The organism is Clostridium chromiireducens, from assembly GCF_002029255.1.
GTDB lineage: Bacteria > Bacillota > Clostridia > Clostridiales > Clostridiaceae > Clostridium > Clostridium chromiireducens.
Genome location: NZ_MZGT01000047.1, coordinates 1 through 43414 on the forward strand (window position 1 = coordinate 1; position 43414 = coordinate 43414).

Annotated in this window: 31 protein-coding genes and 1 riboswitch; of the genes, 22 read left to right on the plus strand and 9 right to left on the minus strand. The window is 30.1% G+C overall.

Annotated features, from left to right (window positions below; translation table 11 throughout):
• Nucleotides 1-459 precede the first annotated feature (459 nt).
• The 6 genes from CLCHR_RS16395 to CLCHR_RS16420 all read left to right on the plus strand — a co-directional run bounded on the left by CLCHR_RS16395 (nucleotide 460) and on the right by CLCHR_RS16420 (nucleotide 8041).
• The gene (locus CLCHR_RS16395; RefSeq protein WP_079440901.1) at nucleotides 460-1131 is read left to right on the plus strand and encodes a GntR family transcriptional regulator; all 672 of its coding nucleotides are present in this window, start codon (nucleotides 460-462) and stop codon (nucleotides 1129-1131) included.
• 151 nt (nucleotides 1132-1282) lie between these two features.
• Entirely contained in the window at nucleotides 1283-2344 is a 1062-nt protein-coding gene (uxuA, locus tag CLCHR_RS16400; protein WP_079440902.1) for a mannonate dehydratase, read from the plus strand.
• A gap of 121 nt (nucleotides 2345-2465) precedes the next feature.
• Nucleotides 2466-4079 (plus strand): mannitol dehydrogenase family protein, encoded by a 1614-nt coding sequence (locus tag CLCHR_RS16405; RefSeq protein WP_079440903.1) that lies wholly within the window; start codon nucleotides 2466-2468, stop codon nucleotides 4077-4079.
• 410 nt (nucleotides 4080-4489) lie between these two features.
• Complete coding sequence (uxaC, locus tag CLCHR_RS16410; RefSeq protein ID WP_079440904.1) at nucleotides 4490-5902, plus strand: glucuronate isomerase; 1413 nt, start codon at nucleotides 4490-4492, stop codon at nucleotides 5900-5902.
• Nucleotides 5903-5940: 38 nt separating this feature from the next.
• The gene (locus CLCHR_RS16415; protein WP_079440905.1) at nucleotides 5941-7446 is read left to right on the plus strand and encodes an MFS transporter; all 1506 of its coding nucleotides are present in this window, start codon (nucleotides 5941-5943) and stop codon (nucleotides 7444-7446) included.
• A gap of 172 nt (nucleotides 7447-7618) precedes the next feature.
• The gene (locus CLCHR_RS16420) at nucleotides 7619-8041 is read left to right on the plus strand and encodes an HIT family protein (RefSeq protein ID WP_079440906.1); all 423 of its coding nucleotides are present in this window, start codon (nucleotides 7619-7621) and stop codon (nucleotides 8039-8041) included.
• 126 nt (nucleotides 8042-8167) lie between these two features.
• Here CLCHR_RS16420 and CLCHR_RS16425 read toward each other — a convergent pair whose 3' ends face one another.
• The 3 genes from CLCHR_RS16425 to CLCHR_RS16435 are packed head-to-tail and all read right to left on the minus strand — an operon-like array spanning nucleotide 8168 to nucleotide 12341.
• Nucleotides 8168-10102, minus strand: coding sequence for an ABC transporter ATP-binding protein (locus tag CLCHR_RS16425; RefSeq protein WP_079440907.1), 1935 nt, complete (start codon nucleotides 10100-10102; stop codon nucleotides 8168-8170).
• Complete coding sequence (locus CLCHR_RS16430; RefSeq protein WP_079440908.1) at nucleotides 10099-11874, minus strand: ABC transporter ATP-binding protein; 1776 nt, start codon at nucleotides 11872-11874, stop codon at nucleotides 10099-10101. The genes CLCHR_RS16425 and CLCHR_RS16430 overlap by 4 nt, the downstream gene beginning before the upstream one ends.
• A 26-nt stretch (nucleotides 11875-11900) precedes the next feature.
• Nucleotides 11901-12341: a MarR family winged helix-turn-helix transcriptional regulator gene (locus CLCHR_RS16435; protein WP_079440909.1), complete on the minus strand. Its 441-nt coding sequence runs from the start codon at nucleotides 12339-12341 to the stop codon at nucleotides 11901-11903.
• A gap of 394 nt (nucleotides 12342-12735) precedes the next feature.
• On the opposite strand from CLCHR_RS16435, the gene CLCHR_RS16440 reads away from it, so the two are divergent.
• The 5 genes from CLCHR_RS16440 to CLCHR_RS16460 all read left to right on the plus strand — a co-directional run bounded on the left by CLCHR_RS16440 (nucleotide 12736) and on the right by CLCHR_RS16460 (nucleotide 21514).
• Nucleotides 12736-14724: a methyl-accepting chemotaxis protein gene (locus tag CLCHR_RS16440; RefSeq protein ID WP_079440910.1), complete on the plus strand. Its 1989-nt coding sequence runs from the start codon at nucleotides 12736-12738 to the stop codon at nucleotides 14722-14724.
• 188 nt (nucleotides 14725-14912) lie between these two features.
• Complete coding sequence (locus CLCHR_RS16445; protein ID WP_079440911.1) at nucleotides 14913-15902, plus strand: aromatic acid exporter family protein; 990 nt, start codon at nucleotides 14913-14915, stop codon at nucleotides 15900-15902.
• Between the two features lie 504 nt (nucleotides 15903-16406).
• The gene (locus CLCHR_RS16450) at nucleotides 16407-18641 is read left to right on the plus strand and encodes a PAS domain S-box protein (protein WP_169896828.1); all 2235 of its coding nucleotides are present in this window, start codon (nucleotides 16407-16409) and stop codon (nucleotides 18639-18641) included.
• A gap of 277 nt (nucleotides 18642-18918) precedes the next feature.
• Nucleotides 18919-19785 (plus strand): radical SAM protein, encoded by an 867-nt coding sequence (locus tag CLCHR_RS16455; RefSeq protein ID WP_079440913.1) that lies wholly within the window; start codon nucleotides 18919-18921, stop codon nucleotides 19783-19785.
• Between the two features lie 80 nt (nucleotides 19786-19865).
• Nucleotides 19866-19952, plus strand: a riboswitch (cyclic di-GMP riboswitch).
• 263 nt (nucleotides 19953-20215) lie between these two features.
• The gene (locus tag CLCHR_RS16460; RefSeq protein ID WP_079440914.1) at nucleotides 20216-21514 is read left to right on the plus strand and encodes a phenylacetate--CoA ligase family protein; all 1299 of its coding nucleotides are present in this window, start codon (nucleotides 20216-20218) and stop codon (nucleotides 21512-21514) included.
• 165 nt (nucleotides 21515-21679) lie between these two features.
• Here the strand turns inward: CLCHR_RS16460 and CLCHR_RS16465 are convergent, their stop codons facing one another.
• Nucleotides 21680-22690: a ketoacyl-ACP synthase III gene (locus CLCHR_RS16465; protein ID WP_169896829.1), complete on the minus strand. Its 1011-nt coding sequence runs from the start codon at nucleotides 22688-22690 to the stop codon at nucleotides 21680-21682.
• A gap of 192 nt (nucleotides 22691-22882) precedes the next feature.
• Here CLCHR_RS16465 and CLCHR_RS16470 point away from each other — a divergent pair, with 192 nt between their 5' ends.
• Complete coding sequence (locus CLCHR_RS16470) at nucleotides 22883-24415, plus strand: methyl-accepting chemotaxis protein (protein ID WP_079440916.1); 1533 nt, start codon at nucleotides 22883-22885, stop codon at nucleotides 24413-24415.
• 215 nt (nucleotides 24416-24630) lie between these two features.
• On the opposite strand, the gene CLCHR_RS16475 is transcribed toward CLCHR_RS16470, so the two are convergent.
• The 4 genes from CLCHR_RS16475 to CLCHR_RS16490 all read right to left on the minus strand — a co-directional run bounded on the left by CLCHR_RS16475 (nucleotide 24631) and on the right by CLCHR_RS16490 (nucleotide 28969).
• On the minus strand, nucleotides 24631-25605 hold the full coding sequence (locus CLCHR_RS16475) for an acyl-CoA dehydratase activase (protein WP_079440917.1): 975 nt from the start codon (nucleotides 25603-25605) through the stop codon (nucleotides 24631-24633).
• The gene (locus tag CLCHR_RS16480; RefSeq protein ID WP_079440918.1) at nucleotides 25586-26683 is read right to left on the minus strand and encodes an acyl-CoA dehydratase activase-related protein; all 1098 of its coding nucleotides are present in this window, start codon (nucleotides 26681-26683) and stop codon (nucleotides 25586-25588) included. Before CLCHR_RS16480 ends, CLCHR_RS16475 begins: the two co-directional genes overlap by 20 nt.
• A 1-nt stretch (nucleotide 26684) precedes the next feature.
• Nucleotides 26685-27575 (minus strand): acyl-CoA dehydratase activase-related protein, encoded by an 891-nt coding sequence (locus tag CLCHR_RS16485; protein ID WP_079440919.1) that lies wholly within the window; start codon nucleotides 27573-27575, stop codon nucleotides 26685-26687.
• A 200-nt stretch (nucleotides 27576-27775) separates the two neighbouring features.
• Nucleotides 27776-28969: a glycosyl hydrolase family 8 gene (locus CLCHR_RS16490; RefSeq protein WP_169896830.1), complete on the minus strand. Its 1194-nt coding sequence runs from the start codon at nucleotides 28967-28969 to the stop codon at nucleotides 27776-27778.
• A 263-nt stretch (nucleotides 28970-29232) separates the two neighbouring features.
• Between CLCHR_RS16490 and CLCHR_RS16495 the strand changes: the two genes are divergently transcribed.
• The 3 genes from CLCHR_RS16495 (at nucleotide 29233) to CLCHR_RS16505 (ending at nucleotide 32689) form a co-directional block, all read left to right on the plus strand.
• Complete coding sequence (locus tag CLCHR_RS16495; RefSeq protein ID WP_079440921.1) at nucleotides 29233-30141, plus strand: DMT family transporter; 909 nt, start codon at nucleotides 29233-29235, stop codon at nucleotides 30139-30141.
• Nucleotides 30142-30264: 123 nt separating this feature from the next.
• Entirely contained in the window at nucleotides 30265-31050 is a 786-nt protein-coding gene (locus CLCHR_RS16500; RefSeq protein WP_079440922.1) for a Cof-type HAD-IIB family hydrolase, read from the plus strand.
• 298 nt (nucleotides 31051-31348) lie between these two features.
• On the plus strand, nucleotides 31349-32689 hold the full coding sequence (locus CLCHR_RS16505) for an FAD-dependent oxidoreductase (RefSeq protein ID WP_079440923.1): 1341 nt from the start codon (nucleotides 31349-31351) through the stop codon (nucleotides 32687-32689).
• Nucleotides 32690-32822: 133 nt separating this feature from the next.
• Here the strand turns inward: CLCHR_RS16505 and CLCHR_RS16510 are convergent, their stop codons facing one another.
• Nucleotides 32823-34298: an aminotransferase-like domain-containing protein gene (locus CLCHR_RS16510; protein WP_079440924.1), complete on the minus strand. Its 1476-nt coding sequence runs from the start codon at nucleotides 34296-34298 to the stop codon at nucleotides 32823-32825.
• Between the two features lie 259 nt (nucleotides 34299-34557).
• Here CLCHR_RS16510 and CLCHR_RS16515 point away from each other — a divergent pair, with 259 nt between their 5' ends.
• The 7 genes from CLCHR_RS16515 to CLCHR_RS16545 all read left to right on the plus strand — a co-directional run bounded on the left by CLCHR_RS16515 (nucleotide 34558) and on the right by CLCHR_RS16545 (nucleotide 43169).
• A complete protein-coding gene (locus tag CLCHR_RS16515; RefSeq protein ID WP_079440925.1) occupies nucleotides 34558-36357 on the plus strand; it encodes a heme NO-binding domain-containing protein in 1800 nt (599 codons plus the stop codon).
• Nucleotides 36358-36512: 155 nt separating this feature from the next.
• Nucleotides 36513-37319 (plus strand): TraX family protein, encoded by an 807-nt coding sequence (locus CLCHR_RS16520; protein WP_079440926.1) that lies wholly within the window; start codon nucleotides 36513-36515, stop codon nucleotides 37317-37319.
• Between the two features lie 152 nt (nucleotides 37320-37471).
• A complete protein-coding gene (locus CLCHR_RS16525; RefSeq protein WP_079440927.1) occupies nucleotides 37472-38032 on the plus strand; it encodes a PadR family transcriptional regulator in 561 nt (186 codons plus the stop codon).
• Nucleotides 38033-38308: 276 nt separating this feature from the next.
• A complete protein-coding gene (locus tag CLCHR_RS16530) occupies nucleotides 38309-39481 on the plus strand; it encodes an NAD(P)-dependent malic enzyme (protein WP_079440928.1) in 1173 nt (390 codons plus the stop codon).
• A 246-nt stretch (nucleotides 39482-39727) separates the two neighbouring features.
• Entirely contained in the window at nucleotides 39728-40699 is a 972-nt protein-coding gene (locus CLCHR_RS16535; RefSeq protein ID WP_079440929.1) for a 2-keto-3-deoxygluconate permease, read from the plus strand.
• A 198-nt stretch (nucleotides 40700-40897) separates the two neighbouring features.
• On the plus strand, nucleotides 40898-42472 hold the full coding sequence (locus CLCHR_RS16540; RefSeq protein WP_079440930.1) for an ATP-binding protein: 1575 nt from the start codon (nucleotides 40898-40900) through the stop codon (nucleotides 42470-42472).
• A gap of 4 nt (nucleotides 42473-42476) precedes the next feature.
• On the plus strand, nucleotides 42477-43169 hold the full coding sequence (locus CLCHR_RS16545; protein WP_079440931.1) for a response regulator: 693 nt from the start codon (nucleotides 42477-42479) through the stop codon (nucleotides 43167-43169).
• Nucleotides 43170-43414: the final 245 nt, after the last annotated feature.

Consider the following 43414-nt stretch of genomic DNA (forward strand, 5'->3'; position numbering starts at 1 on the left):
AATTTAGATATTATATTGAAAATAAATATAGTTAAAATTAGAAATTTAGCTTGTGAATAAAATATATACCTTATATAGACATTTTTCTTTAATTTACTCACTATTTCAAGATATATCACTTTTTTAGGATAATTAAATCAATATTCTACATATTATAACAATAATTTAGATAAAAAAGGAATCATAAAAATAATAGTTTAATTTAAATATTATTTTTAGAAATTATAAAATATCCACTTGACATTGTAAACGGTTATGATAAAATAAAAACATAACTACCATACAAGTATGGCAGAAAACACTTATATTCGAAAGTAATATAATTATTTGATAATAATGTTATAAGTTAAAATTAACTACCATACAAGTATGTTAGTTGGAGCTTTCGAAATATAAAAGATGAAGTTATAGAAATTCAACTACCATACAAGCATGGTAGTATGAGAGGAGAATATCAAGATGGTTTTAGAAATGAAAAAAAATACAACAAGTAAAACCATATATTATGCGCTTCGAGAAGAAATTATTAATTTATATCTTGAGCCAGGCACAAGCATTTCAGAGAAAGAGCTTTCAGAAAAATATAGTGTAAGTAGAACTCCGGTTAGAGAAGCGCTTGTTCGCTTAGCGCAAGAAGGATTAGTAAATATTTACCCTCAAAAAGGCACAGTTATTTCTTTAATTGATTTATCAGCTGTTGAAGATGGCAGATTCTTACGTGAACATTTAGAAAGAGCTGTAGTAAAGGAAGCGTGCAGAGAATTTTCTCCAGAAAATATATTGGCACTAGAAATGAATTTGAAGCTTCAAAAAATGTATATAGAAAACCATGATTATAAAAAATTATTTGAAGCAGATGAAGAATTTCATAAGATAATTTTTGAAGGAAGTAATAAAAAAAGAATATGGGATAGCATAAATGATGGTAGTACCGAGTTTCAAAGAATTCGTATGCTTAGATTAACAGCTAACTCTAGCTGGGATAATATTTATTTACAGCATCAAGAAATATTTGATGCTATAAAAAACAAAGACCCAGAGAAAGCAGAAGAATTCATGAAGGAACATTTAAATATGGTTACTTTTGATAAAAATGAAGTAAGAGAAATCTATCCGAATTATTTTAAATAATAAATTAATTCTAGATTATTCTTAGCTAATAATTAAGGGAGGTGAGGCTTATATAAAGTATGAAATTTGAACCATTTAGGTTCCTAAAGAAATTATATAGCTGAACTAAAGTTAAATAAAATGCAAGTAAAAATGCAGGAGGGATATTACTATGAAAATGGGATTTAGATGGTACGGTGAAGGAAATGATACCGTAACACTTGAGCAAATCAAACAAATTCCAGGCGTGGAATCAATTGTTTGGGGTCTTCATGACATGGCGGCTGGAGAAGAATGGCCAATGGAAAAAATTCTTAAAGTTAAGGAATCAACTGATAAATATGGATTTAACCTTGATGTTGTTGAAAGTGTTAATGTTCATGAAGATATTAAGTTAGGTTTACCAACAAGAGATAAATATATTGAAAATTATAAAAAGACAATAGAAAAGTTAGCAAAGGTTGGGGTTAAGGTAATCTGCTATAACTTTATGCCTGTATTTGACTGGTTAAGAACAGACTTATATAAAAAAGCAGAAGATGGATCAACAGCTCTTTTCTATGAAAAAGCAAGAATTACTGACATAGATCCAATGGAACTAGTTAATAAAATTGCATCGAATCCAGATCTTACAATGCCAGGTTGGGAACCAGAAAGATTAAAGAATTTAACACAGCTTTTTGATGCTTATAAAAATGTAACAGAAGAAGATTTATGGAATAACTTAAAATATTTCTTAGAACAAATTATTCCAGTAGCTGAAATTAACGATATTAAGATGGCTATTCATCCGGATGATCCACCTTGGCCAATATTTGGACTACCAAGAATAGTTAAAAATAGAGATAACTTAGCAAGATTATTAAAACTTGTTGATAATCCATATAATTGTCTTACTCTTTGTAGTGGTGCTATAGGCTCAGATCCTAATAATGATGTGCCAGCAATGATAAGAGAATTTGGTGATAGAATTGCTTTTGCACATATTAGAAATGTAAAGATTTATGAAAATGGTGATTTTATCGAAACTTCGCATAGAACTTGTGATGGTTCATTAGATATATGTGATATAGTAAAAGCTTATCATGAAGTTGGATTTACTGGATATGCAAGACCAGACCATGGAAGACATATTTGGAATGAACAATGTAGACCAGGTTATGGACTTTATGATAGAGCACTTGGAATCATGTATATATGGGGAATATGGGATACATTACAAAGAAATAAATAGGCATATAGAGGCAAAATGAAATTGGTATGTCCAAGAAAATCTTGTCTCTGGGAATTTTAATATACAAAAGACAATTGATATTAATCCTATTAACAATAGTTTTGAAGAGGTGAAAATAGAAATGAGTAACGCTAAAATAGTACTAAGCAAAGAAAGTATTAAAAATAGTGAATTATGGGGAAAAGCAGGGATAGAAATTCCAAAGTTTGATCATGATAATATGTCAGATTGTACTAAGGAGAATCCTACCTGGGTTCACTTTGGAGCAGGAAATATATTTAGAGGATTTATAGCAATGCTGCAACAACAACTTTTAAATAATGGAAAAGTAAATGGTGGTATTGTTGCTGTTGACGGACATGATTGTGATATGATGGACAAAATCTATACACCTTATGATAATTTAAGTTTACTTGTAATTATGAATCCTGATGGAAGCTTAGATAAAAAAGTTGTAGGAAGTATAGGTGAAAGCTTAGGAGCAGATTATTCAAGAGAAGAAGAATGGAAGAGATTACACGAAATATTCTCAAATCCATCATTACAAATGGCAAGTTTCACGATAACAGAAAAAGGCTATAGCGTAAAAAATATTTCTCAAGATGATTTAACAGATGGCTTAAATCACCCAAAAAGCATCATGGCTAAGGTTGCATCATTAGCATACACAAGATATAAAAATGGACAATTACCTATTGCTTTTGTTAGCATGGACAACTGTTCACACAATGGAGAAATACTTCATAACTCAATTGAAACAATCGTAAAAAAATGGATTGAAAATGGCTTAGTGGAAGAAGATTTCCTTAAGTACATTAATAATAATGAAAAAGTATCATTCCCTTGGAGTATGATAGATAAAATTACACCAAGACCTTCAGGAGATGTTAAAGACTCTCTAGAAAAAGAAGGATTTGAAGGTATGGATATTATATGTACAGAGAATAATACTTATGCTGCACCATTTGTTAATGCAGAAGGCCCACAATATCTTGTAATCGAAGATCATTTTCCAAATGGACGTATGCCACTCGAAGAAGCAGGCGTATTTTTAACAAACAGAGAAACAGTGGAAAGAATTGAAACAATGAAGGTTTGTACTTGTTTAAATCCATTACACACTTCTCTAGCAGTATTTGGATGTCTTCTTGGATTTAACTTAATAGCAGATGAAATGAAAGATCCAGCCTTAAAGAAATTAGTTGAAAAGATTGGATATGAAGAAGGTATGCCTGTTGTTGTAAATCCTGGAATAATAAATCCTGAAGACTTTATTAAAGAGGTAGTTGACGTTAGACTGCCAAATCCATATATACCTGATACACCTCAAAGAATTGCTTCAGATACATCTCAAAAAGTTGGCATAAGATTTGGTGAAACAATTAAAGCTTACGGTGCGAGAGAAGATTTAGATCCAAAACAACTTAAATATATTCCACTTGTTATTGCAGGTTGGTGCAGATATTTAATGGCAATAGATGATAATGGTAATGCAATGGAATTAAGTCCAGATCCATTATTAGATGAACTAAAGAAATATGTAGCTAATGTAAAATTAGGTACTAAAGAATTAGGTGAAGATACATTAAAACCTATACTAATAAATGAAGAAATTTTTGGTGTAAATCTTTATGATATAGGCTTAGGAGAAAAAATCGAAGGTTATTTCAATGAAATGATTTCAGGCGTTGGTGCTGTCAGATCAACTTTAGAAAAATATTTAGAGTGTAAATAATTTAAGATAATTAAATACATCAAAAAATAAACATTTTTATCATTCTCCGTTTACTTTACTCTGCCAAATAATATAAACAAAGAATGATAGAAATGTTTAAGAAAATTAATATGAAGTACATTATAACATAAACCATGCTAATTAACAACTTTCCTTAGAGTAAGAGAGCGTATTGAAATGATTGGAAAAATTTAAGATACGATTATATTAAGGACGTTAAATTAGTATAATTTTTAACAATCATAAATATCTTAAGGTCAATTTATAAACTATAAGAAAACGTTATGGTAAAGGATTGAATAGATGCAGATTACAATAATGTGCGTGAATTAATATATCGTATATTATTAACCCACTAAGTTCAATACTTTACAAATATGAAATAATTATTTGAAAGTAGGATGATGAGTATGAAAAATTTCATGGATGACAACTTTTTACTATCTAATCAAACAGCCATAGATTTATATCATAATTATGCTAAAAATCTGCCAATTATAGATTATCATTGTCATATTGATCCAAAAGAAATATATGAAAACAAGAAATTTAATAATATAACTGAAGCATGGCTTTATGCTGATCATTATAAATGGAGAGCAATGAGAAGTAATGGCATAGATGAAAAAAACATCACAGGAGATGGAAGTGATTATGATAAATTCTTAGCTTGGTCACAAACTATACCTATGTCTATAGGAAATCCGCTTTATCATTGGACTCATTTAGAACTTCAAAGATACTTTGGAATAGATGAACCTCTTGACGAAGATACGGCTCCTGAAATTTGGAAAAGAGCTAATGAATTACTTAGTGGAGATGGCTTTAATGTTAGAGATTTGATAACAAAATCAAACGTTGAAACTATATGCACAACAGATGATCCTATTGATACATTAGAATATCATATAAAACTTAAAGAAGATGCTAGCTTCAATGTAAATGTTTTACCGACTCTTAGACCAGATAAAGGAATTGAAATCAATTTAGATGGCTTTGTTTCTTGGGTAAAAGATTTAGAAAAAGTATCCGAAATATCTATAGATAATTATGATGAATTTTTAAAAGCTCTTGATTCAAGAATAAAGTTTTTCCATTCAGTTGGATGCAGAATAGCAGATCATGGTATAGATGGTGTAGTAGTTTATGCAGATTCAACAAAAGAAGAAGCAGCAGCTATATTCGCAAAAGCTTTGAAAGGCGAAACTGTAAGTATTGATGAAGAAAAGAAGTATAAAACTTATACATTAAGACATGTATTTAAACTTTATCATGAGTTAGGGTGGACTATGCAGCTTCATATAGCAGCGCTTAGAAGCAATAATACAAAAATGTATGAAAAAATTGGAGTTAACACAGGTTTCGACTCAATTAATGATGAAAGTATAGCTTATCCACTTTCTAGACTTTTAGATTCTGTGGATAGAGAGGATTCTCTTCCAAAAACTATTGTATATACATTAAATCCAAAGGATAACTATGTACTTGGAACCATGATTGGAAATTTCCAAGGTGATGGAATTCCAGGAAAAATGCAGTTTGGTGCAGCTTGGTGGTTTAATGATAACAAAGATGGAATGATTGAGCAAATGAAAGCTCTAGGGAACCTTGGATTATTAGGAAGATTCGTTGGCATGTTAACTGATTCAAGAAGCTTCTTATCATACACTAGACATGAATACTTTAGAAGAATTGCTTGTAATTTAATTGGAGAATGGGTAGAAAACGGTGAAGTACCTAAAAATGATAAATTACTAAAAAGAATTGTTCAAGGTATATGTTACAACAATGCAAAAGAATATTTTGGATTCGATGAAAAGTAATTAGAAAATACTGAAGTTAAGAAAGAGGGGACAAACAAATGTCAAATAAAAATAGAAAAATTACAATAGCTAGAGGTGTAGGTTACGGACTAGTTGATTTAATGGGTGGTGGTGCATTTACCATTATTGGAGCATTCTTATTATTCTTTTACACAACATTTGCAGGATTAACACCAATAGAAGGGGCTTCTATTATTGCGGTAGCTCGTATAGTTGATGCAGTTGCCAGTCTTTTTATAGGTAGTATATCTGATAATTTTTATAAGACTAAACTTGGTAAAATGTTTGGAAGACGTCGTTTCTTCTTATTAATCGGAGCACCTTTAATGGCAGATTACGTGCTATTATGGGTAACAGGAAGAAGTTATTGGTTCTATTTAGCTACTTATTTAATATTTGAAATTGTTGCAGCTATGGTATTAATTCCATGGGAAACATTACCTGCTGAAATGACTAAAGATTTTGATGACAGAACTAAATTATCAGCATCAAGAATGTTTATTTCTGCAACAGGTACATTCTTAGCTACTTTTGTTCCTGGAAGATTAATAGCTTTCTTCGGTGATAAAAATCCACAAGCATATTTTATTAATGGATTATTTTTTGCAATCATATATGCTATATGTATATTGATATCATATAAAGTAACTTGGGAAAGAGATCTTACACCTGAGATGGAAGCTGAATTACTAAAGAGCTCTGAAAAGAAAACTTTTGGTGAGCAAATAAAAGCTATGATTGAAGTAGCAGCTGATTATATATCTACATTAAAGATCAGAGCATTTAGACAACATTTAGCAATTTATATATTATCATTCACAGCTAAAGATTTATTTAACTCTGTATTTATATATTTCTGTGTTTATGATTTATTGGTTTCATCTACTCTTGCGGCTAATATACTTTCACTTAGTCTTATTGGTATACCAACAACTATTGTAGGTGGATTCTTAATGATCAAGGTTGGACCAGGAAACTTATTTAAAATATCATATACAACTATGATTGTTTGTTTATTAGGATTCTACAGTATCTATAAAATGGGATTAGGTGCTAATACTTCTTTATTATTCTTAGTTGGTGCTGTATATCAAATAGGTAGAAGTTTATTAGAATTTACTCCGTGGAATGTATTCCCATTCATACCAGACGTTGATGAAATGGTTACAAGAAAAAGAAGAGAAGGATTATTTGCAGCAGTAATGACTTTCACTAGAAAGAGTAGTGTAGCAATATCTACATTTGCTATCGGTGTTATATTACAAGATAGTGGATTTGTTAAAGGACAAGCAACTCAACCAGAAAACGTAATTACAACTATTGCTAATGTTTTACTTTATGGATGCATAGGATTACTTATATTAGCATTAATCTGTGCAGTAACTTTCAAACTTAATAAGAGAACACATGGTATATTAGTAGATGAAGTTGAACGTCTAAAAAACAACGGTTCAAAACAAGACGTTACTCCTGAAACAAGAGCAATTGTTGAAAATCTTACTGGATATAAATATGAAAATGTTTGGAAAGAAACAGCAGTATAACATATTTTTAATTACTAGAAGGTTAATAAGTTAAAATATAAACAAAGTTACAATCCTATCTCTCAAAATATTTTAACTTAACTCTTATGGCTGTCTTAAGATAGAGAATAAATTTCTATTTTAAGGCAGCTAATTTTAAATAAAATAATTATATAAGTGAGGAGATTTTAATATGAATAACAAAATTAACTGTCTATACTGTGATAAGGACGAAAAACTTGATAATTTAATGATTGAAATATGTAAGCTAGATGTATCTACTCTTTATTTGTTTAAGGAACAAAGTCATAAAGGAAGATGTATTGTTGCATATAACAAACATGTAAATGAATTATTTGAGCTAGAAGAAAAAGAATTAGAGTTATTTATGAAGGATGTTACAAAAGCAGCTTCTGCGATTAAAAAAACTTTTGCACCTGATAAAGTAAATTATGGGGCATACTCAGATACACTTCCTCATCTTCATTTTCATTTAGTTCCTAAATATAAGGATGGCTTTTCATGGGGTGGAGTATTTGAAATGAATCCTCAAAAAACGTATTTAAGCGATGAAGAATATAGTGAAAGAATAAAACTTATAAAAGAAAATCTATAATTTGTATGAAAATATAGAGGGGTATTTAAAAGAATATGTCTCCTTTATATCAAAGAAAATTAGCTAATATAAAGCAAAGATGTAATATAATAGCCCTAAAAGCGTTAAAACTTTTAGGGCTATTATTTATACTGCCTGATTATTAGAATTTGAACCAGTAAATTGACTGTTATATAGGTCTGCATAGAAACCTTTTTTAGCAAGAAGCTCATTATGGTTACCCATTTCAATAATACTTCCTTTATTCATAACAAGTATTAGTTCTGCGTCTCGTATTGTAGAAAGTCTATGCGCAATTACAAAACTTGTTCTATTCTGCATAAGCTCTGTCATAGCTTTTTGTATATATATTTCTGTTCTTGAATCAACGCTGCTTGTAGCTTCATCAAGAATCATAATAGTTGGATTTGCAAGTATTGCTCTAGCTATTGTAAGCAATTGTTTTTGTCCTTGAGAAATATTTGTAGCTTCCTCATTTAAAACTGTGTTATATCCATCAGGAAGTGTTTTGATAAAGTGATGAGCATGAGCTGCTTTCGCTGCTTGAATAATTTCTTCTTTTGTTGCATCTTCTTTACCATAGGCAATATTATCAAAAATAGTTCCATTAAATAACCAAGTATCTTGAAGTACCATACCAAACATATTGTGTAGTTCACCGCGTTTTATATCTCTTATATCAACTCCATCAATTGTAATTGTACCGCCACCTATTTCATAGAAGCGCATAAGTAGGTTGACAAGCGTAGTTTTTCCGGCACCAGTAGGTCCAACAATAGCAATTGTATGACCTTGTTTTACATCAATGTTCATGTTTTTAATAAGAGGTTCTTCAGCTTTATAGTTAAAGTCAACATTTTCGAATTTTACTTCTCCTTTAGGAGATTCTATAACCTTAGCATTTGCACTGTCTGGAATCTCTTCAACTTCATCTAATAGTTCAAATATACGCTCAGCAGAAGCTACTGTTGATTGAATTATATTAGCAATATTTGCAGTTTGAACTATAGGTTGAGTAAATTGGTTAGAATATTGAATAAATGCTTGAATATCACCAATTGTAATTTTGCCTTGTATTGCTAAGTAACCACCAACAACAGATACTATCACATAACCTATGTTACTTACAAATCTCATCATAGGCATTATGATTCCAGAAATAAACTGAGCCTTCCACCCTGAAGTATACAATCTATCGTTAATTTTTTTAAATTGCTCAATAGAGTCATGTTCATGGCCAAAAGATTTAACTATTTTATGGCCGGTATACATTTCTTCAACGTGACCATTAAGTTCACCGATTTCTTTTTGCTGAGCTGCAAAATATTTTTGAGATTGTTTTGCAATAAGTGCAGTCACTAAAATATAAAGAGGTAAAGTTAGTATAACAACCAAAGTCATCAATGGGCTAATTGTTAACATCATTATAATAATTCCAACAATAGTTACAACAGAGGTAATAAGTTGTGTAAGACTTTGTTGAAGTGTTGTTGCAATATTATCAACATCATTTGTTACACGGCTTAAAATCTCACCATGAGTTCTTGAATCAAAGAACTTAAGTGGCAGACGTGAAAGCTTATCTTCAACATCTTTACGAAGGTTGTATACAGTTTTTTGCGCGACACCGGCCATAATGTACTGTTGTAGGAATCCAAAAAGTGTACTTATTAAATATAATCCGAGTAATAATAAAAGTGTATGTGCTATATATGGAAAATCTATATTAGGTATTGGAATAGTAGCTGCTTTACCAGCTTTGAGTAGAGTCTGATTTTGTCCGATAGCTGTAAATTTTGCCATTAAACCTTCAAATAATCTAGTAATTGCCCAGCCTGAAACTTTAGGTCCTACTATGTTAAAAATAGTACTAAAGATTGCAAATATAAAAACTAAAATAAAGTTGACTTTTTGTGGCTTTAAATAACTTATCAGCCTTTTTAAGGTACCTTTGAAGTCTTTTGCTTTTACCACTGGGCCACTTGCAAATGAACTCATTGGTCCACCGCCTCCGTGGCCTCTTCCACCTGTGGGCCTTTTGGGATTTCTATTTTCACTCATGATAATTCCTCCTCTGAAAGCTGTGAAGATACAATTTCACGATATACTTCACAATTATTTAAAAGTTCTTTGTGAGTTCCCATACCTGCAATTTCTCCATCGTCTAAAACTATTATTCTATTTGCATCCATAACTGTTGCGACTCTTTGGGCAATAATAAGCATTGTAGCTTCTTTTGTTTCATCCTTAAGAGCAGCACGAAGTTTTGCATCAGTTTTAAAATCAAGAGCTGAGAAACTATCATCAAATACATATATTTCAGGTTTTCTAACTAGTGCACGTGCAATTGATAAACGTTGCTTCTGACCGCCAGAAATGTTGGCTCCGCCTTGAGCAATAACATGTTCATAGCCTTTTTCCATTTCATTAATAAAATCAGAAGCCTGTGAAACAGTTGCAGCATGTTGTATTTCTTCAATAGTGGCACCATCTTTACCGTATTTAATATTTTCAGCAATAGTACCAGAGAAGAGTACAGTTTTTTGTGGAACAAAACCTATTTTAGCTCTCAAACTATCTTGGCTCATTTCGCGTACATCTACACCATCAACAAGCACAGAACCATCAGTTACATCATAGAAACGTGGTATTAAGTTCACTAGGGTAGATTTACCAGAACCAGTACCTCCTATAATAGCGGTTACTTCACCAGGTTTAGCACTAAAGGTTATATTGCTAATTGCAGGTTGATCCGCACCAGGATATTTAAAACTAACATTTCTAAATTCAACATAACCACTTTCTTTGTCAGCAAGCACAGGAGCTTCCGTATCTACAATTTCTGACTCCATTTCTAAAACTTCATTTATTCTTATAGCAGAAGCTTGTGCTCTTGGTACCATTATAAATACCATAGAAAGCATTAAGAAACCAAATAGAATTTGCATTCCATATTGTATAAATGCAATTAATGAGCCAACCTGCATATTACCTGCATCTATTCTTTCGGCACCAAACCAAATAATAGCAATTGTTGTTACATTCATAATTAGCATCATTATCGGCATTAAAAAGGCCATAATTTTATTTACCTTTATAGCATTATTCATAAGATCAGCATTAGCGTTATCGAATCTATGTTTTTCAGTTTCAATACGATTAAAGGCGCGTATTACTCTTATACCAGTAAGTCCTTCTCGTAATACAAGATTCAATTTATCTATCTTTACCTGCATTAATTTAAATAATGGCATAGCATATTTAAGCGTTGCCGCAATAATGATTGCAAGGAGTGGAATAACTATTGCAAAAATCCAGGTTAAAGATGTATCTTCTTTTAGAGCCATTACAATACCACCTAAAGCAGTTAAAGGAGCAAAAAGTGCTATAGAAAAAATCATTATAGTCACCGATTGAATTTGAGTAACGTCATTTGTTGTTCTTGTAATAAGTGTTGCTGTACCAAGTTTATCAAATTCATGTAATGAGAAGCTTTCAACTTTTGCAAATAGTTTATTTCTAATAATTCTTCCAAAGCCTACAGCTGTTCGTGAAGAAAGTAGTGAGGATAGAACTGAACAGATTGCGCCACCAGCTGAAATTAATAACATTATTCCACCTGTTCTAATAATGTAATCTATGCCTTTATAGGAGCCATCAAAACCTAAAAATGACACAGTTTGAGTAACATCCTTTTGAACAATACCTTTATCAATGATATCAGCCATTAAAGTAGGCAAGTAGAGATTAGCAAGGACTTGAGTAAAAATTAACAAAACTATTACTATTATTTGCAGTGTATATTGCTTAAGAAACCTAAACAATTTAAACATTAATATCATCTCCATTCATTGTTTTTTTACTTTTGTTCATTAATTAGAAGCTTTTTTAAGGTATCTAAGCCCTCGAAAATTTTATTGAGTTCTTCTTCACTTCCTCGATTTATAGTATTTTTAATATTATCTTCAATTTTTTTATGGAAAGTTTTATGCATATCCTTATATTTCGGGGATATAGTTACATAAACGACTCTCTTGTCTTCTTTGCTCCGTTCTCTTACTACCATTTCTTGAGCTTCAAGTCTATCTATAATACCTGAAATTGTGCTATTAGATAGACAGAGGTGGTTGCTAAGTTCAGTTATCTTCATTTTTTTATATTTACCCAAAAGTCCAATAACCATACCTTGAGGTGCAGACATGCCAGTTTCGCTAATCATTTTTTTCATATTATGCCTAAATAAATTCATTACTTCTTGAAAAAGTTGTGCAACTTCGATACTTTTATTTGATTCATCCATTATATTTCATCCTCATACTATAATATATTTCGTTTACGAATATTCCGTATCAGAATATTTCGATTACGAAATAATTTTAATACTATAAGCATTTTGTGTCAAGACCAATTTAAATTATATTCAATCCATACTTGGTTATATATGGAATGTTGAGAGGTTTAAATAGAATCCTAAGATAAATTGTTAGACTTTAATATTGTTATATTATATAAAAACATGTCGAAATAAAATGAAAAAATGCATATTTTTATGTTGATTTACTAAATAGATGAATATATAATTGTATTTGCCAATACACAACAAAATTCAACAAAAAATGCTAGGAAATATAGAAAAAATCATGTCTAAATTATAATTTGTTAAAAAATATATAAATGGTATTAGGGGGAGTTTTATGAAATTTTATCATTCACTTAGATTTAAGCTTACGATAGTTCTTATTTGTGTAGCTCTTATTCCACTCTTAGTCTTATCTGTATTTCAATTAAATCGGTTCAATTCAGCGATTGATAGTAACATTCGGGAAAAAGAAATTGGTATAGCAGACTCAAATGTTAATCAAATTAATACATGGATTGATAGTAAAATGTCACAGCTTACTGAAATATACAAAGTTCATCCAGAGTTTGCAGATATGGATGTAAATACAATAAACTCAGTTCTTAAACCTATAAGTGATAGTGACTCGGAAGTTGAATCTATGTCTGCTATTAAAAAAGATGGGAAGGTTAACGATACTATTGATGTAAATGATAGAGATTATTTTATCAAGCCAAAAGAAACCAAACAAATGGCTATAACTGATATAATTGTGCGTAAAAATAGTGATGTGATGAATATACCTATTTCTATGCCAGTTTTAGATAAAAATAATAATTTCAATGGGATAATTGTTAGTTACGTTAGTATAGATGCAATGAAAAATTATCTTAAAAACGTAAAGGTAGGGGAAACTGGATATGCATTTATGTTATCTCCTAAAGGGGATTTCGTATATCATCCAGATAAAGAGAGGGTTGGAAAAAATTTTGTAGATTCTATAAAGAATCAAGATACTGTAAATATCTTTAAAAATGAAGTGTTAGCTAAAGACAGCGGATATATTGAATATACAGATGATGAAGGTGTTGAAAAAATTGCAGCATTTTCAACTGTATCTAAAACATCATGGAAAGTGGTAGTTACAGTTCCTTCAAAGGAAGTATATAATGAGATTAATAAGTCTACTAGTTTGTCAATTATATTTATATGTATTTCTGTATTAACTGTTATGATAGTATCATTTTTTATGTCAAACGTTACTGCAAAACCTATAAAAGAATGTGTTAATTATCTAAATCAATTAGCAAATGCAGATTTTACGCAAAAGGTGCCGTATAAGATTAAGAGGCGAAAAGATGAGATAGGAATACTTGCAAATTCAATGGAGATAATGAGTGATTCTATAAAATCAGTCGTATCTAATGTTATAAGTGAAGCTAATAGTGTTAAAAATAATATTACTAATTCATCTAAAGATATATATGATTTATCAATGCAAGTTGAAAATGTGTCTTCAACGACGGAAGAAATGTCTGCTGGAATTGAGGAGACTGCAGCAGCTACCAAACTTATGAATTCAACTTCAGTGGAGATAGAAGATTCGGTTAAAAATATTTCAATTAAAGCACAAAATGGTTCTGGAATAGCAGAAGAGATAAGCAAACGTGCTCTTAGTTTAAAGGAAAATGCTGTAGTATCTGAAAAAACTGCACATGATATAAGAGATAATATTGATGTTGATATGCGAAAGGCCATAGAGCAGTCAAACGCTGTTAACAAAATTAATGTGCTTACAGAATCAATTTTACAAATTACGTCTCAAACAAATCTTTTAGCATTAAATGCGGCAATAGAGGCAGCAAGAGCAGGAGAAGCGGGTAAGGGATTTGCTGTAGTAGCAGATGAAATAAGAAAATTAGCTGAGGTTTCAGCAGATACAGTTAATGAAATTCAAGAAATAACAAAATTAGTTATGAGTTCAGTTATTAATTTAAAATCAAGTTCAGAGAGAGCATTAAATTTCATTGACACAACTGTAATTGATGATTATAAGAACATGGTTAATATTGGAGAACAATATCACAAAGATTCAGAATCAGTTGAAAGGTTAGTAAATGATTTTAGTGAAACCTCTAGAGAATTATTAGATTCAATACAAAGTATGGTAAGATCCATAAATGAAATTGCAGCATCTAATGATGAGAGCGCACAGGGGGCCCAAGTTATTTCGGAAAAAACATTGTCTGTTATGGAGAATTCTAACAATATAACAGAGCTTATGAGAACTACAGAACAAAATGCTGAAGAGCTTATGCAAATTGTTGCTAAGTTTAAAATATAACTTAATAAATAATTAGTAAAATGCTCCGTTTTTTATGGAGCATTTTTATATAGTTTCAAATAGGTAAATCTAAAGAAGATATATATTCTAATTAAATATGGTGACTTACCTTTAAAAAAATAGCAAAGAGGTATATAATATGGCTATTGAGCACGTGTGCAAAGAATAGATGAAGGAGATAAATAAAGATGATAAAATATCTGCAGTCAAAAACAGTTAAAATGGCTTTGTCAGCTACAATAGCAATAATTGTATCAAATTATATAGGATTACAGTTCGGAGTAACTTCTGGAATAATAGCGATACTTAGTATTCAAGATACAAAGAAGGAGGCTCTGCAAGTAGGAGGAAGAAGAATAATTACATCGACACTAGCTATATTTCTTTCATTTATAATTTATTTGTTGTTAGGTAGTAATCCAATTGTGTTTGGATTATTTTTGTTAATATTTATTCCAATAGCTCAAATGATAAAAATGAGCGAAGGAATAGCTGTTGGGGCGGTATTATCAACGCATCTTTTAATAAGTAATGATATAAATCTTTTTTGGGTCATTAATGAAGCAAAATTAACTGTTGTAGGCATTGGAGTTGCAATCATGTTTAATTTATATACAGCATCATTAGAAGATGAATTTGAGAAAAATAAACATAGGATTGAAGAATATTATAGGGCAATATTATCGGATATGGCAGTGACTTTAATTACTCAAGCTGTTCCAGTTTATGAACAGGAAATACTAGCAACTGTTGAAAATTTAGTTGAAAAGTCTAAAGCTATGGCGCAATTAATAAATAATAATAATTTATTTAAAAAAAATGGCTATTATATAAATTATATTGAGATGAGAATACTTCAGTTAGATACAATGAAAAGAATGAAGAGACACTTTTCAAGATTTTACATGACTTATGACCAAACAAAAATATTATCAGAGTTTACTAATGACGTTGCAATGAATCTCCATGAAGATAATGATTGCCTTGAGCTAATTGAAAAATTAAATTTTCTCAGAAGAGATTATGCAAGTATGGAACTACCAAAAAATAGAGATGAATTTGAAAATAGGGCATTGCTATTTCAATTTTTGAATGATTTAGAAGATTTTTTGATTATCAAAAAAGAGTTTAAACAGTCTTTTAAAAATATCGTAAGTGATTATAGGGTTCCGCAATGATAATCGAACTTATGTGTGTTCCCACCGAAATCAATGATATTCGTTTGTTTCGGTTTCTAAGGAATTTTGATGGGTAGTTCTAAGATTGGAAGTTGCACCAAAAGTGCTGGCCTCAAAAGAGGAAACTCGACTCACATTCGTTCGCTGAGTAAGTTCGAAGGACCAAATGCAAGATTTGGATTCTCACTTAAGCATTGAACTAGCACTTTTGAACAACTTCCAATCTAAGAACCACAGCCATCAAAATTCCAGATGAAACACTACACAAAAGAATATCATTGATTTCTAGTTAGGGAATATATCACAGTATAAGTTTAATTATCAATGAGGAACCCTTGTATCAGGTATAAAGATATAGTGATATTTATTTTGGGCATTAGAATTAATATATATTAAAACTTTGTATACAGTATGTTTGGAAAATCATTCATAATTTGTGAATAGTGTGTAGAGATAAGACATATATATATACATGTTTAGTATACAATGGGTGAAGGTGTTCTTATGCTCCATGATTTATTTATAAATGTCACTATTTTGATATCCTTTTTACTAATAATAGGACAGATTTTTAAGAATAATAGTTTTGATCACAGACAAGCTTTAAAAGTTCAATTCCTGCTAGGTATAGCGTTTGGGCTATTAGGAATAATTTTAATGATGTTTACAATAAGAATTACGGATAACATTATTATAGACCTAAGAAATATTTCAATTATTTGCGCAGGTATACTTGGCGGACCTATTTCAGCAGTATTTGCTACAATACTCATTGCTTTTTTTAGGCTTATTTATTTTGGTATAAATACTGCATCAATAATAGCACATTTTGTAGCACTTATAATTGGTCTTGGAACAGCGTATATAGCAACTATGAAGCTGTCAAGAAGAAATAAGTTTATATTTATGTTTCTATTTTCAATGCTTATATCTAGTACGGCATTACGGTATTTAATAGAAAATAAAAATGGCTTAGAAGAAACAGTTTTTTTTTATTGGGCGGTATACATTTTAGGAATAGTGTTAGGGTACTATACTACTAAATATATAATTTCTGCAAATTCTAATTATAAGAATATGCTTTATTATAGAATGATGGCTGATAATTTATCTGATACTATATTAACCTATAAAGCCGGAGGGAAAATTATATTCGTCTCTCCTCAGGTAGAACAATTATCTGGATATACTCAGGAAGAATTAGTGGGAACCTCCTTCTATAAATATATATATCATGAAGATATAGAATCACTAAAGAAGGCTTTTTTAAATAACGTGAAAACTAAAGATATTTCAACACAAGTTTTTAGAATCAAATGCAAAGATGATAAGTATGTTTGGGTTGAGTTATCAATGAAAGTGATGAGAAGCAATGATAATTCGATAGAGCAAATTATCTGCGTTATTAGGGATATTTCTGCGAGAAAGGAAATTGAGAATGAGCTGAGGATAAGTAATGCTAGATTTAAGGCAATTTTTGATAATGCAGGTTTAGGAATTGTTGTACGTGATAATAATGAGAAAATTATTGAAGCTAATACCGCATACTTTCATATGCTGGGGTATTCGAAGGATGAAATTAATCACTTATCAGGGATAAATAGATTCAAAGGTGATGAAGAAATTGTAGATATTTTTAATAAACTATATAATGACGAATGTACATTGTGTAAATCAGAAAATTGTTATATTGGTAAAAACAATGAAAGAATATGTGCTGAAGTTACTTCTACCCTGATACCGGGAACAGAACATGACCCTATTTTTATGATTAATATAATTAATGATATAACCGAGAGGAAAAGAATGGAGAAGAAATTAAAAGAGAGTGAAGAGCGATTTAGAGTTGCATTTGATAGTGCGGTGATAGGAATGTGCTTGGCACATATAAATGGAAAATTCTTTAGAGCAAATCAAGCTCTGTGTGATTTATTAGGATATTCTCAAGATGAGTTATTAAATATCAATTTTGAGCAAATTACACATTATGATGACAAGGAGAAAGAAATAGCTTTAGTTGAAAAGTTATTATCAGGTGAAATTCCTCATTTCATTCTTGAAAAACGTTATATTCATAAAAACGGAAAAATAATTTGGGCCATATTAGGAATTTCCATTGTATATGACGCTGGAAATAAGCCACTATATTTGGTGGGACAAATACAAGACATTACTTTAAGGAAATTTGCTGAACATGAACTTTTAAAAGCTAAAGATAAAGCAGAAAAACTTGCAACTGTGGATTTTCTAACAGGAACGTTAAATCGTAGAGCATTTGAAGAGAGATTTAATGTGGAGTTTAGCAGGGCTGAGAGAGAGAAATTAAATATGAGCATTATACTAGCGGATATAGATTTTTTTAAAAAAGTAAATGATACTTATGGACATCAAGTGGGGGATATTGCTTTGCAAAAGTTTGCTCAATGTATTGTGAATATGTGCAGACCATATGATTTTGTAGGGAGGCATGGTGGTGAAGAATTTGTAATTTGTTTACCAGAAGTAACTAGTGAACAAGCAATCATGATTGCTGAACGTATGAGAAAGGCAGTAGAAAATTTGCATATAAATTTTCAGAATAATCAAGAAAAAATTAATATTACTGCAAGTTTTGGAGTATCATCTTATAAAAAAGTAAATGGAGAAAACATTAATAATCTTATATTGAGAGCAGATAGAGCAATGTATAAAGCAAAAAACAAAGGCAGAAATAGGGTTTGTACTGAAGAGGATGATTAAAATAAATGATAAGAAGTTTTATTTTGGGGCCCCTTATAGAATTATTATACTATAAGGGGCTAGCTCTATATGCACATAATTTATTACCCTAATGATTATGTGTAAAATAGTAGGATAGAAAACTTTATTAAATTTAAAACTATAAATTGATATTACAAGAGATATTAATTTATACTATAAACATAGGAAGAAATATAAGTTAATTAAAGTATAAAAATGCGAAGCAGTTTTATAAATATTAGCTTACTAATAATATAAGTGAAGAAAGGAATTAAAGATGTACGATTATCCGTTATACAGGCCTCCTAGTGAAAGCAATAGCCTTATAATACAGGCAACGTTAGGTTGTTCACATAATAAATGTAGTTTTTGTAGTATGTATAAATCGAAGAAATTCTCTATAAAATCCTTGGAAGAAATTAAAAATGATATGAACCACTTTAGAAAGATATATGAACATGTTGAAAAGATATTTCTTGCAGATGGTGATGCTTTGATTATTCCTACTAAGGACCTAAAAGAAATACTAATGTATGCAGGTAAGTTGTTTCCTGAATGTAGTAGGATTACTCTTTATGGTTCACCTAAATCAATACTTCTTAAAACTCATCAGGAGTTAGAAGAGCTTAAGGCTTTAGGGTTATCTATGATATATATGGGAGTTGAAAGTGGAAGTGATGAGGTTTTAAAAGATATAAATAAAGGGGCAAGCAGTGAAGAACTATTAAATGCAGCAGTAATGGTTAAGAATGCAAATATTTTGCTATCAGTAACTGTTATAGCTGGAATTGGAGGAAGAAAAAATAGTAAAATTCATGCAGTTAAAACTGGCGAATTAATAAGTAATATGGCTCCAGATTATTTAGGCGTATTAAGTCTTATGGCTGAGGAAGAAACTGATTTATATAATAAAATAGTGAAAAAAGAATTTCAATTGTTAAGTGATAAAGAAATGTTAATTGAAATTAAGCTTTTAATAGAACACATCAATATTGAGGAAACAATAGTATTTAGATGCAACCATGCATCGAATTACGTTTCGCTAAGAGGAGATTTACCTTGTGACAAAGAGGCTATGATTAATCAGATTGATTATCATATAGAACATAATAAATTAAAATATGAATATGATAGACGACTTTAACTAATATAAATTTATTGGAAAAAAAGTGATATTTTTGTTGAAAAACATGGAAATAAAGTGTAAAATATACCTAATATATACATTGATAATAGCACACTTCTCGAAAGATAAGGTCGCAAAGCTATGGGTCTAAAGAAATTTATTTCAATGACTGCCAGGCTGCCAAAATGTTGTTAAATGCATTGCATACGCATTAGTTTATCTTTTTGGCGCCTATTAATTAATAGGCGCCTTCTATTTTATGGAAATAGTTTGGATATAGATATGTATATATTAACTACACTTTATAAGGAGGAAGTATTTATAATATGTACGACTATCAAGAATACAAGCTATCTAGTTAAATTATAATCTTGTTAAAATCTAAATGAAAATCATAAATTTAAAAATGAATTCGATTTATTGGGAGTAATAAAAGGAGAAGAGTTTTATGAATAATTTAGAAAAAAAACTAACAAGAGAAGAGATTAATGAAGTTAAGATACAAAGGTTAAAAAACATTGTTAAATATGTTTATGATAGTGTTCCGTTTTACAAAAATAAATTTGATATGATGGGCATAACTCCTGAAGATATTAAAACATTAGGGGATATTGAATTACTGCCATTTACAACAAAGGAAGATTTAAGGAGAAATTATCCTTATGGTATGTTTGCAGTTCCTATGAATAAAATTGTAAGAATTCATGCATCATCAGGGACAAGTGGTACGCAAACAATAGTAGGTTATACAAAAAACGATATAGATAATTGGTCAAATTTAATAGCTGATGTCTTGGGTAGATATGGTGTTACTTCAGATGATGTGGTGCAAGTGGCTTATGGATATGGTCTATTTACAGGAGGATTAGGACTTCACTATGGTATCGAGCGTGTAGGTGCATCAGTTATACCTATGTCAGGAGGAAATACTGAAAAGCAAGTACTTACTATGAAAAATTTTGGAGTTACTGTACTTGCTTGTACCCCATCATATGCTCTTCATATATATGATACTATGGTAAAAATGGGAATACACCCTGAAGAATTAAAATTAAGAATGGGGGTTTTTGGAGCAGAACCTTGGTCTAATGAAATAAGAGAAAATATCGAAAGTAAGTTTAAAATCAAGGCATATGATATATATGGATTAAGTGAAGTAATGGGGCCAGGAGTAGCAGGTGAATGTAATATGCAGGATGGTTTGCATATTAATGAAGAAGACTTTTTTCCAGAAATCATAGACCCAATTACTCAAGAAAGTGTTGAGCCTGGAGAAAAGGGAGAATTGGTTTTAACTACTTTGACAAAGGAAGGAATTCCATTGATAAGATATAGAACAAGAGACATATCATCACTTAGCTATGATAAATGTGAATGTGGATGCCTATATGTTAAGATGAACCGTATATATGGAAGAAACGATGATATGATGATTATTAGAGGAGTAAATGTATATCCAATACAGATTGAAAAAATATTACTTGGTTTTGAGGAATTATCACCGAACTATACATTAACTTTAGAGAAAAAAGGTAATCTAGATCAATTAACAATTACAGTCGAAACGAACAGAGATCTAAAGTATTACTATACACATGAATTAAATGAACTACAAAAAAATATTAAAAATAGATTGCATAATTTACTACAAGTTGGGTGTAATATAGAATTTGTTAATCCAGATACACTTGTAAAAAGTGAAGGGAAGGCTAAAAGAATATTCGATAAAAGGGAAATATGTATTTAATTATAAAAACAAAGATATGATTTAATAAGGATAGATTTTGTGAAAACTTGATAAAGTATTAAAGTTATTTGGAAAAATTATAAAAAGTAGATAATTAATTATTTATCTACTTTTTATAAAATCATCAATGCCAATTAATGACTATATGATAAATAATATAGTTATTTAAAACTTATATAGCAATGAGCACATGGCAACGCCAGCACCAACTGAACAAAATACTGCTTTAGCACCAGGAGTTATTGGTTTATTTTGAAGGGTTTCATGTAACGCAAATATTGGACTAGTGGTACCGGTATATGCATATTTATCACCAATGTATGCAAATTTTTCTTCATAATTATCGATATTTAATATTCTTGCTGTTTCAATTAAGAATTGCTTAGAATATTGTGATAAAAAGAAATATTGAATTTCATCAAGTGAGAAATCATATTCACACATGAATTCATCTATAGCTTTACTCCATTCAGGGGCAAAGAAATTAAGAGGAAATGGGGTCCATTGTTGTTTTTTATCATATTCACTGGTTGTATTTAAACGCGCTTTAGTAAGTCCACAACAAGGAGAGACGATTGTATTGTAGTATTCAGATCTTGTACAGTATTTAGAATCTAGTATTCCTCGTTGTGTATCTTCCTCAGTGCATTTTAAAATTACTGCAGCGGCACCATCACCAGATGCTGGATATGTATATTTACAATCGTCTCTAGCAATGGACGATACTAATATACCGCCTACTACAAGTGCATATTTTATGTTTTTTGATGTTTTCATAAAACGACTCATTTGATCGAGAGCGACAACCATGCCCACACAGTTAGAGTTTAAATCATATACAGTATGTGCATTTGATGCTTGTAACTCATGATTTATGATAAGTGCATTAGATGGACATAAATATTCAGGTGTGTCAGAAGAAAATACTATAGCATCAAGTTTATCAGCTGATATACCAGCGATCTTTAAAGCGTTTTTTGAGGCTTCTATTGCCATAGTTAAAGCGTTTTCGGTGGTATTATTTACAATATATCGTTCTTTTCTTCCTAGATTATCAAGAAAAGGTGCGATATCTTTACCTAAGTTTTTGAAATGCTCTATATAGTAATCATTATCTACTTTGTTTGAAGGGTGGTATATACCTGTCCCTACAATATTTACGTTTTTGTATTTCATGAACATTAAGTCTCCTTTTAATTTATTTGTGAAGAAAATTCTATATGAATACTGTTTGTAGAAAAGCAATACTTTTTGTGGAATGTATTTGAAAAAAAGATATATTATGTATATTATATCATATTATGTAAAGGAATCAATATGATATAAGTTATAACATTTAAATTTATTCAACATATTTGGAGGGATAATATGGAAAAGAAAGAAAGTTTTATAATAGAATTTAATAAAAAATCACTAAAATTAGTATTAATAATTTATTTATTAAGTTGCTCATTATCATTAATATTTTTTAGCGCACTAAAGTTTTTAGGTTACAATGATGACATAAGTATAAGCTCTTTAGCTATGATAGGAGTATTTGTTGTCATTTATGCTGTGTTATTTAGAATATGTTATAGGTCTACAATAACGAAAGATGGTTTTAACATAAAAGCTTTTAACATAACAAAAGGTGTAATTTTATTTATCACTTATTTTCACTACATATTTTTAAACTTTACAATGCATTTAAACTCTTTATGGCTTGTGATTTTCTTTTTTGTTATGCTTGGAGCATTATTTTTTGATGTGAAAATGATTATTGTATCAATAGTGTTGAGCATATTGTGCCAAATAATAGTTTTTGTTCATGATCCTTCGATTTTTCAAGATAGACAGCTATTTATGGCAGAATCACTCATGAGGATTATTACTATTTTATTAACGTTAACGGCAATTCTTTTAATTGTATATTTTTCATCGAGATTATTAAAATCTATTGAGGAGAAGGAAATAGAAATAGGAGAAGAAAATCAAAAGCTCATAAGTTTATTTGAAAATATGTCTAAATTTTCTTCTAGTATTTTAGAGTCAAGTGAGAATTTGAGCGCCGCAATTGAAGAACAGACAAGCTCTCTTTTAGAAGTATCAGGAACAAGTCAAGCTTTATCTGATGATTCAAATGAAATGCTTATTAAATCAGATGGTAATAAAGATAATTTAAATGCGTTACTCAACGCTAATGAGGTAGTGGTAAGTAAAACTAAGGATAGTGAAGATAAGATAAAAGATCTTATTAATATTACGAATAATAACCAGAAGTCTTTAGATGAAACTATTACAATTATTAGAGATATAAAAAATAGTATAGAAGATACTTTTCAATCAACAAAAGATTTAGAACATAAATCAAGACAAGTAGATGAGATATTAACACTTATTGGCGATATATCAGAACAAACAAATCTTCTTGCATTGAATGCATCAATTGAGGCTGCTAGAGCAGGGGAATATGGTAAAGGTTTTGCTGTAGTGGCAGAAGAGATAAGAAAACTGGCTGAAGGAACAAAGGAATCACTTAATCAAGTGAGTTCAATAGTTAATGAATTGAAATATAAAATTAATACCGTTCAAGAGCAAATGAATGATAATAATGAAAAATCGCAAAAAGGGGATAGTATTCTCAATGAAACAGTTAAAGGGTTAACTATGATGAATACTAATTTAAAATCATTTACGAATAATATTATGGATATAGGTAATGCATCTGAAACCTTATTGACTAAAGCTAAAGGCTTAGTTGAATCAAATGAAGAAATATTTAATATAACAAAAGATACAATACCAAAATACGGAATAGTTACAGAGCAGATAGCTCAAAGTGCATCTACAAGTGAGGAAATCGAGGCTAATATAAATGAGCTTAGGAATATCGCCGAGAGTATGAATAGGCTTACTGAGTAGAGTTATGTAGACTTATAAAATATCTGGAGTAACTTCTAGTTCTAAGCTAGAAGTTACTCCTTTAATATTAGGTGGATATTTGAAGAGGCATATTAAAGTTAAAATTAGATTATAAGATCAAGACGCAAAAGATTCTGGTAAAGAATCTAAAGAGAAATGGTTTCCTAATTATCACAAGTGTTGGAGATCATTTCTCTTTTTAATTCCATACTAAATTATGCGCCTCTACCTACATTTTCAGTCATAGTTGAAGTCCATTTTCCGCATCTATCACCGAAACAACCTATTATTGAATCTCCATTTTTTATTCTTACCACTTCGCATCTATTAGAGCAGCCTTCACATTCAAAGCTATTGGAGATAAATTTAGACTCAGCTATATCAAAACCTCTAAAATTAGTTGCACCAGTTTTGGCAACAGTTTCCTTAGCAATAATGGCAGCACCTATTGCTCCCATGACATTATAATGCTCAGGAACATATACTTCACAGCCTAGAGCTTTTTCAAAGCATGCCTTCATTCCTTTATTAGCAGCTACACCACCTTGAAAAAATATCTTAGGACAGATTTCTTTCCCTTTTCCTATATCATTTAAGTAATTTCTAACGAGAGCTTCACACAATCCATTTATTATGTCACATTCGTTGTAGCCAAGCTGTTGTTTATGAATCATGTCTGATTCAGCGAAAACCGCACATCTTCCAGCAATTCTTAAGGGCGTAGTTGATTTTAGTGCATAATCGCCAAAGTCTTCTATAGGTATACCTAAACGTTCTGCCTGCCTATCTAGAAAAGATCCGGTTCCTGCTGCACATACATTATTCATTGCAAAATCTATAGCAACACCATTTTTTAAGATTATAATTTTTGAATCCTGTCCGCCTATTTCTAAAATTGTTCGAACGTCTTCATCAATTGCTAGCGCAGCACACGCATGAGCTGTTATTTCATTTTTTACAGCATCGGCACCCAGTACAGATGAGGAAATATGTCTTCCACTTCCAGTGGTTCCAACTGCTTCTATTTGTTCATCATGATATTTTTCCTTTAAAATTTTAAAACCTTCTTGAATAGCATTTATTGGTTTACCTTTTGTTCTTAAATATAATTTTTCAACAACATCAAAAGTTCTGTTTAATACAACAATATCAGTACTTACTGAGCCAACGTCAACACCTAGATAATACATTTTGTTTTCTCCTTTCTAATAAATCTAAAAATGCTTCTATTCTAGTAACATATCCAGTTTCTCCAGTCATTTCATCAACAACAAGCGTAAGAATGGGAAAGTCCTTATCTCTGGATATTGTAGGAAGGAGAGCTTTGCATACAATTTCAGGCATACATCCCATTGGGAATATTTGAATAGCGCCATCAAATCCTTCTTCAGTAGCCATTACCGTTTCTCCAATACATTCTCTAGCGTGACCGCCAATATACAATGGGAGATATTCTTTAGAAGCTTTCCTCATGTCCAGCGAATTTAATCCAAACACTGACATAAATGAATCCTTTGCCCACCAACTTGGAGTGAGTCTTCTCTTTGTAGAAACACCATAATCCATAAGTTTATCTTCAATATAAAGATTTGAAAAAGGTTCAATTATAGTATATATCTCACCAATTATAGCTATTTTTATAGGTTCTTTATCTTTGCATAATTCTATTGAATTAAACTTTCTATAATAATAATTTAATATTTTTATCATTTCATCAGGACTGGTACTTTTTATCGCATCGGATTTACATTTATTTAATAGTTTTTTACATTCACTCTTATTTCTCTCATATCCAGCTAGGTAGTGTGCCTTTGCTTCTATTTTATCTATTAGGTTTAAAACTTTAAAGCCTACACGTAACGAGTTTAATTTTTGAACAGTAGATTTTTTGCTGTTTGATGAAATTAACGATATTCTGTTTAGGAACTCTTTTGTTCCAATTGCTGAGGGCTTATCTAGCACAACAAAATTCAAGTTATGTCCTAGCTTTTTCAGGGTATTTATTTGTAATTCACAATATTCACCATATCGACAAGGTCCACAACTGCCAGTAATTATTATTGTATCAGCGCCTTGCTCAATTCCTTGAATGTAATTTCCCATCATAAGTTTGAAAGGCAAACACATATCTTCGGGAGAATGCATTGAACCTATTTCTAAAGATCTTTTACTATTAAATTCTGGGATTATGTAGTCTATACCAAGCGAATCGAAAATGGCTTTGGTAACAAGGTATGTATTTCCTAAATGCGGAGTCATAATTTTCATGTCAGTACTTCCTTTCCAGCATATCAACAAAGGCTTCTATTCTTGTATCGAATCCGGACTCACCAGTATGTTCATCAACTTTAAGAATTAGAAATGGGAAATCTTTAATCCTCTCTTTTATAAGATCTATAACAACAGAATCTATACCACAAGCAAAAGAAGATATATATATTACACCATCAATTTTTTTATTTTCAACTAAGTATGTTGAAGCGCCATATGCAGTTCGTGCGAAAGTCCAAAAAGGCCTTTTAAATAATTCTTTTGTTTTGTCGGAAATAGAGTTTTCGTCTATGAATTCTTCAGTTATTATTCCAATTCCTAACTTATTTAACTTTTTTACTATATTCATATTTACGAAATTATCGTAAACATTATAAGGATGACCAATTAAAACGATATTTAGTTTATATCCTTCGTTTTTAATTCCTGTTTTAATTTTACTTTGTTCAGCTAAAGCCTCGTAATATGCTTCTTTAATTTTTTTCTTATTGTTTGTTATCATGCTTCCTGTAGATATAATCCAGTTATATAATTTTTCTTTTGAAGTCGCATAAATAGGAGCCATGGTAACCTTAGGCATATTAGGGACGGTGTTTATAATCATTTCTGGCAATCCACAAAATTTTGGACAAATGAATTCATTTTCGGTTATCTGCATAATTCGCGGGATGACCATTAAATCGCATTTATCCTTGATGGAAGCTACATGACCATGGAATATTTTAATTGGTAAACATGCTTCGTTTACACAGTGTTTAACGCCTTCATCTAATATCTGTTTGTTTGTGTTAGGGGAGGTTATAATTTCAGCACCAAGCTCACTAAAAAATTTTTCAAGAAAGATAGAATATTTGTAATTTAATAATCCTTTGGGAATTCCAACCTTCATATACATTTCACTCCTATAATATTTAGCTCGTTTTTCTATTTTTCTCATAATTTCTTAAAATATTCATATTTTTAATGAAAACTATAGGAATATAGTATAAATGTAGTAAGGTGGAATTAATTTAGCGCGAATTTGATTATCTATTGTAAGATAAATCATGGAGTAACAAAAGTTACTCCATGTTAAAAACAATGTTTAGATTAACTAATGTACCAATTTCCTGTTGCAACTATCATAGAAATAAGTTTTAGCGTATTTTCATAGAAAGTACATTTTGTTATTGGTTTATTTATTAAAGTTTCCCAAAGAGCAATGGTCCAATTATCATGTCCTTTTTCAATGAGGGAACTCACTAAAAAAGGTGCTATAAATGATAGATCGTTAGATGAACCAAAGGAATGGCCAGGAGGGCCATTAGCTATATAATATCCTGATTTTATATTTTTAGGATTATATGAGGTCTCTTTTTTTATCCAATAATTAAGGGTATGAAGCTCATGAGTTATTGGAGTTTTATTTATAATTATATCCATAGAATATCGCCAAGGAGTCCTACAACTGTTAAAATAATAATCTCCATCATGAATAGTTTCTAGGACTTTGAATTTAGGAGCTATATAATTATTTATATTATTGATATCCTTTATAAAGAAATCAGGCATTAGCCCGTTAGCCTTGCTTTCATTCTTCATTTGTTCTGAAATAATAAAGTCGATTTTATCAAGTACCATTTGCCACTCTGTGCTATTTTTGAAATCGAATTTAATAAATTCTCTTATATGATACTTTAGAAAATCTGAACTTCTAGTCACGTACTTGAAATTATTAACTTTTATTCCTTTGACCCAATCACCTAAAGTTAGAATATAATCATTTTTATTTACGCAACTATCCATTAAGGCATTAATCCTTTTAACAGCTTCACTTTTATAGTTGATTTTATCATTCTCTCCCCAAATTTTATGTGCGAGAAGGAGTCCATAACTGATATCCATATCTCCATCGGTTGCAGAGGACGTTTCAGGCGAAGAGTTAACAATATTACCAGTAGAATTTTTAACTTGCTGCCATGCCATTAAATTATTGTTATAAAAACTAGGAAACGACTTTATATAATTGTATATTGATGTAAAATGAATTTTAGCTGTAAGATCAAATTTACTCATAATTGGGAATATAATCATTCCATAGCCCATTGCTTCGGAGACAGTGACTGCATTATTAGTAGTAGGTTGGTCTAATGCGTAAAAAAGATATTCTTTCATAGTATTAGAGTCATTTACAAGTCTTAAGTAACGCATTTTCCAATCATTATAAAAAGATAACAATTCTAGATTTAAGTTAGTTTGTGAATAATAACTAACTAATGAATCATTGTAAATTATAATCACCACCTTTTTTATTAATATATTTTTATTGTTAAAAAGGATGCTAATTTTATAAGACTGTGTGTAAATAGTTATTTTAGAGCTAGTAACTAGATATTATGGTTTGAAGAATTGAATCACTATAAAATCATTGTAAATAGAATGATTTTATAGTATACTTACTTCTTGTGATAATTAAATTAATAAATTGGGGCGCTATTTTTAGCGCCTTTTATAGTTTTTATAATAACTTTTTATATTCCAAATGAACAGAGAGGGAATGACATAAAATGAAAGACAAATTACACATAATACCATATATTACCGCTATAATAACTAACTTTATTTTTGGTTTGAGTTTTCTATTTTCCAAACAAGCATTGAGAGTTGCTGCCCCTATGGAGTTACTTTCATTTAGATTTTTAGCCGCTTTTTTTGTGATGACAATTCTAATATGGATAAAAGTAATAAAAGTGGATTATAAAAATAAACCTATGAAATGGCTTATTATCTTAGCGTTAGTAGAGCCAATAATTTACTTTATTTTTGAAACATATGGGATTCAAAGAACGTCATCATCTTTAGGCGGCCTTATGATAGCACTTATACCCATATTAGTAACAATTCTTGCAATATACATATTGAATGAGAAACCTTCTATAAGACAGGCTTTAAGTATAATATTATCTGTATCAGGTGTGGCTTTAATAATTTTGATGGAGAATTCAAACGATCCGGGAGGAAGTACTTTACTTGGCATACTTCTTCTTGGAGGAGCAGTATTTTCAGCAGCATTATTTAACATAATAGCTAGAAAAATATCTAAGGATTTTACTGCAATAGAAGTAACATACTTCATGATGATAATAGGAGCAATATTTTTCAATTTAATTTCAATTATTGATCATATGTTAAATAGAGAATTACCCAAATACTTTTTGCCGTTAAGTAGTCCAAGTTTTGTATCATCAGTATTATATCTTGGCATATTATCGTCTGTGGTAGCATACTTTCTGACTAATTATACATTGTCAAAAATGGAAGCTTCTAGATGTTCAGTATTCGCCAATATATCAACAATAGTATCTATAGCTGCTGGGGTATTAGTTTTAAATGAAAATTTTTACTTATATCATTTTATAGGGTCCGTTATGATTTTAGTAGGGGTATGGGGGACAAACTATTATAAGAGCCGATAACATTTCGTTTTGAGCTAATTTCGTTAAGAGTCAACATAAGTTTTCGTTTAGTTAATGATATTTTCCTTTTTTGCTGAGTTGTTGTATCATTAATAAAAAAGCATTGTTTTTATGGGGGGCAGAATGGAAAGAAAAATAGTTTTTTTTGATATTGATGGAACTTTATATAATAATAAAATAGGGGTGCCAGAAAGCACAGTACAAGGAATAAAGGAATTAAAGGATAAAGGACATCTTGCGTTTATATCAACAGGTAGAGCGAGGGCTATGATACCTCAGGATTTAATAGATTTAGGATTTGATGGTGTATTAGCTGCTTGTGGTGCATATGTAGAGTGTAGCGGTAACGTAATATATAACATTGATTTAGAAAAAGAAATAGCTGATTATGCAGTAAATGTTCTAAGGAAATATAATGTGTTTTGCGTTTTAGAAGGACAAGATTATTTATATATGGATGAAGATAATTTTTTGGATGGAGGGTTATTTTCCGTAACTAAATTTAAGAGCCAATATAGTGAAAAAATAAAGCCAATTAATGGAGAGGAGTATCGCATAAATAAGATTACATGCAGAACTAATAAAAATAGCAATTTTGAAGAAGCATTTAAATCTTTAGAGAATAATTTTGATTGTATATACCATAACACTGAATTTATCGAATTAGTTCCGAAAGGATTTACGAAAGTAAAAGGCATTGAGGCTATCATTAAACATTTAGGAATATTTATTGAAGATACATATGCATTTGGAGATAGCTTAAATGACATAGATATGCTTCAATATGTTAGGTATGGAATTGCTATGGGAAATAGCAATCCAGAAATTCTTGAAAAAGTTAGGTATAAGACAGACAATATTGAAAATGACGGTATTTATAAAGGATTAAAGCAATTTAAACTTATATAATAAGAAAGTGACTTAGAATTATTATAACAATTTTAAGTCGCTTCTTTTTTAGTAAAGATTAAATTATAGATATAAAGTTCATATTGATAGAGATAATATAATTTAGAGTATATTATGACGAATAACTGTAAAAAACTATATCATATTAATATAAATGCATTAATATTAATTACGTAGTAAAATATTTTACAAGAAAAAAGGAGAAAATCTTTCTTTCTTTTCTAAAAAGATATATAATGTTATTAATAGATAATTATTATTTATGAAAAGTAATTATTAAATAATTAGGAGGTATTATATGAAAGTTATTGTGATTGGATGTACTCATGCAGGAACAGCTGCTATAGTCAATTTAAGAGAATTACATCCTGATAGTGAAGTTGTTGTATATGAAAGAAATGACAATATATCATTTTTATCTTGTGGAATTGCATTAAGCATTGGAGGAATAGTTACTGAAACAGAAAAATTATTTTATAATTCACCACAGAATTTAAGTTCAATGGGTGTTGTAACAAAGATGAAACATGATGTCTTAGATATTGATTTTGATAATAAAAAAATTAAGGTAAAGAATTTAGATAATGATGAAATATTAGAGGATAATTATGACAAACTGGTCTTAACTCTAGGTTCTTGGCCAATAATCCCTAAATTTGAAGGTGGAGACTTAGAAAATATCCTTTTGTGTAAAAATTATAATCATGCAAAAGAAATAGAAGCTAGACGTAATAATGCAAAAAATGTGATTGTAATTGGTGGAGGGTACATTGGTGTAGAACTTGCTGAAGCATTTAAGATGAAAGATAAAAATGTTACATTAATAGATGCTGAAGATAGGATAATGTCAAAGTACTTAGATAAGGAATTTACTGATATTGCAGAAAAAGAATTTAAGGATCATGGAATTAACTTGGTATTAGGTGAAAAGGTTAAGCTATTTAAAGGGGAAAATAATAAAGTATCACATGTGGTTACTGAAAATAAAGAATATGAGGCGGATTTAGTTATTTTATGTATAGGTTTTGCACCAAGTACTTCTCTTATAAAGGGAAAACTGGAAACTTTAGAAAATGGTGCAATCATGATTGATGAATATATGAGAACAAGCAGAGAAGATGTATTTGCAGCAGGTGACTGTTGTGTTGTCAAATTTAATCCAGGGAATGATACAAGATATATCCCGTTAGCTACAAATGCAGTTAGAATGGGAACATTAATTGCACATAATATTACTGGGCCTAAATTGAAATATATGGGAACACAAGGCACTTCAGGAATTAAAATATATGAAAAATGTATTGCGTCGACAGGATTAACTGAAGATGTAGCAAGAGCTACAACATCATTTAATGTAGGTGCAGTATCAGTAATGGATAGTTATAGACCAGAATTCATGCCTACTTATGAAGAAGCATTATTAAAATTAGTATATGACAAAGATAGTAGGAGAATACTAGGCGGGCAAATTATATCAAAATTAGATTTGACACAGTTTATGAATACATTGTCAGTGGTAATTCAAAATAAAATGACCGTTGAGGAGCTAGCCATGACGGATTTCTTCTTCCAACCACACTTCAATAAACCATGGAGCTTATTAAATATAGCCGCACTTCAAGCATTAAAGAACTTATAAAGTGAAACTTTCAGGTAGAGTTTCATATGTAGATGGAGTGTTAAGGATGATAGCTATCTTATAAGATAGATATTTAAAGTTAAAATCAACTGACCACGATTTTTTGGTCAGTTGATTTTATATAAATAATATTTTAAGAGGATTCTTCTAAGATCTTAATGTTCTTTCCAATTATTTTTATACCTTTTCGTATATCTTCATCGCTTACTCTACCAAAACCAATTCTGAAGGTATCATCTCCGTTAATAATGCTAGATTCTAGATGATAATTTTCATAAAATATATCACCGGGCATAAATAATACATTATCGGAATAACAGAGTTCTAAAAGTTTCCTAGAGTTTATTTTATTTTTCAATTTAATAAATACATGTAGGCCACCTTCACCGGTTATATATTCGTAAGGGATGTATTTTTCAACTAAATCAACTACAAGATTATATTTATCTCTATAATATTTTCGTACGTTTTTAACGTATCTACTAAAGGCACCACTTTTCAAATAATAATAGAAGGCACTTTGATCTAAGAAAGAAGTGTGAATATTTTTGCCTCTCTTGACACTCTCTAGAACATCAATAAGATTTTTATCCGCAAATATCCATCCGATTCTAAGTCCGGGAAATAATATTTTAGAAAGACTTCCTATATATATAACTCCATTTCCACCTCCACATAAAGAAGCAATAGGATCAATAGGAGAACTGGAATAAAGTAATTCCTCATTAAAGCCATCCTCAATTATAGGAACAGAATATTTCCTGAAAAGTTTATATATTTCTCTTCTTCTTTCAGTTTTTGTAACAATTCCTGTTGGATTGTTATATGAAGGTATTAGATATCCAAACTTAGGAGAATACTTGCTTAACGCATTTTCAAGGGATTTTAAATCAAGACCTTCTTTATCCATCTTCACTTGAACGATTTGCAGACCATAAGATTTCATTATTTTTAATGCTGTATTATGAGTAGGCTCCTCGCATAAAATAATATCTCCTTTATTGGTCAATGAACTAATAATTATGTCAAAGGCTTCAGTAAAACCATTTGTTATTAAAATATCTTTATTTTCAGTGTTTACACGTTTTTCGGCCATATAATCAAAAAAGTAATCTATCAAAGGCTTATAACCTTTAGCATAACCATAATTCAACAAATTTGTTCCTTCAAAAGTCCAAGCATCCAAAAGAGAACGTTTAAAATCGTCAAGGTTAAATAGATGACTTTCTGGGGAAATAGATTTAAAGGATATTATCCCTTTTTTGTAAGGTAATTCATTCTTTACGATATCAAATTTTTTTAAGGTACTTCCGTAATCATTAATTATCTTTGAATAATTTATATTGTATTCATAACTTTCATTTTTGCCTTCAATTAAAATAAAGGAACCCACACCTTTTCTAGTAATAATTATTCCCATACTCTCTAACTCTTCATAAGCTGAGATAACGGAATTTCTGCTTATACTTAAAAATTTACTTACTTCTCTGGTAGATGGGAGTTTGCTATCCTTTTTTAATTCACCATTTTTAATTCCTTGTTTAATATGTTTTTCTAATTGAAGATATATAGGCTCATCTTTATTTAAAATAAGATTGGAGAATATCAATTTTAAATCACCTCATTTCATTGATATTAATATGGCATTAATTATTTATGATACTTTTTACAATTATCATACAACTTATTGAATGTCAACTTAATTGTGCATTCGCACTTTATAGGACAATGTCTTACTTTTTTATTAACTAACATTTATTGTTAAATAATATTAATTAACAATATATTTTTTATGTTGTATAATTGATTTATAAGAAAAGATTAGCGTAAATATAAAATTATTAAAAAGAAATAAGGAGGTATTACCTATGAAGGGTACAGTTGTTTCAACTTGGATGAGAACCAACAGAAAACTGTTTGGAGATTCAGTAGTTGATGAGGCGATGGATTATATTGGCTGGACAAGTAAAAAAATATTTTCACCCATCGAAAATGTGGATGACAATGAAGTGAAAAGAATAATATCATACATAGCAAAAAAACAAAATATTGGTGTAGGTGATCTGTGGAGACAAATTGGGCAAGATAATATAAGGACTTTTAGTCACGATTATCCAGCTTTTTTTAAACATGATAATGTATATTCATTTTTAAAATCAATGTTTGATGTACATGTTGTGATGACAAAAAAATTTGCTGGGGCGAAACCGCCTTTGGTATTAATAGAACCTATATCAAGTAGGGAAGCAATATTTAGCTATAATTCATCAAGAGGTATGTTTGATTATTTTCTGGGAATGTTAGATGGGTCATGTGAATATTTTAATGAAAAAGTAAGCGTGGAAGAGATGTCAAGAACCGATAGTGAACTAAAGCTGAAGCTTACTTTTGATAAGGATATATATTACAATAAAAAATATTTTGTTAATAGATTATTTTCATTAGGTTTTATTAGAAATTTTGGAGTTAAGGTAGGAATTTTTACATTCTTAATATCGACACTGGTATTAATAGCTTTGTTGGGATTTGATAACGCTGTTAAGAGCATAATCGGAGGAGCTGCATCGGGAATCGGAGCATTTATAGCAGTCAATTTAATGATGTCTCCTTTAAGTCAAATAAAAGAGGAGCTAGGAAGAATTATAAATAATCAATATAACATTGATGGAAGTATTACAACATATGACTTCTTAGAAGACATTTATAAACTTTTGAAAAAACACAAAAAAGTTGTACAAGCTGATTTCGTAGGATTTAAGGGTGTTACAGATGAAATGGGTGCTTTTGTAAACACAATAAATAAAATTTCTGATACGATGAATCACACATCCAATGAAATAAGTGGTGTTGTTGAACAAGTAGCCGAAGGTGCTATTACCCAAGCACAAAGTACAGATAGTGCCGTACAAGCACTAAACGAAAATATTCAAGCGCTTAGAAATATAGTTAGGAATGAAAATTCTAATAAACTTGAACTTGAAAATGCAGTTGATAAAATAAATAACAGTTATGAAAATGTTGATAATGCTAGTAAGAATATTTTAACGTCACTAGGAAAGTTTGAAGATGTTAAAATAAAGGGAACACATTTAGAAGAAAGAGCCAAAGGTATAACGCAAATCGTTTCAATAGTTTCAGGAATATCCGAACAAACAAATTTATTAGCATTAAATGCTTCTATTGAAGCTGCTAGAGCAGGGGAACATGGCAGGGGATTTGCTGTAGTAGCCGATTCTATAAGAAAATTGGCTGAGCAATCAAAGGATGCAGTTTTGGAAATTAACTCTAATTTGGAGCAATTTGTAAATGAAATAAAATTATTAGTAGGACAAATCGATAATCAATATGATGTACTGGCTAATGAGACTGATAGTTTAAAAACTGTTAGAAATATAAGCTTCGAAGCTAATCAATCCGTTCAAAATGTAGCTACATCAATGATTGAAACTATAAATAGGCTAAATACTGAGGCTGATGCCATTTCAAATGTTTATGACAGCATAGAATCTCTAGCAGCCATAGCTGAAGAGAATTCAGCATCATCTGAAGAGGTAAGTGCTAGTGTAATAAATTATACAAATGAAATAAAAAAACTTATAGAAAATATATATGATTTTAAAGGTATAACTGAGACTTTCAAAAAAGACTTGGAAAGTTATAAAATATAATTATATTAGAGAGAGAGCAATCTAAGTAACAGATTGCTCTCTTTAAATTGAGAAATAAAATGTGCAAACTAAAACATAAAGTGATTTAGACAATGTTAATAATATGGAATATAATTAGAGAAGATACTTTAGTAAAAAATTAGGAGACATATTCTATGAACATAGCAAATAATCAAATTACAAAAGGTATGGATAGATTCAATTTAAAAATGCTTGCACTAGCATTAATGACTATGGATCATATTCACCAGTTTTTTTCATCAAATGGAATTCCGATTTGGTTTACATGGCTTGGAAGGTTATCAGCTCCACTTTTTTTCTTTACAATGGCAGAAGGATTTTTTTATACTAGAAATAGAATCACTTATGTAAAGAGATTATACTTATTTTCCGTAATAATGTCTTTAGGTAAATTTATAGCTTGGAAGATTTCAATGAATAATTCATCTTATCCAACTGTAACAAATAATATATTTGAAACTTTCTTTCTAATAGGATTTAATATATTAATCTTTGAATACCTGAATAGAGAGGGAAGTGGAGTTAGTAAGAAAATTATTATTTTATCTCTTGTTATAATGCTTGAAATTGTTTTACCTATGAGCGTAGTCTTGTTACCAAATAGAAGTATATCAAGAATTATATTATCCTTTCTTCCTTGTCCATTACTATGCGAAGGTAGCTTTGCTTTTGTTTCTCTCGGAATTGCATTTTTTTATTTAAGAAATGATCGTAAGAAAATGATGGTTGTATATGCATTATTCTCATTAACATTTTTTCCATACTCGATACTTTCCTTAGAAAATGCATTTTATCATAATTATCAGTGGATGATGATTTTTTCAATTCCTTTAATGATGCTTTATAATGGGAAAAAAGGGCATGGATTAAAGTATTTATTCTATCTTTATTATCCAGCACATATTTTTTTATTCTTTTATATATCAGGAATTATAAATTGATTATTGTTTAATTTCCGAATCCAACTAGATATTTAACATAATCAGAGTTTTCTTTAGAGGTCAATGATTCAAGTAAAATGTTGACTTAATATATCAGATTGATATAATTTTAGTATTATATACCGCAGAAAAATATGTTAGAGGTGAATCAAATGGCAAAGGTAAATAAAACAAAATATGCCCTTTTAGGAATATTAAATCACATGTCAGGGTCAGGCTATGATATTAAAAAAGTGTGTGACTCTTCTATAGGACACTTTTGGAATGAAAATTATGGACATATATATCCTGTACTTCAAAGGTTGGAGGAAGAAGGATTAATAACAAAAGAAGTTAAACAAAATGATGGAAGACCAGCTAAAAATATATTTTCAATTACGGAGAAAGGAAAAGAGGAATTAGATAAATGGCTGCTGCTTTCGATAGAAAAAGAACCTATTAGATCTGAACTGTTATTAAAACTATTTTTATCTAAAGATATACCCGTAAAGAATATTATTGAACTAATTAATGGTATCAGGGAAGATTCAGAAAAGGATTTAATTAAATATGCGGAAATAGATGCACTTCTAAGGTCAGGTAAAGTTCAAGTAGACAAAAAGAGTTTAGTCTTATGGCTTACAACAATTAGTTATGGAAAACAAAGTGAAGATGCTAAGATAAAATGGTGCGATGAGACGATAAAGTCCTTAGAAGAAATAAAAGATTTATAATGCATGTTAGGTTTTTGATAAGAGAAGAAAGTATAAACTTTTACAGTTAATACTTTCTTCTTTTATTGTGTAAATAAAGGTAAAATGCCAGTTCTAAATTGATTATCATATTTGTTAAAAAAAACACAAAGTATTCTAAATTAATTAAATGTTATTTAAAGTTACTTAATATTTTAAATTTTCAGACAAGATGATATTATCTAGTTACACCAAACAACAACAAGAAAATATTAAATATCAAATGTAAATGTTTAAATATAGAGGAGAGGTTTTAATATGAATTATTATGAAGAAAGTCTAAAATTACATGAAGAAAAACAAGGTAAAATTTCAGTAACATCTAAAGTTAAAGTTGAAACAAGAGATGATCTAAGCCTTGCATATACACCAGGAGTTGCAGAACCTTGCAGAAAGATTCATGAAGATCAAGAAAACGTCTACAAGTATACATCGAAAGGAAATTTGGTAGCAGTAGTTACAGATGGATCAGCAGTGTTAGGATTAGGAGATATAGGACCAATGGCAGGAATGCCAGTAATGGAAGGAAAGTCAATTTTATTTAAAGAGTTTGCAGATGTTGATGCATTCCCTATATTGGTGGATTCAAAAGATGTTGATGAAATCGTTAATGCGGTTAGACTGATAGCTCCGACCTTTGGTGGAATAAATCTAGAAGATATTGGAGCTCCAAGATGTTTTGAAGTTGAAGAAAAACTTAAGAAGGTAGTTGATATTCCAGTATTTCATGATGATCAACATGGTACAGCAATAGTAGTACTTGCGGGTGTTATAAATGCACTTAAAGTAGTAGATAAGAAACTTGAAGATGTAAAAGTTGTAATTAATGGGGCAGGCGCAGCTGGAACTGCAATATCAAAATTATTACTATCATCAGGAGTTAAAAATTTAATTGCTTGTGATAAAGTAGGTATCTTATATAGAGGAATGGAAAAAATTGATGATGCTAAGGATGCTTTAGCAGAGATAACAAATCCAGAAAATATAACAGGAAGCCTTGCAGATGCTTTAGCTAATGCAGATGTATTTGTTGGAGTATCGGCTCCAGGAATATTAAAACCTGAAATGGTCAAATCAATGAATAGAGATGCAGTAATATTTGCAATGGCAAATCCAACACCAGAGATAATGCCTGATGAAGCAAAAGCAGCAGGGGCACGAGTTATAGGAACAGGACGTTCAGATTTTCCAAACCAAGTTAATAACGTTTTAGCATTCCCAGGAATATTTAGAGGAGCTTTAGATGTTAGAGCAAAAGAAATAAATGAAGAAATGAAACTTGCAGCAGCATATGCAATTGCTAATTATATAAAAGATGAAGATTTAAATGAAAATAATGTAATCCCAAGTGCATTAGATAAAAATGTTGCTACTAAAGTTGCATATGCAATTGCTGAGGCTGCAAGAGCAAGTGGAGTTGCAAGAAAATAGTTAAATTAATGATCTTATTAAAAGTATTATCAATATAGAAATAGAGTTTATACATGTTACTAAATAACTAGTATTGCCTGATATACATGTATAAACTCAGGTAAAAATTCAGGAAATATTAAATAAGCTTATAGTTAATGGAGTCCCACAAAATTATAAATGAGAGATTTTGAAGAATACTGATTCATAATGCAAAATATGTAAAGGTTTAAATTGTGAGAAAATAAAATTTTAGGAGGTATAAACATGCAAATTCCAATTAAAAAGACACTTGATAAAATCCCGGGAGGTATGATGGTTGTTCCACTTTTCTTAGGGGTGTTAGTTAATACATTTTGTCCACAAGTTCTAAAAATAGGTGGTTTTACAACTGCATTATTTAGTTCAACTGCATCGTCAACAATTTTGGCTTGTTTTATGTTTTTGATTGGTTCTCAGATTAATTTTAAATTAGCACCAAGAGCAATAAAAAAGGGTGCACTATTGATAACTGGTAAATTTATAGTAGGTGCTGGTATTGGTATATTTGTAGGTAAAGTTTTTAGTCCTGCTGGAGTATTAGGTTTGTCACCACTTGCAATCCTTGCGGCTTTAACAAATTGTAATGGTGGATTATATGCATCTCTTGCTTCACAATATGGTGATGAAACTGATGTAGGTGCATACGCTTTATTATCTTTAAAAGATGGTCCGTTTTTCACATTAGTTGCACTAGGCGCTTCAGGCTTAGCTCAAGTTCCTTTCATGGCACTAGTAGCAGTAATGGTTCCAATAGTAATAGGAATGATACTCGGGAATCTTGACCCAGATATGAGAAAATTCCTTGGAAGCAGTAAAATGTTATTAATTCCATTCTTCTCTTTCCCATTAGGTGCAGGAATGAATCTTTCAACTATTATCACAGCTGGAGGACCTGGAATATTATTAGGAGTAATAGCTGCATTTACTGGAATAGGCGCTTATATATTATTAAGAATATTTAAAGAAGAGCCAATTATTGGACTCGGGACTGGCTCAACAGCAGGGAATGCTGTAGCTACACCAGCAGCAGTTGCAGCTGCAGATCCATCATTAGCAGTTATAGCAACAGTGGCAACAGCACAAGTTGCAGCAGCATGTGTAGTATCAGCTATACTTTGCCCATTCATTGTTAGTTTTGCATTTAAGATGCTTCAAAAAAGTAAAGCAAGAAAACTCAATAATGAAGTTGTTGCATAATATTGAATAAATTTCATATTTAAGGGCGGATTCTTTGGAGTACGCTCTTAATCTTTTGCAAAAAGTAATTTTAAAAATAGCATTTGAATTTAACGCTAAAGGGAGTTTTCTTTATTTTGTAATAATCAGTTCTTTGGATATAATTAAAGTAAGTTGTGTAAATTAAAATATGTTATGAAGTTTTAAAAGGGTGATAAAATGAAATTAAAAGGAAAAATAATATCTTTTGTAATAATAATTCTTGTAATTTCCATTGGAAGCATAACTATACTTTCCTTTATTGAAATGAAAAGATTATTAAGAGATCAGATAGATAAAAATATGTTAAATATAGCTGATTCTTTTGCATCAACATATGAAGTAAAGGAATATTTAAAGGGAAATAAAAGTATTTCAAGTGATATATTAAATGATGAAATTGAGAGGGCTCGTATAAAAACGAATGTGGAATTCATAGTGGTTATGGATATGAGCGGTACTAGGTATTCACATCCTGTAAAAAGTAAAATAGGTGAAAAATTTATTGGTGGTGATGAACAAAGAGTTTTGAAAACTGGAGAGCAGTATGTCTCAACAGGAAGTGGAACTCTTGGAATTTCGGTAAGAGCTTTTGCTCCCATTTATGATGAAAATAATAAGCAAATAGGTGCAGTAGCAGTAGGAATGCTATATAATAAATTTGACAATGAAGTGTATACAAAAATGTATAAATTCATACCTATTATAGTAATGGGATTAATCTTAGGTATTTCAGGTGCTATAGCTCTTTCCTATAATATAAAAAAGGCTATATTTGGTCTTGAACCAGAAGAAATAGCTTTGGCTTTAAAGCAAAAGGAAACAGTAATCGAAAATATAAAAGAAGGAATAATAGCTTTAGATAAGAATGGTTGCATAACGTTATTTAATGAACAAGCAAGTAAAATTTTAAGGCTAAAGGAAAGTGATATAGGAAAACCAATTACTGACTTTACATATGAAAGTATGGCACTAAATGTTTTAAATAGTGCAAAGTCCATGACTAATGTAGAAATAAAGGTACGTCCAGGAGTAAATATAATGTGTAAATACAGCATTATAAGAGGGTTTAAGAATCAAGTTCTAGGCTTAGTAGTAACGTTTGAGGATTTAACTGAAGTACGTAAAATGGCAGAAGAATTAACTGGAATAAGAAAAATGGCATGGTCACTTAGAGCTCAAAATCATGAATTTATGAATAAGTTACATACAATTTCAGGACTTATTCAGCTAGAGGAATATGATGAAGTAACTAAATTTATTAATGTTATTGTTGAAAATAAAAAAAGTATAACTACCATAATATCCGATAAAATTAAGAATGTATCCCTGGCTGCCTTAATCTTGTCTAAATATAGTAAGTGCGAAGAATCAAGAATTAGTTTAATTATAGATGATGATTCAAAGATAACAAAGTTACCGGAGTATATGACATCAGAAGAACTTGTGTCTGTTATTGGGAATTTAATAGAAAATTCTATTGACGCTGTTAAAAATGACGGAACAGGTGAAATTTATATGAAAATATTCGAAGAGGATGAACAGATGAAAATTAAGATAAAAGATAATGGAGCGGGAATACCAAGAAAAATGGTAGATTCTTTATATGACATGGGTACTACAAGTAAGGAAGGCGAACGGGGCTTTGGAATGTATATAGTTAAAAAAATTATTGATGAGGCTCAGGGAACTATTAGTTTTATAATAAATAATGGTACTGAATGGGATATATCTATTCCTATGGAAAGGAGTTAAATGCATGATAAAAACTATGATTGTTGAAGATGATCCAATGGTTAGGCTAATAAACTCAAAATTTTTAAATAAAGTAGATGGTTTTATATTAGAAAAAGCCGTTGCAAATCTTTCAGAAGCAAAAGAATTTTTATCTAGTAATTCTGTTGATTTAATTCTTCTAGATGTTTTTCTTCCAAATGAAAATGGAATAGATTTATTAAAATGGCTAAGAAAAAATGAAATATCGTCTGATGTAATATTAATTACGGCAGATAAAAGCATAGATAGAGTAAAAGATGCATTTAGATATGGAGTTGTAGATTACTTAATAAAACCATTCACCTTTGAGAGATTTAATGAATCACTAAGTATTTTCAAAGAAAGAATAAATAGTTTTAAGAATAATGAAACCATAGAACAGGGAGAACTGGATAAGCTTATTTTAAGCAATAAAAGCAAGGAAACAAATAACGAAGAAGTAAAGCTTAATCTGGAAAAAGGATTTAATAAATATACCTATAATTCAATAGTTAATGAACTTGAAAACATAAAAGAAGATTACTTTACAACGGAAGAGTTATCTGAAAAACTAGGTATAGCTAAAGTCACTGTAAGGAAATATCTTGATTATATGAGTAAACAAGGCCAAATAGAAAAAATTATTGAATATGGAAAGATTGGAAGACCTCTATATAAATATAAGCTTAAATCATAGATATCCAATGCGAAACTTAGCATTATGGGATAGCTAGCCAAAAGAGAAGGTACTCATGTTATTCAGTTGCTAGAAGAAATACTTATAGATATTTCTTCTAGCAACTGAATAAAAGAGTATTTTCTTTTTCTGACATTGTGTATGTTTAAAATTATAAAGTATATTTCTAGGCAAGAAATTTATAATGCTTTAAAGTCTCTTTGGAGGCTTTAATTTATTTACTTAACTTAAATAAATATTAAATG

Bases quoted from the DNA above. Each gene is read 5' to 3' on its own strand.
- CLCHR_RS16415 (WP_079440905.1), top strand. From the start codon at position 5,941: ATGTCAAATAAAAATAGAAAAATTACAATAGCTAGAGGTGTAGGTTAC.
- CLCHR_RS16425 (WP_079440907.1), bottom strand. From the start codon at position 10,102: ATGAGTGAAAATAGAAATCCCAAAAGGCCCACAGGTGGAAGAGGCCAC.
- CLCHR_RS16420 (WP_079440906.1), top strand. From the start codon at position 7,619: ATGAATAACAAAATTAACTGTCTATACTGTGATAAGGACGAAAAACTT.
- CLCHR_RS16495 (WP_079440921.1), top strand. From the start codon at position 29,233: ATGAAAGACAAATTACACATAATACCATATATTACCGCTATAATAACT.
- CLCHR_RS16500 (WP_079440922.1), top strand. From the start codon at position 30,265: ATGGAAAGAAAAATAGTTTTTTTTGATATTGATGGAACTTTATATAAT.
- CLCHR_RS16405 (WP_079440903.1), top strand. From the start codon at position 2,466: ATGAGTAACGCTAAAATAGTACTAAGCAAAGAAAGTATTAAAAATAGT.
- CLCHR_RS16515 (WP_079440925.1), top strand. From the start codon at position 34,558: ATGAAGGGTACAGTTGTTTCAACTTGGATGAGAACCAACAGAAAACTG.
- CLCHR_RS16505 (WP_079440923.1), top strand. From the start codon at position 31,349: ATGAAAGTTATTGTGATTGGATGTACTCATGCAGGAACAGCTGCTATA.
- CLCHR_RS16460 (WP_079440914.1), top strand. From the start codon at position 20,216: ATGAATAATTTAGAAAAAAAACTAACAAGAGAAGAGATTAATGAAGTT.
- CLCHR_RS16435 (WP_079440909.1), bottom strand. From the start codon at position 12,341: ATGGATGAATCAAATAAAAGTATCGAAGTTGCACAACTTTTTCAAGAA.
- CLCHR_RS16445 (WP_079440911.1), top strand. From the start codon at position 14,913: ATGATAAAATATCTGCAGTCAAAAACAGTTAAAATGGCTTTGTCAGCT.
- CLCHR_RS16530 (WP_079440928.1), top strand. From the start codon at position 38,309: ATGAATTATTATGAAGAAAGTCTAAAATTACATGAAGAAAAACAAGGT.
- CLCHR_RS16485 (WP_079440919.1), bottom strand. From the start codon at position 27,575: ATGAAGGTTGGAATTCCCAAAGGATTATTAAATTACAAATATTCTATC.
- CLCHR_RS16440 (WP_079440910.1), top strand. From the start codon at position 12,736: ATGAAATTTTATCATTCACTTAGATTTAAGCTTACGATAGTTCTTATT.
- CLCHR_RS16450 (WP_169896828.1), top strand. From the start codon at position 16,407: ATGCTCCATGATTTATTTATAAATGTCACTATTTTGATATCCTTTTTA.
- CLCHR_RS16395 (WP_079440901.1), top strand. From the start codon at position 460: ATGGTTTTAGAAATGAAAAAAAATACAACAAGTAAAACCATATATTAT.
- CLCHR_RS16535 (WP_079440929.1), top strand. From the start codon at position 39,728: ATGCAAATTCCAATTAAAAAGACACTTGATAAAATCCCGGGAGGTATG.
- CLCHR_RS16465 (WP_169896829.1), bottom strand. From the start codon at position 22,690: ATGAAATACAAAAACGTAAATATTGTAGGGACAGGTATATACCACCCT.
- CLCHR_RS16470 (WP_079440916.1), top strand. From the start codon at position 22,883: ATGGAAAAGAAAGAAAGTTTTATAATAGAATTTAATAAAAAATCACTA.
- CLCHR_RS16545 (WP_079440931.1), top strand. From the start codon at position 42,477: ATGATAAAAACTATGATTGTTGAAGATGATCCAATGGTTAGGCTAATA.
- CLCHR_RS16525 (WP_079440927.1), top strand. From the start codon at position 37,472: ATGGCAAAGGTAAATAAAACAAAATATGCCCTTTTAGGAATATTAAAT.
- CLCHR_RS16520 (WP_079440926.1), top strand. From the start codon at position 36,513: ATGAACATAGCAAATAATCAAATTACAAAAGGTATGGATAGATTCAAT.
- uxaC (WP_079440904.1), top strand. From the start codon at position 4,490: ATGAAAAATTTCATGGATGACAACTTTTTACTATCTAATCAAACAGCC.
- CLCHR_RS16540 (WP_079440930.1), top strand. From the start codon at position 40,898: ATGAAATTAAAAGGAAAAATAATATCTTTTGTAATAATAATTCTTGTA.
- CLCHR_RS16430 (WP_079440908.1), bottom strand. From the start codon at position 11,874: ATGTTTAAATTGTTTAGGTTTCTTAAGCAATATACACTGCAAATAATA.
- CLCHR_RS16455 (WP_079440913.1), top strand. From the start codon at position 18,919: ATGTACGATTATCCGTTATACAGGCCTCCTAGTGAAAGCAATAGCCTT.
- uxuA (WP_079440902.1), top strand. From the start codon at position 1,283: ATGAAAATGGGATTTAGATGGTACGGTGAAGGAAATGATACCGTAACA.
- CLCHR_RS16475 (WP_079440917.1), bottom strand. From the start codon at position 25,605: ATGTATTATCTAGGTGTTGACGTTGGCTCAGTAAGTACTGATATTGTT.
- CLCHR_RS16480 (WP_079440918.1), bottom strand. From the start codon at position 26,683: ATGAAAATTATGACTCCGCATTTAGGAAATACATACCTTGTTACCAAA.